The following is a 57,671-nucleotide window of genomic DNA, read 5'->3' on the forward strand; positions in this document are numbered from 1 at the left end:
AACTCCCGTAATCTATCCTGTTTCTTCACTACCAGGATTCTTTAAAAAACTGGCTTATTATAATCCTTTAACCGGTATTTTTGAATGTTTTAAATATGCTTGGATAGGTGCTGGAGACTTTTCTCCCGCCATGCTTGGAATCAGTACGGTGATTATTCTCATTCTTTTAATGACAGGAATCGTCGTATTCAATAAGGTTGAAAAAAGCTTTATGGATACTGTGTAGCATCTATTGAGAAACTTTCGTATTAATTTTAAATCATTTAAATATGCTGGCTTTAAAAGCAGAAAATATATCAAAACAATACCGTCTGGGACAAGTCGGGACAGGTACTCTTTCCCATGACCTTAACAGGTTCTGGCATAAAGTAAGAGGAAAAGAAGATCCTTATCTGAAAATTGGAGAAGCCAATGACAGAACGACAAAAGGAGATTCAGAATACGTATGGTCTCTTCGGGATATCGATTTTGAAATCGCACAGGGAGATGCTGTTGGAATTATCGGAAGAAACGGTGCAGGAAAATCTACACTGTTAAAGGTTTTAAGTAAAGTTACAAAACCTACTACAGGTAAAATTTATACCCATGGAAGAATTGCATCATTGCTGGAAGTAGGAACAGGTTTCCATCCTGAAATGACGGGACGGGAAAATGTCTTTCTGAATGGAGCTATTCTGGGAATGACAAGAAAAGAAATTACCAGGAAATTTGATGAAATTGTAGACTTTTCCGGTGTTGAAAGATATATTGATACTCCTGTAAAAAGATATTCTTCCGGAATGTACGTCCGTCTTGCTTTTGCTGTAGCAGCGCATTTAGAGTCTGAGATCCTTATCGTAGATGAAGTTTTGGCCGTAGGCGATGCCGAGTTTCAGAAAAAATGTTTGGGTAAGATGAATGATGTGACCAGAGGTGAAGGCCGAACTGTTCTTTTTGTAAGCCACAATATGACTGCCATAAAAGAGTTATGTTCAAAAGGAATTCTTTTAAACCAGGGAAAAATTGATTACCAAGGAGATATTCTTAATACCATTATAGAATATCAAAAAAGCAGCACAAAAGAAAGTTCCTATATCTATAATGGGAATCTTGATGAGGCTCTGGGAAATGAAAATATCAGAATAAAAGAATTTTCAGTATCTCCTATTAAAGGAGATTTACTGGATATTGATTCCGGGGTACATGTAAAACTTGTTTTCCATAATTACTGCCCGGATATTACACTTGACACAACATTTGAGTTAAAAAATTATGAAGAACTGGTGATTTTCCATGTTGGAAAATTTGTTTCTGAGAACAATGATTCAAAAATTGGAGAATATACTGTAGAATTTGATATCCCTGCCGGACTTTTGAATGCCGGAAACTATTATTTCAGACTCTATTTTGGAAAAGATCAAAAAATTCTGCTCTATGGAATTGATGAATTTATCGGTTTTGAGATAGAAAACGTGAAAGTGGGAACAATGATGCACATCTATCCGGGAATCATCAGACCATTTTTTGAATACAAATTACAAACACCATAGTTGTCTTTAATATTTATTTAATTTTTTTTCAAAAATAGCTTTATGACAGACCCTCAAATAATAAATCTGAATAAAATAGGTTCGCCTGAACTTGGATATATTACTATTTCCGAAGCTCAAAAAGATGTACCCTTTGACATTAAAAGAGTATACTGGACCTATTACACTCCACAAGATGTAAGCCGAGGAGGACACGCCCATAAAAATCTTCAACAATTAATTGTTGCCGTAGCGGGAACAATTACGTTTAATACAGAGAATAAAAACGGGGATAAAAAGGTCTTCGTCTTGAATAGTCCCAATCAAGGCTTATTCATTCCTAAACTAATCTGGAGAGATATAAAATTCAGTCACAATGCTGTATTGTTATGTCTAGCATCTGAGCTTTATGACGAGGAAGATTATTTTAGAAATTATGAGGATTTCAAAAAATTAAGAAATGATCTTTTATAAAGGGCAAATCATAAATCCTGAAAATTTCAGACAACCGTCTTTTTTCATTAGTCCATTCAGAACATCTGATTTAGGAAAGAATGATTCAATTATAAAGGACGAATACCCTTCTGATGAAGAATTATTAAAAAAATTTCATTCATTTTTTGGAGAAACGCATGAATACTTTTTGAGCGGCAAGGAAGCAATAAACCAAGCATTAAGTCTCTATAATCTTGAAAGTGATGATGAAGTTCTCATCATCACTACAACTTCCAATTCTTACATAAGCAGCTGTGTTACTAAAGAAATTGAAAAATTTTGTCAGTGGTCCAGAGAAAAGACAAATAAAACGAAATTAATTTTTGTTATTCACGAGTTTGGAAAGGTTTACCCTGATATGGAAAGAATAAAAAGTTATAATATTCCTATTATTGAAGACTGTGCCATGAGTATGCTGTCCAACAACTCGCAACATCAAATAGGTCAATATGGAGACTTTACTATTTATAGTGTTCCGAAATTTTTTCCAGTACAATTTGGTGGAATATTAAGGATTAATAATAACTATAAATTAGAAACTCAAAAACCATATCAGAATTATTTGCAGAAGATATGCCTATATTATCTAAAAGATATTGAAAATATTATTATACAAAGAAGAGCAAATAATCAATATTTAATTTCAAAATTAGAAAAAATAGGTTTCAAATCATTCTTTGATTATAATGAGCATGAAACTCCTTCTGTTTGTATGTTTGAAAATAACGGCTGTGATCTATCTGAATTAAAAATATTCCTTCAGCAGAATGGAATAGAGTGTAGTATATTTTACGGTAAAGATGTATTCTTCATACCAGTTCATCAAAACCTGGGAACTTTTGAAATGGATTATATTGTTAACCTTATAGAATATTTTGTGTATGAAAATAAGTAATATTTCATTAGGTGAAAATGTTGTTATTGATCCTACTACATCAATAAACAACGTGAAAATTGCAGATAATGTTAAAATTGCAAAGCTATGCAGTATTTATGGATCCGAAAAGAACCAGCTGGAAATCGGGCAATCATCTTATGTAGGTATGTTCAGCATCCTTAACGGATTTAGCAGAAAACTTACAATAGGTAAACATGTTTCTATAGCGCAAAATGTAAACATTATGACAGATTCCGGTCCTAATGCAAGTGAAGAAATGCAAAAAATATTTCCTCTTATCTCAGGAGAAGTACAAATTGGTGATCACAGCTGGATTGGTGCCAATGCGATTATTATGCCGGGCGTACACTTAGGAAAATTCTGTGTAGTAGCAGCAAACAGTTTTGTCAACAAAAGTTTTCCGGATTATTCGATGATTGGAGGAAACCCTGCAAAACTTATAAAAACATTACTATCACCTGATGAAATTTGAAATAATCAAATATAATAATTCGTATAAAGAAATTTGGAATTCTTTTATCTCAACATCAAAAAACGGGCTTTTCTTTTTTGAGAGAGATTTTATGGAATATCACTCTGATCGATTCAAAGACCATTCTCTTATAATTCTTAAAAATAATAAAATTACAGCATTATTTCCTGCTAATGAATCTGAAAAGCAGATTATTTCTCATGGCGGATTAACTTTTGGGGCTTTAATTATATCTCATACTGTAAAAACAAGTGAAGTTCTGGAGATTTTTAGTGAAATAAAGCAATACTATTCTGAGCTTTCTTTCGATGAAATAATATACAAAGCGATTCCCCATATTTTTCATAAGTATCCTGCAGAAGAAGATTTATATGCACTTTTCCGTAATGATGCCAATCTGTACAGAAGAGATATTTCATCAGTTATCGATCTTTCACAGCCTATCCGATTTTCAGAGACCAAAAGGCAATTGGTAAGAAAGTGTAAAGAAAATAATGTAACTGTTACAGAAAATACAAACTTTGAAGAATACTGGGGCTTACTTACTTCTGTTCTTCAGAAGTTTGATGCAAAACCAGTACATACAATAGAAGAAATTACATTATTAAAAGAAAAATTTCCAGAAAATATAAGACTGTATGAAGCTCAAAAAGATGGCAACATCTTAGCTGGTATTGTTATTTTTGATTTCGGAAATGTCATTCATACTCAATATATGGCAGCATCTCCAGAAGGAAGAAAAGCAGGAGCATTAGATTTCATCAATCATTTTCTCTTGGATACATTCAAAGACAGAAAATATTACAGTTTTGGAATTTCCACAGAGAAACAAGGTACATACTTAAATGAAGGGTTAATTCAGCAGAAAGAAAATATGGGAGCAAGAGGAATTATCTTAGATTTTTATTCAATTAAACTTTAAACTATGATTAAATTTCTTGATTTACAAAAGGTAAACTTACAATATCAAAACGAGATAGAAGCCAAACTTTTAGAAGTTTTCCGCTCCGGATGGTATCTCATGGGTAGCCAGCTTTCAAGCTTTGAAAAAAATCTTTCGGATTATATCGGGACCAAGAACTCTATTGGTGTCGCCAATGGTTTGGATGCTTTAAGACTCATTTTAAGAGCCTATATAGAATTAGGAGTAATGAATATCGGGGATGAAATCATCGTTCCTTCCAATACTTATATTGCTTCTATTCTAGCTATTTCAGACAATGGTTTAGTTCCTGTTTTAGTAGAACCAGAAATTAACACTTATAATATTAACATCTCTAAAATTGAAGAAAAGATAACTTCCAAAACCAAAGGTATTCTTATTGTACATCTTCAGGGAAGAGTTGTTTTTTCTGATTCACTTAAAGAAATTGCAAGAAAGCACAATCTGAAAATTATAGAGGACAATGCCCAGGCAATTGGAGCAGAATGGAATGGAATAAAATCCGGAAATCTTGGGGATGCTGCGGGTTTTAGCTTTTATCCGGGCAAAAACCTAGGAGCTTTAGGGGATGCAGGCGCTGTCACCACAAATGATGATGATTTAATGAAAGTAATTAGAGCATTAGCCAATTATGGCTCTAATCAAAAATATGTCAATATATATAAAGGTTTAAATTCAAGGCTTGATGAAATTCAGGCTGCGGTTTTGGATATTAAACTAAAATATATCGATAACGAAAATAAAATCAGACGAAAGATTTCAAAGCGTTTTATAGACGAAATAAAAAACCCGGCAATTATTCTTCCTGAATATCCTGCTGATGAAAATGAACATGTTTGGCATGTATTTGTTATCCGCTCTGAAAAAAGAGATGAGTTACAGACATATCTTACAGAAAATGGGGTGCAGACTTTAATCCACTATCCTATTCCTCCTCATAAACAAGAAGCTTACAAAGATTGGAATAATCTTTCATTTCCAATCAGTGAAAAGATTCATGCTGAAGTATTGAGTCTTCCAATTTCTCCTGTTATGGAGGATGAAGAAATAAATAAAATTATTGAGATTATAAATAAGTTTTAGTCCATGTCAAGACTATTAGAGAATAAGAAATTTTTCCTTAAAACATTAAAAATCGCTAAACTTCTTTTTGACGAAAAGAAGTTTAATGACTGTTTGATGTATATAGAGAAAATATCATATTCAGCATGGTATAATTTTCCGGGATATTACACCTCTAATTGTTTTGAATCAATTATCAGAAACATTGCTCTTGAAAGTTTAGATTTTGAGAACGTAAGTATTCAAGATACCACAGAAGATAAAACATTACACATTTTTTCTGAAATAAGCAGCATTGGAGGACATTCAAAGCTTATCTTCAGCTGGATAGAAAATGATAAAAAAAGTAAACATTATCTAATGAGCACCTGGCAAAATTTTCAGGAGATTTCTGAAATAGCCGGATCCTATCAATATAAAATAGATAATAATGTTTTTACTTATGATCAGAAGCTGAGCATTATTGAAAAATCTCAAAAAATAGTAGATACTTTAAAGGAAAATAATTTTAGTAGAATTATCCTGCATATTCACCCACATGATGTAATTCCGTCAATGATTTTTTCTTCCAATAAATTAAAAAGTCCTGTATTTTTTCTTAATCATGCTGAGCATACTTATTGGCTGGGTGTACCTGTTACAGATTTTCTGCTTCAGATAAGAGAATCAAATATTTTAAAAGATTCTAAAAACAGAAATATTCCTGTACAAGATCAGTTCTTCTTGCCAATACCTGTAGATGAGTCATATTCATTAAAAAAGACAGAAAAAAATACATTCAATATTATTTCGATTGGCAGAGAATCAAAGTATGAACCCAATCAGGAATATAATTTCTATCAGGAAGCGTTAAAAATTGTAAAAAAATTTGAACATGTCGTCTTTACTATCATAGGTATTGAACTAAATAATCCCAACAGGAAGATTTATTCTCATGAACGATTAATTTTCATTCATCCTACAAGAGATATTAACCAATACATTGAAAATGCAGACTTATATCTGGAAGGGTTTCCTATACCATCTTTCACATCACTTCTGGAACCGGCAATGGCTGGAGTTCCTTTTATAATGCACTACAATCCCGCAAGTGTCTATAAAGTTTTTGAAGATAATAAAGAAAAAGGGATATTTTATCCGAAAGATCTGAAAAGCTGGGAGCGTGAAGTAGAAAAGATGATCACAGATGAAAATTATAGAAACCTCATCAATAATTTACAAGTAAAATATTTACGTGAAAAATATTCCTCACAAGGCTGGAGTATGAAGCTAGAAGAGATTAAAAGTTTTTCTAAAGATAAAAATCATATAGTTAGGCCTATTCCTAGCAAAGAAAAATATAGAGATGGAAGAGATGAGGAATTAGTGTCTGTTATTGAAACAAAAACAACCAATCATTATTCTTATACTAAAAGTTTAGGATTTTTTTCAAAATTAAAAGTTATAGTATTATCTTTTGATAATCCTTCATGGGTAGAAATTTTACCTTGGAAACAAACGATCAAATATTTATTTAATAGATAATTTAAGCACATAAATATGAAATTAAGACCAATCGCCATACATTTACCACAGTTTCATCCGTTCCCGGAAAATGATGAATGGTGGGAAAAAGGTTTTACAGAGTAAAAGCAAAACCTTTATCTGAAAATCACTGTCAGACGATTGTTTACTTAGCAAAACATAGTTAGGGCATATTTATTCTCATAGGAATGATGCCCATATATAAAAATTAGATGAGTAAAGTTTTATATCACCATTAATAGGTTTACAAAATCAAAGCATACTGGTTGAAAGCAAATTAAAAGATGTAACTAAATTTACCATCAGAAAAAATAAATATCTACACATGAAAAAAATAAGACCTATTGCCATTCATCTCCCTCAATACCATCCTTTCCCAGAAAATGACGAATGGTGGGGGAAAGGTTTTACAGAATGGACGAACGTAACAAAGGCAAAACCATTATTTGACGATCATTATCAGCCACATCTTCCTTCTGACTTAGGATTTTATGATTTGAGGCTGGAAGAAGCAAGAATGGCACAGGAACTTCTGGCCAAAGAATATGGAATTTATGGGTTCTGTTATTATCACTACTGGTTTAATGGGAAGAGATTAATGCATGAACCTATTGACAGGAAATTAAAAAATCCAAAAGAAGATCTACCTTTTATGCTGTGCTGGGCCAATGAAAACTGGACCAGACGCTGGGACGGCAGCGATCATGAAATACTCATTGAACAAAAATACTCCGTTAAGGATGACGAAGATCACATTGATTTTTTGCTTCCTATTATTACGGATCCAAGATATATTAAAGTAAATAATAAACCCATTATTGTCATTTATAAACCCAATATTCTTCCTAATGTACAGGAAACCATTAAATGCTGGCGGAAAAAAGCCAAAGCAGCCGGGGTGGAACTGTACCTATGCCATATGGGGTTTTCCTATGAGAAAGAATGGGATCAGTTAGTAAATGGCTTTGATGCTATAGTTGATTTTGAACCTTTCGGAATACGTAGAAAAAGTGTTTTGGAAGAAGTTCATGACAGAAAAAGAAGGATACATAAAAAAGGAATTATAAATAAAATTAAAAGACGCCTGAGTAAAAATGTAATTAAGAATACATACAATTGCGTTCCTTACCAATGGATGGGAGAAAATTTAACTCCTCAGAAGGATTTTCATTGCAAAATCTTTCCATCTATTGTACCCGGATGGGACAACACTTCCAGAAGAGGTAACAACCCAACCCTGATACTCAAAGATTCGACACCGGAACATTTTGAAAACTGGCTTTCAAATCTTAAGTTAGATTTCACCCCATATTCTGAAGAAGAAAACTTCATTTTTATTAATGCATGGAATGAATGGGCAGAAGGTAACCATCTGGAGCCTGACCAAAAATTTGGAAGAAAATATCTTGAAGTCGTTAAAAAATTATTCTTGAATCAATGATGAAGAAAATAAAACCCCTTGCATTCTACCTTCCTCAATACCATCCTGTTCCCGAAAATGACGAATGGTGGGGTAAAGGTTTTACAGAATGGACCAATGTAGCAAAAGCAAAGCCTCTTTTTGAAGGACATGACCAACCTATATATCCTGCTGATCTGGGATATTATGACCTTCGTGTTCCGCAAGTCAGAGAACAGCAGGCTCAGATAGCAAAAGATTACGGAGTTCATGGATTTATCTATTATCATTATTGGTTTGGCAACAGAAAACAACTACTGGAAAGAATAGCAAATGATGTTCTTACATCTAAAAAACCAGATTTCCCCTTCTGTTTCTGCTGGGCAAACGAAACCTGGTCCGGTATATGGCATGGTCTTGCAGAAAAGATTCTTGCAGAGCAAGTCTATCCGAATGAGCAGGATTTAATAGACCATTTCAACTACCTGCTCCCATTCTTTAAAGACGAAAGATATATCAAGGTAGACAATAAGCCGCTTTTCATAGTCTACCATCCGGAACATTTAAATGAAGGAGATCCTTACTATATTTCGAAATTCAGGGAACTGGCAAAAAAGAACGGATTTGATGACTTATATGTCATGGCTTCCAATAAACTTCGTGATGATATTGATTTAAAATCAATGGGGTATGACGGGAAAATATCAAATGCATTTCAGAAAGCATGGGTACCTTATATTAAGAAAGGAGAATATATTTCCCATTACCAGTATTATAAAAATAGAATAACAGAACTACTCGGATTTAAGAAAAAAATTAAACCGAAAGTCCTGACTCAGGACGCTAAAGCTGTTGTTAATGATCTACAGTTTGTAGAAAGTAATGTTGCTACTTACCCATGTGTTCTACCTAATTGGGACAACACTCCCAGAAGTGGCTATAGAGGAGTTGTCCTTACTGATACATCACCGGAATTATTTGAGAAGCAGATTGAAAAAGCAATTGATTATCTTGAGGATAAAAATGATTATCCCGAAAAGTTATTGATTATCAAATCATGGAATGAATGGGCAGAAGGTAATATTCTGGAGCCAGATAGAAAGTATGGCTTTGGATATTTGAATACATTAAAAAAAATATTGGATAAATACAATAAGAACGGCTAAGTACTTATTCTTAAATCGTTTGCATTGTTGAACTTATTTAAATTCCTAAGTATTCAACCCGAAATACACTAGAAAAAACTTTGTAGTAAAAACCTTATTAAAAAATGACAAGTAAAGTTTCAATTATAGTTCCCTGCTTTAATCATGCTTTATATTTAGAAGAATGTATTCAGTCTATTATGGCTCAATCCTATACAAATTGGGAATGTATTATTATAGATGATGGTTCCACAGATAATTCATCAGAGGTAGCTCAAAAACTGATAAATCATAATATACGCTATATTTATCAGAATAACAAAGGAGTGTCCTGTGCACGAAACAATGGAATAAAGCAAGCTACAGGAGACTATATTTTGCCTCTTGATGCAGATGATACACTAAACCCTTTAGCATTAGAGAAAATGCTGGAGGTTTTTACTAAAAATAAAGAAACAATGATTGTTTTTTCAGATACGATGATGTTTGGTCATATCAATAATAAAACAACAGTAGATGAAAAATTCAATATTAAAGAATTATTACTGCAAAATAAATTATTTTGTACTTCAATGTTTCCAAAAAAATATTTCGATCAGGGTATAATATATGATGAAGAACTTACACATGGGCTTGAAGACTGGGAATTCTGGATACACCTTATTTCTTCTCACCGCAACCTCCCTGTTACCAAAATAGATTATCCGGTTTTCAATTATAGATCTCATGCTGGTAGTTCAAGAAACAATGATATTTTTAAGAATGATGACAAAAAAGAAATTATCTATAATATGATTTATGAAAAGCACAAAGCTCTTTTTCATGAATTTTACCCAAGCTACATTTCACTCTTAAAAAGAAAAACCTTTTACGAAAAAAAACTGGAAAATATATACAATAGTAAACTATATAGAATGTATAACTTTTTAATAAATTTATTTAGATAAGCCCCATATCTAAGATTTTTATACGCAAAGACATGGGCTAAACAGCTTACCTATAAAACTTTTGTCATTTTTCAGCTTAAAAACTCATTTATACCCGTTAAATAAATCTAATATGCAAGATCATTAAAAATAAGTACTTAAAAATTATTATCATTTTTTACGTGCATCATTATCTAATGAATTTTCTAAAAAATAAAATCCCCCAAAATACATATTCATTAAACTAAAGATTGAAAATGGTTAAAATAATTATTGTAAACTATAATTCGGAAAAATGGATTGACCGTTGTTTATCATCCATTGATCAGGCAGGATTAATTAAAGATACCATTATTATTGATAATGCCTCTACCGATGATAGCCTTCATCTGATTGAACGAAGCTTTCCTCAGGTGGAACTTATTAAATTGTCTTCCAATTTAGGTTTTGGACAGGCAAATAATATCGGGATTAAAAAAGCATATGACCAAGGTTCAGATTATGTTTTTTTAATGAACCAAGACGTCTATATAGAACCCAATACTATTGACTGTTTGATTTCAACTGCAAAATTAAATCCGGATTTCGGCATATTAAGTCCTGTGCACCTCAACGGAAATGGTTCAGAACTGGACTTTGCTTTTTCAAATTACATCATTCCTTCGAAGTGTAAAAAATTATACTCAGATATATTTTTACAAAAACTAGCTCCGCCGTACGAATTGCCTTTTGTAAATGCCGCAGCCTGGTTATTAACACGAAAATGTATCGAAAAAGTGGGAGGATTTAATCCATCATTATATCATTATGGAGAAGATGACAATTATTGCCAAAGAGTATTGTATCATGGTCTGAAAATAGGTATTGTTCCGCAATCCGTTATATATCACGACAGAGAATACAGAGTGGAAAATAAATACTTTGACAATTCCGCCCTGCTTTATGAAAGAAAATTAACTGTGATGTTTTCAGACCCATTTAACGATACACAATCGGTAAGGGAAATATATATTCATTCTTATAAATTGATAATAAAATCTTTACTAACATTCAGATTAAGATCGCTTAAAAATCATTACGGCAATCTCAAGACCTGTAATTCGTTAGACTGGAAAATGATTCTCAATAACAAAAAACAATCTATCACTCAAGGAAAAAATTTTTTATAAACAGTTCCCTTAGTTTTTATATTAGTAACAGGTCATAATAACAGCAACTTTTTTAAAGGTTATTATCCGGTGTAAATTCCCAACCTTATCTTACTCTATATACACTAAAAATATTAAAATCACATTTGGATTACCTAAAACCTGGTTTGGTTTATTCAGATTTTGTGCGTTATGATAAGTACCTTACTCCGCAACCTGTTCTAAGATATGGCATATAAAAACGTTGGGTCAGTCTTATGACTAATGAATACGTGTATCACAATAATGCGCTTTTACCACAGGCACCCCCGAAAAAATATGTTTGGGTATTGGGTGGCCCATATCAAAATGAAGGAAAGACGATACAAACAGGCTCTCAATAAGCCGGATCACATAAAAATCCCAGATGTGCAGAACTGGGAAACAAGCTTGGGCTTTTAAAAAATTTTAAGCCATTTTTAAGTTTTTAAATTAATAAAACAAAATCTAATTAGAAAACAATACATGATTATAGGTAATGGAATTTTGGCAAATGCCTTAAAGTTTTATGATAAAGACGATGTTATCTTCTTCGCATCAGGAGTTTCCAACTCCCTGGAAAAAGAAGCTTCCGAATTCGAGAGGGAGATCTCACTACTGAAATCCGTTGTAAGTCAAAATCCTGACAAAAAATTTTTCTATTTTTCAACCTGTAGTATTTATGATCCCACAAAAACAGGAAGCCCTTACGTAATCCATAAATTAACGATTGAAAAACTGATCGCAGAACTTTGCCAACATTTCGTTATCTTCAGGGTAGGAAATGCAGTAGGACATGGTGGCAATCCTAACACCCTGATTAATTTCCTGAAAAACTCTATACTTTCGGAGAATAAACTTATGCTGCACAACAATGCAAGGCGGATACTCATCGGTACAGATGACATTGCTTCATTTATCTGTCGATATTCAGAAGATTTCAATAATGAGATTATCAATCTGGCTTATCCTTACCAGTATTCCTTACCTGAAATTTTATCACAGCTGGAAACCCATCTGGATAAGAAAGCAGATTATGAAGTGATAGAAGAAGGTTCTTTTTATAAAATAGAATTCAACAGTTTTACTGAAGAATTTTTCTCAGGAATATCACCAGATGAATATCTAAAAAAACTATATTCATACTATTTATAATAAAAACAGACATAATTTCTTCTTATAGGAATCCTGTATAGAAAGGTAATTTTTTAGTTCCAAAATAAAAATTATTACCATTGAAAAAGCAAATATTAAAACACAAAATTAAAGCATAATATAATGAAAATTTCAGTCATCATTCCCGTCTATAACGCTGAAAAATATGTTTCTCAAGCCGTTGAGTCTGCTCTTCAATTCGAAGAAGTATATGAAGTAGTACTGGTAGAAGACAAATCTCCGGACAAAGCCCTGCAGGTTTGCCGGGAGCTCGCTGAAAAATATGACCGAGTAAAGCTCTATCAGCATCCTGATAAAGGAAATCACGGAGCAGGTGCCAGCAGAAATTTAGGAATGGAAAAGGCAGAAGGAGATTTTATTGCTTTCCTTGATGCGGATGACTACTATCTTCCTAACCGTTTTGATGCAGAAAAAAAGCTTTTCATCAATCATGAAGTAGATGGAGTGTATGGTGCTATAGGGGTTCATTATTATTCTGAAAAGGCAAAAGAACAGTATTATAAGGTTTTTGGAGACCGCCTCACTACAGTGTATAAAGAACATCCTCCTAAAGACGTGTTCCCGGGACAGCTCAATATGAGGGGAACTTTCGGACTTTTCAGTATTGATGCCCTGACGATCCGTAAAAGTTCTTTACAGCATATGGAGTACTTTTTCAAAACCCATTTAAAGCTTCACCAGGACACTGAATTCTTATTCAGACTCTCCTACTATCTGAATCTGTATCCGGGAATTCTTGACAAAGCCGTAGCCGTGAGAGGTGTTCATGAGAATAACAGAATTACCAAAGTAGATTCAGGAGAAGTAAAACCGGCTTCTACACGGGTTGTATTATGGAAGGAAGTGAACCATTGGGCAGAAAATGAAAATAGTATTCCTGAAGATATCAAACTTCACATCAAACGTGTATACAGAAGTTTTCAGATAGCCAATGCTCCACTTCTGAAAAAATGGGGAATGATCACAAAGTATCTGTTTACGGATTATAAAAGCATACGCTCAGGACTGTACAATATCAATTTCAGAAATGATCTGTTCTGATTATACTCTTAAACTAAACATGTAGTTTAAAAAACATCCATCCGGATATTAGTGTTTTGCAAAATGAATCTTTCTTAAAAGATTGCGCATCGGCTTTTCTATCAACTGATAAAAGATTGCGGAACTCAATAGCATTACGAGAATGTAAATCAAAAATACCAGATCAATACTGAATCTGTAATCCCTCCATTTTAAAAACTCCCTTACAAGATAAAGCACAGGAATATGGGTGATGTATATACCATAGCTTATTTCTCCCAGATATTCCAGTGGTTTCAATGAAAAGAACCTTGTAACCCTGCCATTATTAGCAGAGATAAGAAAAATTGCAGGAACAAAAAATAATGCCATCAAACCATTATGATAGAAAAGCGGGACAAACATCAGGGAAAGAAGGATCAGTAAAAAGACTGCGATAACGTGGTAATCATAATTTTTCTGCCTGTAATTTTTCACAAAATATATTCCTGCAAGATTTCCGATCAGGAATTCATTAAGATGCCAGAAAGGGAAATAATACAGAAACTCATGGCTTTTGGTATGAGGCCCTTCATAAGCTCCATACACAGGGTAAAGATTAGAAAACACCTGAGTAATTAGCCAAAGACCAATGGCAAATACCCATATCATTTTGTTTTTCCTGACATAAAAATAATTATACAAGACCGGAAAAAGCAGATAGAAAAAGAACTCTACGGAAATCGACCATCCCGGAAAATTCAGAATCATTGCTTCTCCGGGTATCCAGCTCTGAATGCCCAATCCATATAGAATCAGCTTACACCAATCGAACATCTCATATCTTGTCATAAAATAGAGCAAAAGACCAAGCATATAAAGTGGATAGATCCTGGCAAACCTGTTTTTATAAAATTCCAGGCAATCAATTTTATCTTTCTTATGATAAGCAATAATCATAATAAACCCTGAAAGGATAAAGAAATAGCTTACACCGACATTGGCCCTCAAAAAAAGATTGGAAATGTAATCTATCTTATATAAAAACAGATCTTTATTGAAATGAGAAATAACAATTGCCATTGCAGCAACAAATCGGGTAAATGTAATCTGACTTATTTTCACAGAACACAGAATGCTTTACTTTATCAAAACACAGCAACTACAACTCTGAAGGCTGTTTTATTTCTTATAAAGTATTAATTTTAAGGCACAAAAATAAGATTTATTATTATAATTATATAAAACAAATTATATTTGTAGACTGCAAATGTGAAAATAAATTTAAGTATGCTTGATGAAATTTTAGCAAAAATTCAACGAAAAAGCCAGATTTCTCGTCTCAAAAAACACCCTAATGTTTCTTTTAAGGGAATAAGGCTTGGGATCAGCAATCATTTTATTCTGCACGAAAATTTAAAAAATGTTACGCTTGGGAATTCTTTGAGTTTCAGAAATTATGTACATATTCTTGTGCAGCAGAATGCTATTTTAGAAATTGGAGATCATTTTTTCATGAATAATTTTTGCTCAATCAATTGTCTTGACAGGATTTCAATAGGAAACAATACGTTGTTCGGAGAAGGGGTAAAGCTGTATGACCACAACCATGCTTACCAGACTCAGCCGGAATTTAGGCTGCTTTCATCTGAGTTTACTACGGCTCCCATCAAAATAGGAAATAACTGCTGGCTTGGAAGTAATGTGACCGTCTTAAAAGGTGTTACTATTGGGGACAACTGTATCATCGGAGCTGGATGTGTGATTCATAAAGATATTCCGTCCAATACCACAGTTATCAACCATCAGGATTTAATATTCAAAGAACGGTCATGAAGTTTTCTATCCTTATTGCCCATTACAACAACGCTGTTTTTTTTAAAGACTGTTTTGAAAGTATTCTTCAGCAGACTTATACAAACTGGGAAGCTGTAATTTTAGACGATGCCTCTTCTGACAACGAGAAGAAAATAATACAGGAAATGATTTCAAAGGACAAAAGATTCAGGTTTTTTGAAAATGAAAAAAACTCCGGTGTAGGAGTTACAAAAAGCAAGCTGATTGAACTGGCCGAAGGGGAAATCTGTGGCTTTCTGGATCCTGATGACGCCATCTCTCCTACCGCTGTTCAAAAATGTATGGAGATTTTTCAGACTAGAAAAAACACAGTCCTTACCTACTCAAGGTTTATGACGTGTGATCAGAATCTGAAGCCTATAGCTCCGTTCAGATCAGCTATGCAGGTGCCGAATGGAGATCCCTGTTTTTTTAATTTCCCGATTCAGATTGCTCATTTTGTAAGCTTCAGAAAAGCAGTGTATGAGCAAACAGAAAAAATGAACCCTAATTTAAAAATAGGGGAAGATCAGGATTTATACCTTAAAATGTATGAAAAAGGGAATGTTCATTTTATTAATGAAACGAACTATCTTTACCGAACCCATCAGGGCGGCATTTCTCAGAATGACAATAAAAAGAAATCCCATGAATATTTTGCTCAGGTGATTTTCAACACCATGAAGCGCAGAGGGCTTAGTACCATCAATGGGAAAAAAGTTCCTGAAAAGTATACAGATTCAGATGAAATATTCGCGCTGCTGCAGTATCAGCATCAATTGCCTTTCCGAATCAAGAAAAAGATAAAAATTACATTACAATCAATCTTCGGATAATGTTAGAAAAAAAAATAAAAATTTTGTTCAGGCACCGCTCCATGGAAATGGGAGGCGTAGAAAAAGTATTACTGGGACTGCTCAACAACCTTGATCCTGACAAATTTGAAATGACGGTATGCCTTACCCTCAACCAGGGAAAACTGCGTGATGAACTTCCGAAGCATATCAGAAAAGTATACCTTACTGATGGAAAAGAAGATTTTTCCAGCAATTCTCTTTTACAGAAACTTCAGCTCGTTAAAAGAAGAATAAAGCTGAGAAAACTGAAAAATATCCCTGCCATCGCAGACCGTCTTATCAATGATACTTTTGATATTGAAATCGGGATGGATTACAGGGACTATGATGCCATTCTGAATTCAACCAATAAGAATTCAAAAAAAATAGGATGGTTTCACTCTGAAATTAATGTACCGAAATTTCAGCCTTTAGTGCCGAACATTCTAAAGAGCTTTCCGCAATTTGACCATATGGTATACTGTTCCCACAAGATAAAAGATATGATGCATCAGCATTACCCTAATCTTAATTATCCGGCTGAAAGCGTTATCATTAATCCTATCCCTATTGATGAAATTAAACGTAAGGCAGAAGAAAACCTTGAAAATTTCCCTGAAGGACCTGTTTTTGCGTCTATTGGAAGACTTCATTCAAGAAAAGGATATCATAAGCTTATTGACGCTCATAAAAAGCTTATAGATGAAGGGTTTCATCACAGCATCATTGTTATTGGTGACGGTGATGAAATGAACAACCTCAAGGCACAGGCAGCCAAAAATAATGTTGAAAAAACATTTATTCTGGCCGGAAATCAAATGAACCCTTATCCTTACATCAAAAAAGCGGATTATTTTGTTCTTCCTTCAGAATCTGAAGCATGGCCATTGGTCATTGCTGAAGCTTTAATTCTTCAGAAACCTATTATTGCAACAGAAGTAGGAGATGTAGGATTGATGATCAGGGACCGTGAAACAGGATACCTCATCAATTATGAAATTGATGAAATGTATTCAGCGATGAAAACATTCCTTACCGATCCTGGCCTTGTTCTCCACATCAGAGAGAACCTTAAAACAATTGAAAGTCAGTTTGATAATAAGAAAATATTTGACAGCATAGAACATATTATAGAAACTTTACACAAAAAGTAAGTTACTGTGCAGAATATCCTCCGTCTATCACCAGGTTGGTGCCTGTGACCCATCTTGAGGCATCGGACAGTAAAAAAATACAGGCATTCGCTACATCTTTAGGTTCACCTATTCCCAGCGGATGCTTTTTTATGATTTCTGATGAAGCTTCCTCGCCGATATTTTCAAACATCTTCTCTAAAATCGGAGTGTTTACCATCGCCGGGCTTATGCTGTTGACACGAATATTACTTCTTGAAAGTTCCATAGCCAAAGAACGTGCTCCGGAGATTACAGCTCCTTTACTGGCAGAATAAGCCGCTTTTCCGGCCTCTCCTATCATTCCCGCAACAGAAGAGATAAATACGAAACTGGAGTTTTCATCTTTATATTTTTTTAAAGATAAAATTTTAGCGATTTCAAGTCCCGCAATGACATTAACAGCAAATATGTCCTGATACAGCTGAGGATTGTGCTTTTTTAATGGTAATGTTTTTTCGATACCGGCACAATGAATAAATCCCGATATTTTACCTAAAATTGAAACTTTATCCGCAATAACTGCTTCAAGGTTTTCAGATTGGGTAATATCTTCAGTGATGGTTTCAACTTTTGTTTCAGGATTGAGCATAGAAACGGTTTTCATAAGTTCTTCCTGATTTCTTCCTACAAGAATAAGATCTGCACCGCTATTGCTGCATTCTACAGAACAGCTTCTCCCAATGCCGGAAGAAGCGCCTGTAATGAGAATAATTTTATTTTTTAATGAGAAAGCATCCATTAATCTTCAAAATTTTCTTTTCCTATAACATTCATCAGATCTGAAACGGTTTCAATATCTTTAAAATGCTTGGTATCAATTTTCTTGCTGAAATTTTCGTCTACAAACGCAATAACAGAAAGTAAGCTTATAGAATCGTAGCTTTCTAAAGATTTCAGGTTCGTTTCAGTAGTCAATGTTTCATCTTCTTCCAGTTCCTCCTGTAGTTTTTCTAAAAAAACGGATGTTTTCATATTTTATAATTTTAAATGTTTGTTATTTTAAATTTCCATAATAGTGGCACCCCATGAATATCCAACTCCAAATCCTGCCATTAAAACCTTATCTCCTTCTTTCAGCATTCCTTTATCCATCATATTTTTAAGAGCAATAGGAATTGTTGCAGAAACGGTATTACCGGTTTTTTCCATGTCAATATAAAACTTTTCTGCCGGTATTTTTGTTTTCTTTCTTAAATAATTCAGCATAAAAGAATTGGCCTGATGAAAAACAAAATGGTCAATATCATCCATTGTCATTCCGTTCACTTCCAATGTTTCTTTTACCAGTCCCGGAATATTTTCAATTGTAAAATTAAAAATTTCAGGACCATTCATATAAATATTCTCAGGGCCGAATTCGTGTTCAGGATTCAGTTCAAAGTCTTTTTTAAATGCTCCTTTTTTCACCATAAGATTTTCCGCACCGCTTCCGTCTGTTCCCAGACAGAACTGATAATCATTACCTTCAGCTTTTTCAATAATAGCAGAGGCAGAGGCATCTCCGAATATACTTCGGTTGCCTTTATCATCGGGATGAATATGTTTGGTGTATGTTTCTGAAGTTACCAGAAGAATACTCTTTGCAATTCCACCGGCAATCAGCCCTTTTGCAAAGGCTAATCCATAAACAAATCCTGAACAGCCAAGGTTAAAATCTATAGCTCCGATATTTTTTCTAAGCCCCAATCTGTCCTGCAAAATACAGGCCGTTGTAGGAAGAAAATACTCCGGACTTTGGGTACAGAACAAAATAAAATCTACTTTGTTTCTGTCATAGTTTTCGAAAATTTTTTCTGAAGATTGTACAGCCATATCCAGTACGGTTTCGCTGTCAGAAGAAATATGGCGTTGGGAAATACCTACTTTCTCCTGAATACGTTCGGAGCTCCATTCAGGGAACTGCTTTTCAAGATCCTCGTTAGTTAACACCTGCTGAGGCAGGTAATATTCTATTTTTGAAATTTTCATCATATTAATAATTTCTCTTTCTTTGCAAAAGTAACGAAAACAAATTTACACTTGTGATGATTTTTATATTCAGAATCCTATTAAAAATAGACTCCCTCTATCATACTTTTTTGAACAGGGGCAGCCTTGAAGTGGCAAAATACAGAGGTATGAAGGTAGGAAAAAACTTTAATATGCCTGATAAAGTGTATTTCGGAACTGAACCTTACCTTATCGAAATTGGTGATAATGTAAACATTGCCGGAGATGTAAGGTTTGTAAACCATGGCGGAACGACTACTCTGCTCAGAAAACTTCCGGGCTATGAAGATGCAAGAATACTGGGAAGAATAAAAATCGGAAACAACTGCACCATCGGGCTTAATTGTGTGATTATGCAGGATGTTCAGATTGGAAACAACTGTATTTTAGGAGCGAACTCTGTGTTGTCACAGTCTATGCCGGATAATACCGTCTTTATAGGAAACCCTGCTCAATTCTTGTGTACCATTGAAGATTATGGTGATATTGTTCTTAAAAATAATCCGGAATATCCCCGTGAACTGGAAAAAGACAGAAAGAAACTGGATGCCTATATCAAAGAAAATCTTCCTCACAAGTATAAAAAAGCAAGAAAAATTAAATAAATTTAATCTTGTAAAAAAATTATAAAAAAGAAAAAAACAAATTGAAAAAGAAAAAACTCCTCATTCGTATAGGTTCATTACGTCATGGTGGTGCTGAGAAAGTGTTAATCAACTTTCTGAAGAATCTGCCTGCTGATAAGTATGAAGTTGATCTTCTGGTAAATCTCTATTCAGGATTATACATTAAAGAGGTTCCGTCATGGGTGACCCTGTACTATTTGACAAAAGGAGAAATGATTACCACCAACAGGCTGCAGGATATTCCTGTGAAAGCCTACAGGGTTCTTTATCAGAAAATGTTTCTTTGGTTCCCTTCCCTTCTTTATAAATTTGTTTTAAAGAATAAAAAATACGATGTAGAGATTGCAGCCATCCATGCGATGCATCGGGAAATACTCTCCAGCCCGCAAAAAGATTCAAAAAAAATTATCTGGGTACAGAATGATATTTTCAATGTAAAAGAATACACACCGGAAGTAATCAGACAGTTTTTCAGGTTTGACAGAATTCTGGTAATTTCCAACAAACTTCAGGAAGGAATGCATAATTTGGCTAAAAATGAAGCTGAAAAAGCATCCGTTATTAAGATCTTCAATCCGATTGACAAAAATGATACATTAAGAAAAGCGGATATTGACGTGAATGATTATCCCTTCAGCAATGACCTTCCAACTTTTGTAACGGTAGGAACCGTATACCCTCAGAAAGGATACGACAGATTGCTTAATGTACATAAAAAGCTTGTTGATGAAGGGTTAAAGCATCATCTTTTGATCATTGGCGATGGGTATGATTTTAACAATATTCAGGATCAGCTCAATAAGCTCGGTCTTCAGGACACTGCAAAAATGCTTGGTTTCAGCAGTAATCCCTACCCTTATATGAAAAAGGCGGATTTCTATATTATGTCTTCAAGACATGAAGGATTTCCTACCATTATTGCCGAAGCACTGATTCTCAATAAGCCTATTTCTGCAACAGATATTTCAGGAATCAGGGATCTTCTGCAGGATGGCAAACTCGGGAATATCACTACAAATTCCGAAGAGGGGATTTATGAAGGAATGAAAAAGTTTCTTACGGATAAAAATATCACTGAAGAATACAAAAAACAGATCTCAGAAACTGAACTTCCGTTTGTTTTGGAAAAATCTGTAGAACATCTTCAGAAAATAATTGACGAAGTATAAAAATATTTATAATGGCTGATTATTCAATCATTCAAAAAGACTTTTACCGGGAAAGCGGAAAGTGGCTTTCTACATTTCAGATCTGGAAAAAATGTATTCATCCCAATCTTCATTTTGTGTACATTCTGAGAATGTCTCAGAAGTATCAGAAGACATCTATTTTAAATACTTTCTGGAGGGTTGTACTGAGACATTACCAGATCAAATACGGATTTCAGATTTATCCTGAAACTCAGATTGGCGAAGGTTTTTATTTGGGACATTTTGGAAGCCTTGTCATCAATCCCAAAACAGTTATCGGGAAAAATTGCAATATTGCACATGGAGTGACTATAGGGCAGCAAAACCGTGGAAAAAATGAAGGATATCCGGTTATTGGCGACGAAGTATGGATAGGCACCAATGCAGTTATTGTAGGAGGAATCACCATTGGAAATAATGTGTTGATTGTTCCTAATTCTTATGTCAACTTTGATGTTCCCTCCGATTCTGTTGTCATAGGAAATCCGGCAAAAATTATCCACACACCGGATGCAACAAAGGATTACATCAACCGTAAAGTGTAGTAAACCCAATAGTTATAGTAAAAATTCTACTTGTATTTATCGGTAATTTCATGTACATTTGAAAAAGTGTATTATATGATTAAGAAGATAACATCATAATCATCTGATTGTATCCATAATAGCACATTTTACTATCAGGATAATGCCAATCATGCAATACAAATTGTCTAAAAAAATCGCTTGACAGTAAAAACACAACTCCAACTTAATTATTAATAAAAAAGTAATTTTTTGATGAAAAAAAACAGAAAACCCAACATCCTTATCCCTACTCATGCAATCAACTCTATAAAGCGTAAAAACAACATACCGCTATAAACTGAAACTACTTATTTTCAAAAGTTCCTTTTTTGAGTTGATATAATATCTGCAAAATTTAAGAATTATTATCTGACACTAATTCATTTTTGTACAATACACAACCCTGATATTCAACACACTCACATCTGGAAACGTTTGAGGAAGATGATATAAAATTGGTCTCAACAGCACAGAAATACACAACCATGTTAAAAAAAATAGTTCCCATTCTACTTATTATATTATACCTTACAGGTTTTTTGGTATCATTTCCTTATATATTCGATAATCTTTTCGAAGCCGAAAAACTGGACAGTATCCGGAATATTTTTGAATATGGAATTATGTTTTCTTCGTTTCTTGTATTCAATGCACTTCTTTTTAAGAATAAATATACGTCCATAATTTCTGTTATTCTCTGTATGTTATTAAGTATTAACTTTCTGATATCAGTTTCCTGTTTTCTTATCTATCATTCCGGATTTAATGTAGGAATGGCCATCAGTATTCTTGAGTCTAATCCTGATGAGGCAATGAGTATGTCTTATATGTTTATTCTTCCAGGCATTTTGTTCTTCATTTTCCTTGGAATGGTACTGTACTCTGTGATTTACCTTAAAAAAAATGTAGTCAGGTTTGATGCTAAATTTATCATTATTGCTTTACTGTGGCTTATTCTGCCCTTTGGATATCATCTTAAACACAAATATGTAAGCAATAAAGGAGGTGGTAAGATGATTAAGAATGTATACTATCATTTATCGGATTTCAATACTGCTTTGAATATACAGAGAGACATTAACGAAATAAAAAAGAACGTTCCGGTCTTCAATATCAAAAAAATACAGCCTGGAATAGAAAACGTCATTCTCATTATTGGAGAATCTGAAAGAAAACAAAACATGTCATTATACGGTTATAACAAAAAAACAACTCCTTATACGGATGAACAAGCCGGTAATATGATGATTTTTGATCATGCCATTTCTCCAGCAGGCATTACCAACCTGAGTGTTCCACTGATGCTATCCAGTATCCACCCGGATGAATTCAGATATCGTTATGACAAACTATCCTATAATATCATCAACATGGCGAATCAAAGCGGATACAATTCTTTCTGGCTGAGTACACAGGCAAGTGCAAGAGGAATTACAGCCATCGCTTCCATGTCTAAAAACAAAAAATGGGTGAATGGCTATGATGAAGCAATTGTTCCTGAGCTTAAAAAAGTGATTCAGAAGAAGGAAGATAAATTTATAGTTCTTCACATAATGGGAAGCCATCCAAATCCGTGTAACAGACTTCCTCCTAACTGGAATTCGGGTGATCTGAATTGCTATGACAGCTCTATAAAATATACAGATTATGTTTTCAAAAATATTTTCAGTACCCTGAAAAACACCAACTCTGTAATAATCTATGCTTCAGATCATGGTCTTAAAATACAGGGTGACAAATTATTGCATATAGACTCTAAAGAATCTACCCAGGTACCATTTTTTGTTTGGTTTGGAGATAAAGTACCTGCAAACTATAGAATTACAGGGCACGAAACAAAACAGACCCAAACCACTTATATTTATCCTCTGATCATGAAATATATGGGTCTTGAAGCTCCTCAGCATTATAAAAATGAAGGGAATAAATACTTAAACCTGAATATGAGAAGTATGGAATATAATCAGCTTCCGGAATAATAAAAACTCTTTGTAATCAAGCGATTTCGATAGTTTTGCTTTTTTCATCAAAAAAATTACGAATATTTTAATTCACAAATAACAAATTCTGATTTATACTTCGTAATTTTATCTAGTGTTTTTTAAACGTTTGATTTCCCCATAGATCACAAACTGCAAAGCATATTGGAATATCAGATATGATTTTAAGCATATTTTAATATTAAACTTTGTTAAAAGTGTTCAATTATTTAGCAAAAAGTATATTTTTGTATAATTATTGATTTGGTCTATTGATTTTGGAAATAATTTAAACGAAATAAATAATTATATAATCTTAAAATTATGTCACAATCGTACCAGGTTATTTTCGAAAACAACAAAAAGTGGGTAGAGTCCAAAATAGCTGAAGATCCCAACTTCTTCCATGAACTTGCTAAGACTCAGCATCCGGATTATCTGTACATCGGATGTTCGGATAGCAGAGCTACCGCAGAAGAGTTGATGGGTGCAAAGCCTGGAGAAGTATTTGTTTACAGAAACATCGCCAATGTTGTTAATACTTTGGATATGAGTTCCACAGCAGTTATTCAATACGCTGTAGAACATCTGAAAGTAAAACACATTATTGTCTGCGGACATTATAATTGTGGAGGTGTAAAAGCAGCAATGACTCCTCAGGATATGGGGTTATTAAATCCATGGCTGAGAACCATCCGTGATGTTTACAGATTACATCAGGCGGAACTGGATTCTATTCAGGACGAAAACAAGCGTTATGACAGACTTGTAGAACTTAATGTTCAGGAGCAGTGCATCAACGTAATTAAAATGGCCTGCGTGCAGGAAAGATACATTTTAGAAGAGTATCCTATTGTACACGGTTGGGTATTCGACCTTAGAACAGGTAAAATCATTGATCTGGAGATTGATTTTGAGAAAATCTTAAAAGATATCCAAAAGATCTATAATCTTACAAGTTCGGATTGGGTGATGAGCAGAAAGACTAAATAGTTTTTCTAAAAAGAAGATAAAATGAAATTCTGGAGTATTATTGTATTAACGTTTTTTCTGAATTTTACAGCGCTGCCGGGCATTGCTGCAGTTGCAGGCTGGGATATTGCAAGAACGAATGTAATAATCAACGAAGAAGAACCTCATTCTCACCCCTCCTCATTCATTGTTTACGAAAAGACCATTCCGAAACCTTTAGATGTATTTGATTATCTTAAGTTTTCAGAACCAGATGTTCAGGGCATGTCTTTTGTTCTGATTGATGATTCTTTTCATCTTTCCCCATTACTTACCATATTTTCTCCTCCTCCGGAAGCGTAACTCCTATAGTTAGATTTTTTTGATACCATTTCCATATCATTTTGTGATATAGGATACACACGTACTTTAAAATTTTTTTTCACCTTTTTATAACTGACTTATTAAAAAACAGATAAGCCGGTTATCCCTTACAGCTTCACATTATGAAAAAGACATCATTAATAGGAGGAATCAAGGAAAATTTTCCTTCAGGACTCGTGGTATTTTTAGTAGCACTTCCGTTGTGTTTAGGAATTGCTTTAGCATCAGGTGCGCCACCATTATCCGGTATTATTGCCGGTATCGTAGGCGGCCTGGTAGTAGGAACAATCAGTAATTCAAATATTTCAGTTTCCGGGCCTGCTGCAGGTCTGACAGCTATCGTTTTAACAGCAATAACAGATCTTGGCGCATTTGAACTTTTTCTTTGTGCAGGGATTATTGCAGGACTTATTCAATTGATTTTAGGGTTTGTAAGAGCTGGAAGTATTTCCAACTATTTCCCGAATAACGTCATTGAAGGAATGCTTGCTGCCATAGGAATCATTATTATTTTAAAACAGATTCCGCATGCATTAGGATTCGACAAAGATTATGAAGGTCATGAATCTATTTTTGACAATGGCCTGAATTTCGGCTATTTTACAGAATTATTTGGAGCGATCCATGCAGGTGCCATTGTTATTACTTTAATTTCTGTAGCAATCCTTATTGCATGGGACAAAATCCACGTACTGAAAAGGATGAAAATGCTTCCGGGAGCATTGGTTGCTGTAATTGCAAGTATTCTTTTAAATCAGCTCTTTAAGATGTCCGGAAGTTCTCTGGCTATCGAAACCCAGCATTTGGTTTCTTTACCGGTTCCACAGTCTTTTGATGATTTTAAAAATCTGATCACCACTCCGGACTTTAATGGTTTCACGAATCCAAAGGTATGGATCGTAGGAGCAACAATTGCTATTGTGGCATCTATTGAGACTTTACTTTGTATTGAAGCTTCCGACCGGCTGGACAGACAAAGAAGAATTACAGATACCAATCTTGAGCTTAAGGCCCAAGGAATCGGAAACCTTATCAGTTCTTTTATTGGCGGACTTCCAATGACTTCCGTTGTGGTAAGAAGTTCTGCGAATGCCAATGCGGGAGCAACCTCTAAAATGTCAACTATTATTCATGGTGTATTCTTATTGATTTGCGTACTTTCTATTCCTGTTGTTTTAAATCTAATTCCATTAGCTACACTGGCTGCGGTATTAATTTTAGTAGGATATAAACTGGCAAAGCCGGCTACGTTCAAACATTTCTGGCACTTAGGAAAATATCAGTTTATTCCGTTTGTGGCAACCGTTGTAGCTGTAGTGGCAACAGACCTGTTAAAAGGAGTAGGAATTGGTCTTGCCATCTCCGTTTTCTATATTCTTCAGGGAAATATGAAAAGAGCTTATTATTTAAGCAGAGAAAGGTTGGATGATGCTGATGGAATCAATATCAAGCTTGCTGAAGAAGTATCATTTTTAAATAAGGCAGCCATCAAAAAAACACTTAAAAACATAAAACCAAACTCTACAGTGATCATTGATGCAAGGAGCACTTCCTACATTGCAACCGATGTATTGGAAATGATTCAGGATTTCGCCAATATCCGTGCAAAGGAACAAGACATTACTGTAGAGCTTATAGGCTTTAAAACTTCATACAGAGATTACGAAAGAAGTGAGGATTCCCATATTCTGGTGACTCACAAAAGAGCCATGTAATCCCAATAATTAATTAATTTTTTTAACTTTAAATTCGAAAATAATAAAAATATGAAAGCACATACATACGAAACCCAATCTACTATTACTCCTGAGAAAGCATTGGAATTCTTAAAAGAAGGAAACCAGAGATTTGTAAACAATCTTAAAGCAAACAGAGACCTTCTTGAACAAGTGAATGCAACCCGTGAGGGACAGTGGCCTTTTGCAGTAGTTTTAAGCTGTATAGACAGCCGTACCTCTGCAGAGCTTATCTTTGACCAGGGATTGGGAGATGTATTCAGTATCAGAATTGCCGGTAACTTTGTGAATCAGGACATTCTGGGATCTATGGAATTTGGCTGTAATGTTGCAGGTTCTAAACTTATTGTAGTTTTAGGACACACCAAGTGCGGAGCTTTGAAAGGAGGTCTTGATGCTGCAAAAATTGAAGGCATGGGAATGGACAACCTGAACCACCTTATCAACCACTTCAATCCTATTATCAATGACATTATTGAAGAGAATGAAGAGCGTTCATCTAACAACAGCTCGCTTCTTGAAAGGCTTAATCATCAAAATGTAAAAAGTGCGATTGAAGATATCCGTAAGCAAAGCTCAACACTTAAAAATCTCGAAGCTGAGGGTAAAATTAAAATCGTGGGAGCAAACTATGACGTGGAAACAGGTGTAGTAACCTGGTTATAAGAAGTAAAACTCTTACATTTCAATTATAATTTACAGAAAAATGCCATCGGAATCCGATGGCATTTATTTTTTATTATCTTACATACATTATCAAAGTAAATAGTTAACCATAAAACATATTGTACTGGCAAAATCAACAATATATCCCAATTCAAGGAGACAGGGTTTTATTTTTTGAAAAATAATTATAATTTGGCATCTTTAAATAACTTGAAAACCCAATTACATGATTTTTCCAAAAACAAAAAAAATAGCCAGAGATCTTGGCTGGTATAAAACAGGCGATGGCATATTCGGGCTTTACAAAGGCTATTTTTTCAACGTTTCAGATGCAAGTATAATACACACTCCTCAATACAAGTCTGTTTCAGTAACAACCGGCAATTTAACGGAGGAACAAAGACTAAAAATTAAAACAGAACTGACCAACAATAGAAAACGGTTAAAGTTCACCCTCTTCGAAGTCCGAGAAAATAGTATTTATTTTAAATTTACTGAAAATATAATGCCGACTAAAATCAGGACTGTTTATGCTCTGTTTGACTTTTTGGCTGATTTATTAAAAAAGCTAAACATCCCGGAGCAAAACAAATGTCATAGTTGTGAAAAGCTTCAAAGAATCAATTATTACGACCTTAACCATACTGGTATACTTCTTTGTGATGATTGTTTTAAACAGATGGATAATAAATTCTATGAAATTGAAAAGGAAAGAGTATCAAAAGAGAAAAACTATCTGACAGGATTTTTAGGTGCCGTCATTTTTTCAATTCCTGCCATTATACTTTGGGTCTTACTTGCAGTATATTTAGGAGGGATTTCCTCAGGAATGGCATTTGTTACTGCCCTTCTTGGGTTTTTAGGCTATGATTATTTCAACGGATTTCGTGGCAAACTGACAAGATCTATCATTTTCTTCACGAGCATTATCAGCATATTTGTGGCTAATATTATTACCGTAATCGCTTTATTGGTAAAAGGGGGGTTCTCCATTACTGAAGCAATATCAGAATTTCAAACAAACCCTGCAGCTAATGAAATATTTATGCGGAATATTATTGTATCTTTTATATTATCATGTATTCCATGGATATGGATATTGTTTATTAGGAAGGATAATCAATTAGTTATCAAACCAGCAGAAAAATTTTAGAAGCAGATAAATAAATGACTGCCTTAAAAATAAGGCAGCCATTCAATTTTATAAAATATTTTGTAATTTCAGTTCTTTTTTACTTCAGAAATTATTTCCCGTTAAATGCAGACATTGTATTATTCAATCCTGCAAAAACGAAAGAAAGACTGGCCTTAGCAGAGGTTTCAATTCTTTCGGTAAGCTTTTCAGCTTCTTCTTCATTCCAGGTTCCTAATACATAATCTACCTGTCGTCCGGCAGCAAAATCTGCGGAGATTCCGAAGCGAAGCCTTGCATAATTTTGAGTCTGCAATACTTCATTAATATTTTTAAGTCCGTTATGACCAGCATCTGAACCTTTCCCTTTCAATCTTAAAGTCCCGAAAGGAAGAGCAAGATCATCAGTAACAATCAGAACATTTTCCAAGGGAATATTTTCTTTCTGCATCCAGTATTTCACTGCATTACCGGAAAGGTTCATGTAGGTATCCGGTTTCAGAACAAAGACTTTTCTTCCTTTATGCTTTCCTTCTGCCATCCAGCCAAAATTGGAGGTATTGAATGATACTTCAAGGGTTTCCGCTATTTTCTCAGCTACTTTAAATCCTATATTATGTCGTGTATTTTCATATTCAGAGCCTTTGTTACCAAGCCCGACAATTAAATATTTCATCAGAAATTTTTTGCAAAATTAAGGTATAAAAAATAAAAAACTCAATCTTAGGAAAGATTGAGTGTGAATATTGTTAAAAAAATTCTTCTATTGTGGTTTATAGATGTAATTAACGCCATATCCTTTTGTCATGTAAGTCTGAGGATCATAAACGTAATTGGTACTCTTCACTATCGGTGTCGGAATTGGCGGTGTAAGATCTGTTACCGACCATCTCTTAGGGTTGTTTGGAGACAAGATAAGACTTTCTTTATCATTGATTACCGTAGATAATAATCTTGAAATTTTATATACATGCGGTAACAATGTGAATGGGCTTACCTGCTCATCATATGCATAGTATTCGTAGCTATATTTTCCGGTAACAGCACCAAAGTTATTCCCAGAAGTACCAATTATTTTACCGTAGTATCTTAAAACTTTAGATACATTATCCCCAACATAAGAATAAGCTGTTCTTGAGTAATCAGTGAAGACAAACTGTGTTCCGGGAGCATCAGCCCCATTTCTCATAATGATTGAATCCAATTTACCGGTAGAATTGCTGTAGTATGTTTCATAAGATGTTTTCTCTTTTCTCAACAAAGTCTGCGGTCCCGGAGGATCTCCTGGTATTAAAGGCGGAGTTCTTCTGAAGATTGAACGGTTTTCAGAAATTTTCTGAAGCTTATTATTATTCGTATAATTGAACAATTGAGTGTAGGATACACTGTCTTTATCCAGCTTTCCGTTTCCGTCAAGATCCAGGAAACCGTTGAAATTAATCTGGCTGATTTTATCACCACTGTACATAATATCAGTGATAGAAGCACTGTCTGTGATTACTTTAGTCACAAGAAGTCCGCTGTAGCGATATTCTGCGATCGTATCTTTATCTGTAATTTCTCTGTATAATGCTCTGGGACCGCTTAATCCTCCTGTGTTGTTGAGATCCAACAAAGGATTTCCATCCTCATCCAGCATGTCCTTGCAGGAATGTACTGAGGAGAAACCTGCGATTAGTAAAATAAAATAGAAAATTTGCTTCATTTCCTTGTAATTGATTATTTTTTTGACAAATATAATTTTTTTTTGCCTAAAAATTGTATTATTATTTATATTCTGCTAAGATTAATAACTATATTTCTTCTATAAATTTTTATAGGTAAAAGTTAAATTCTGGTTTTTCTCAAACACCACATACCCTTGATTATCATAAGAATAACTTTGAGCAGTATTAACAGGAGTAGCCGGTGATGGTAATTCTATGAACATAGAAGTGGGATTATTCGGAGATGTTTTATAGAACTGAGCCGGATTGATCAGACTTCGGGTGATGAAATATACTGATGGCAATGTAGAATACGGGCTTTTCTGAGTATCGTAGTTCTGGAAACTATACTTACTTATTACTGCCGTACTCATATTCGGGTTTCCGTTGATATCCAGCAGACCTTTGGAACAAACGACCTGAATTATATTTTCTCCCGTATACACAAAAGAATAATTAATAAATCTGTTATAAGCGCTTATTCCTCCTTCTTTTCTTTTCTCAAGAATTTTGGTAAGCCTGTTGGTAACCGGATCATAGGTAAATGCATAATCGCTTACAACAGAAACTGACGGCGTTGCTCCCGTAGCTGTAGAAGTAGCATTATAAATCTTTTTACCTGTAGCATCCGGAACAATATTAAATTCATAAGTGAGGCTGGATGCTGCTGAACTTACATATTTAATTTTAGTGATATTTTTATCCGTGTATGTTACCGTTGCCGTATAATAAGCACTTCCGGCAAAAGACTCATCTTTAGACACTGCAGTCTGCAGATCTCCGGTTACAGCTGTTGTAACATATTCTTCCTGGGAAACATTATTGGCAGTAACCTTTGCTAAAATCTTTTTAGGAGGAGGTCCGTCATCCGGATTCGGGATAGATTCCGTAGGATCTGAGGTAGTATTACATGCTGTCAGCAGCCCAAGAAAAGCAATACCGGCAAACATTTTAAAAAAATAGTTTTTTACCATATAGAATTTTTTTAGCTTGTCCAAATATAATTCAATTTTCGATAATACACTTTACTTTATCTGAATAAATTCACAAGAAATAGAGTTAATAAACAAAAAAAATCTAAAAACATAACGTTTTTAGATTTATGATTATTGTATTATTATGAAAATTAATAAGGTTGCAATATGGATGTTGTCAAAACAGACTGTGACATATCGCTGTTGAGGAAATTAGTATCAACCGCTTTTCCTATTCCCAGGGTTGTTCCTGCAATGGCTCTTTTTATACAGGCTACTTTAACAGAATACTGGTTTTTAGGAGTAAGATTGGTAAGGGTTGCATTAAGATTAAAAATCTTATAAGCACCACTATCCCCCAATAATACATCTGTTCTTACTGCTCTAAGGGCATTATCAACAAAAACACCACAGGCAAAACTTGCAGAATTCGTTCCCGTTTTCTGAACAGTTGTCTGAAATGAGAATGTAGCCTTATTTGTGCCATTGGTCACGGAAAATGTATCCACAGTTCCAGGAATTACTGTCCAGCCTCCAGTAAGGGCTTCCCCATCATTATAGGGATTGGTAGCCCCGCTGCTACCGGTAAAACTAACTCCGGTTTTGTCTGAAACGGTATTAATGGAAAACACAGACATACTTCCCTGCCCATCTGCAATTTTAATTGATTTCCAGTCATTTACACCTAAATCTGTATTATTGTGAAATATATCACCTGCTGTTCCGGCAGATCCTTTTAGGACATCAGTACCTCCTGTTCTTAATTCTTTTCTGATATTGAGATCTCCGTTCACATCCAGCATATTAGTCGGATTAGGAGTATTTATACCCACTTGAGCATTTGCTGCAGCAGCTGATAAAAGCGAAGTTACAAATAATATTTTTTTCATAATCCGTTTTAATTTATAATCGTATTAAACACTTCAGGAACTTCATATACGTCTACTTTAAGAGAAGATTGTGAAATAAAACTATTGATATTACTATACACATTAGTTCCTATAGAAAGGATATTTCCGGCTCCTGAAGCACCATAAGATCCTAATCTCGTACAGGCAACGCTAACGGTATGATTTCCCTGGGAAAGATTTTCTACAATCCCGATCTGGGTATGAGTAAGAAAAGGATATGAAGTAGTAATTGCCTTTAGATTTCTCTGTCTCAGGTTCACCAGCTTATTATCCACAAAGATACCACATGCATAATCTATGGAGTTATCTGTACTTCCTGCTGCCATAAAATCAGCCTGTACAACAGTTTCAAACTGGAAGTAAGCCTTGCTTTGAGTACTGAAAACAGTAATGGTTTGTGAAAGGCCGTCTATTTTCTTAAAATTGGTAAGTGTACTATAGTCCTTTCCCTTCGTAAAGGTTCCGCCTCTTGAAGTCATGCTTACTGAAGAGTTTTCTGAAGAAGAAAAGGTGACTCCTACTTTATCTGAAAAAGAGTTGTTATAGATCAGGTAAAATTTATTGGGTTCATATTCAGGAATACGCAATGATTTCCAGATTGGAGGAAAGCCTTCACCCTGAGAAACAAGAATCTGATCATTGTTTCCTTGAAATATTGAGTTATCAGCAGCATTAAGGACCGCAATTTTATTTCTGAAATTCACATCTCCGTTTACATCAAGTTTTGCGTTTGGGGTATCTGTTTTTATTCCCACCTGAGCCGTTGCAAAAATGCTTATGCTAAGAAGCAGCGTTGATATTAGTTTTTTCATCATTAGTTGTTTTTATAGCTCACGTATTCTATAACATCCATTTTCATGGTAGATTCCAGCGTAAATGCACTGGAAGCGCCATTTGAAGACTCTACATTTCGTCCGATAGCAAATTGTGAAGTAGAACTTGAAGTATCAATCTTTCTGCACGCGATTTCAATATTGTGAACCCCTACAGGGACGTTCTGTTCTGTATAATTAAGAGTAAAGATATAGTCCTGAAGGCCAGCTTTCCCACTATTATTATTAGAAGCAATTCTATCCGGGCGTACCGCTACCAATGCTCCGTTTCTGAAAACACCACAAGCAAATCGTACGCTTTGTACGGCAGTAGATGAGGATGCTTTCATTTCAATTCCTGTCTGGAACTGATAGGTAAGTCTGTTTTTTCCGTTTTTGATGGTAAAAGTATTGTCAAGTCCGTCTATCTTTTTCCAATTTCCTTTAGTAACATCAGTAATATTATCTCCAACTTGGTTTGTGTAGACACCGTCACCGGCAACACCAGCGGTAAGTGATATAATACCTGTTTGATCTGATGACAGATAAGAATTAATCAACTTATACTGTCCCTCTTCCATAAAGGAAACATTCAAAGATTTCCACACAGGCGGCAATCCTTCGCCCTGAGAAACCAAAACATGGCCGTTTAACCCGGCATTTCCAGCCTGAGTTGATGTACCGCCTACTCTAAGTTCTTTTCTTAAGGTGGTTTTTCCGTTCACATCAAGAACAGATTTGGGCTTTGCAGTACCTATCCCCACCTGAGCGTTGGCGTAGAATGAAAGAAATCCAGCTACGCAGCAATGTATAATTGTTTTCATAATTAATGACTGCAAAGTTACATAACGAAGTCGAAAAAATTTCAGTCACCAATCTATAAGCCTATAGAAATAAACACATTAGAAGATAGAATTATTCACACACAAAAGTAGAATTATTTCTACATAACTCTACTTTTCATGTATTAAAAAAAGGAACTCACACCTCAATCCCTTGCTATATGGGGTTTTACAAGATTTTTTTTATCATTACAAAGTGATTACAAGCCCTCGAAAACAGGCTTAATTCTCTTTAACGGGAATACTATAAAAGAAAAATATGATAATAATCACAAAAAAACGCATAAAAAATCAAGTTTTTGATGCGTTTTAGTAATTTTTATAATGCTGCTTGCAATAAATGAAACAAAAATTTAATCATGATTATTGATTGCTTTCAACAATAGATTAACTTCATCTACATTTTTAACTCTTTCTTTCCTCATCATCAACTGATTACCTTCTTTTCCTGATTTTTCTTTAAGCTGGGCTTCGGCTGGATTCCGGGTCAGATAACTAATAATATGCCGGAATCTATCTGTCTGATAAAACTTATCCTGAGGATTTCCCGGGAAGTACCCTAAAAATACGCCGTTTTTCATGACTATCTTTTCAAAACCGATGTCAGCAGCAAGCCACTTCAATGAAACACTCTTCAAGAGATTGACAGCTTCTTTAGGCAGTGCCCCAAAACGGTCAATCAGTTCCAGTTCAAACTGATGAAGGCCTGCTTCATTAGTAATTTCAGCAATTTTCTGATAGAGCAGCAACCTTTCTTCTGTATTGGAAATATAGGAGTCCGGCAGCATTAATTCCAAATCAGTATCAATATTGACATCCTTAACAGATTTAAAAAGCTTCTGCCTGTCTTCTTCATTTTCAAAAAGGTTTTCAAAATCTGCATCATCTTTTAGTTCTTCCAGTGCTTCCTGCATTAGTTTCTGATAGGTTTCAAACCCCATCTCATTGATGAACCCACTCTGCTCAGCACCCAGAAGATCTCCTGCACCTCGGATTTCCAGGTCTTTCATCGCAATCTGGAAACCGCTTCCCAGATCTGAAAACTGTTCAATAGCTTCCAGCCGTTTTCTGGCATCCGAAGTCATCATATCATAAGGTGGAGTAATCAGATAACAGAATGCTTTCCTGTTACTACGTCCTACCCTTCCTCTCATCTGATGCAGATCCGCCATACCAAACCTTTGTGCATCATTGATAAAAATAGTATTGGCATTCGGAACATCTACTCCACTTTCTACAATGGTAGTGGACACAAGAACATCATATTTCCCTTCCATAAAATCCAGAACATTCTTTTCAAGCTGCTTCCCTTCCATTTGCCCATGCCCTGTAATCACTCTCGCATCAGGAACCAGCCTCTGGATAAGTCCTGCGATATCTTTCAGATTTTCAATTCTGTTATTGATAAAGTATACCTGACCATCTCTCTGAAGCTCATAAGAAACAGCATCGCGAAGGGTTTCTTCATTGAATCCTATTAATTGCGTATCTACAGGCTGTCTGTTTGGCGGCGGTGTTTTGATAACGGATAAATCCCTTGCAGCCATTAATGAGAACTGTAAAGTCCTCGGAATAGGAGTCGCTGTAAGGGTAAGTGTATCCACATTATTTTTCAAAGTTTTCAGTTTATCTTTTACTGAAACCCCGAATTTATGTTCTTCATCAATAATCAGCAATCCAAGATCTTTAAATTTTACTGAACTGCTTACCAACTGATGTGTTCCTATAATGATATCTACTTTTCCGTTCTTTAAAGCCTCTAAAGTCTCTGATTTCTGCTTAGCCGTTCTGAATCGGTTTACATACGCAACATTCACCGGAAAATCTTTAAGTCTTTCTTTAAAACTTCTGTAATGCTGAAAGGCAAGAATAGTGGTTGGAACCAATACTGCAACCTGCTTACCATCTGTAGCGGCTTTAAATGCAGCTCTGATCGCAACTTCCGTTTTACCGAAACCTACGTCACCACAGACAAGCCTGTCCATCACCGTATCAGCTTCCATATCTTTCTTCACATCTACGGTAGCCTTTTCCTGATCCGGCGTATCTTCATAAATAAAGCTGGCTTCCAGCTCGTTCTGCAGGTAGGAATCCGGAGTAAAAGCAAAGCCTTTAGCCGTTTTCCTCTGGGCATACAGTTGAATCAGGTCAAAAGCAATCTGCTTAACCTTCGCTTTTGTCTTCTGTTTTAAAGATTTCCATGTTGGAGATCCAAGTTTACTCAGAACAATTTCTCTTCCATCCGGTCCATTGTATTTCGATATTTTATGCAGAGAGTGAATGCTTACATATAATAAATCTCCATTTTTATAGGTAAGTTTGAAACATTCCTGGATTTTTCCGTCATTATTCACTTTCACCAATCCCATAAACTTCCCGATTCCATGATCAATATGGGCAATATAGTCTCCTATTTTCAGAGACATCAGGTCTTTCAGGGTGAGTTGTTCAGATTTTGCAAAGGTATTTTTAGCTTTATATCTCTGGTAACGGTCAAATATCTGATGATCCGTGTAAACCAGTAACTTGTGTCCGTTATCTACAAATCCTTCATGAAGTTCAGACTTAAAACTTTTAAATGGAAGCTCATGTTGAAGCTCTTCAAAGATGGATTCCAGCCTTTCTTTCTGTTTTTCTGTTGAAAAGGAAATCCAGGTATCAAATCCGCTGTTCTGTTTTTCTTCGATATCTTCAATCAACAATTCGAAGTTTTTATGAAAAGAAGGCTGTGGAAGCTGCTCCATTTTTACTTCAGCAACTTCTTTCAGTCCTTCAATGATCATTCCTCCAAAATCAATTGTTTTGAATTTTTTATAGTCAAACAGAAACTCCTGATCAGAAATAAAAAGCTCCTGCGGAGTCCTGTGGGCAATGTCTTTACTTAATGTATCATATTTTTCCAAAGATCTTTCATAGAACGTCCGGATCTTCTGCATTCCTACCATTCCGTTTTTAGAAACCACAAAACTTTCCGTAGGCAATAGCTGCAACAGAGAAACCCTGGTTCCCGTTACTGAAAAGTTCATATTGGAAACCAACTGGAAATCCTTTACTTTATCTACCGAAAGCTGCGTTTCGATATCAAAGGTTTTGATACTTTCCACTTCATTACCGAAGAACGTAATTCTGTACGGTTTTTCATGTGAATAGGAAAACACATCCACAATTCCTCCTCTCATAGAAAACTCTCCCGGTTCAGAAACAAAATCAGCCTGCTGGAAATGATAATGATTAAGCAGTTCATCCACAAAATCAAAATCCAGCTGGTCTCCTACTTTAATATGATGGGAAATTGCTTTAAAATCTTCCTTTTTCAAAACCTTTTCAGATAAAGCTCCGGCGTAAGCCACAATAACTTTCGGAGATCTCCCGGAATTGATTTTATTAAGAACCTCAGTCCTTAAAACCAGATTGGCATTCTGAGTCTTTTCTACCTGATAAGGTTCAAGATGGGTTGCCGGAAAATACAGCACCTTATCCTTGCCCAAAAGATCTTCCATCTCAGTATTGACATACAAGGCATCTTCCTTATCATCTACCAGATAAAGAATATTCTTCTTCTGAGCCAAAAAAAGCTCTGCCACAAAAATAGAAACTGAAGATCCCGCACTTCCTTTTACGGCAATATGCTGACTGTTTTCTAACTGAGTAAAAATTTCTTTCCCAAACTCTTTCTGCATAAGGTCTGGAAGGAACTTTTCATTGATGGATTTTAACTGCATAAATAGTAATGGTATAAACGAAAAAAGCGATTTCGGGAGTTTTCCGAAACCGTTGATGGTATACAAAGGTACGGATATTTTTTCTCTTCCTCAGAAAAACAGAAAGACCGAAGGTTTAAAATGAAGGACTTAGCTTCATAAATCTTAATTTTTTACAATTTTATCTAATAACCTGTTAAAAAAAATCAACTTCCTCCCCATGGCATAGTGTTTGGGATTTCCAGCCTAACCAAACATTAAGAATAGTATTATGAAAAAAGCAATTAAAATCTTAGGAGTTATGATGCTGTTATTATTCACAGCATTATCTTTTTCGTCGTGCAGCAAAGATGACGACCCTGTCAACAATGAATTTTTCGCCGGAACCTACAAAGGAAAAGTCTCTTATAATGATGGAGGCTCTACCAATATCAGCACAGACAATGGAAGTGTATTTGTAACGAAGATCGCCAGCGGCACCAAATATAATTTCGCTTTCTCCAACAGCATTCCGGATCTTAACGGAATAGAGTTTAATCAGGAAGGAGATCATACTCTGGTGATGATTGGTTCTACAGCAACCTCTTATATCAGAATTGACAATAATGTTCTAAAAATCCTGTATGTCAAAGATGGCAAAACGTGGACAGCCAACTGTACGCGCTAGCCATGTCTATTTATATATTATGCAAGCCTGTTTCCGGAAATGGAGACGGGCTTTTTCATTGTAAATGAAGTGTTTTAATTTTTTTTTAAGATGTAATAAACTTTAGTTAAGTTTGAAAATACTGTTTTTGTAGCCTGCTTTTTGTATATCTTTATTTAACAAAAAACAAACAATAATTCTTATGAAAAAATTCTTATCTGCAATGTCTTTGATCCTGGGATTAGGACTTGCCACTGCTCAGCAGACTGCTCCCGCTACAGGTGCTACTGCACATCCGCCTGTAAAAGCAACTACAGCAAAAGCTGCGAAACCAGCTGAAGTGAAAGCTGCAAAACCTGCAATGGATGCAAAAGCAGTGAAGCCTGCACAACCGGCTGCCAAAATGAAAAAAGACGGCACTCCGGATAAGAGATATAAAGAAAACAAACACCTGAAAAAAGACGGTACTCCTGATAAAAGGTACAAAGAAAATAAATAAGCATAACATTAACATATAGTTGTTATTTTCATAATCAAATTTCGAAAAACCGGTGGAACACGTTCCATCGGTTTTTTTATGTGAAGCTTCGTAAAAAATGATTCAAGATTCTTTACTTATTTATAAATTTGACCCATGTTAAACTTCTTCAAGAAAAATGCAGCGCTGATTTGGGCAAAGAGACATGTTCAGAAAGCGGAGGATTTCAAAAAAAATGCTGAAAAAAACCAGGAAGACTTATTAATTTCTCTGGTGAATACAGCTCAAAAAACACTTTTTGGACGGGAACATGATTTTGAAAACATTCATTCTGTAAAGGATTTTCAGGACAGAGTTCCTGTAGCCGATTATGAAGATCTGAAACCTTACATTGAAAGGGTAAAAAAGGGACAGTCCAATATTTTATGGACGGAAACTCCGGAATATTTTGCCAAAACTTCGGGAACGACTTCCGGATCTAAGTACATTCCGATTTCCAAAGAAGGAATGCCATTTCAGATTGCCGGCGCCCAAAGTGCATTATTTCATTATATCAGCAAAAAGAATAACGCTGATTTTGTGAATGGAAAAATGATTTTCCTTCAGGGCAGCCCGGAACTGGAAGAAGTATTTGGAATAAAAACAGGAAGACTGTCCGGTATTGTAGCGCATCATATTCCTAACTACCTTCAGAAAAACCGTCTGCCAAGCTGGAAAACCAATATTATGGAAGACTGGGAAGCGAAAGTAGACAAAATCATAGAGGAAACGGAACATGAAAACATGACACTCATCTCAGGAATTCCACCATGGCTGATCATGTATTTTGAAAAGTTAACAGAAAAACACGGTAAAAAGATCAAACAGCTTTTCCCAAATCTTCAGCTTATTGTAACAGGAGGTGTCAACTATGAACCTTATCGCGATAAAATGGAAGAGTTATTGGGAGGTAAGGTAGACATCGTTCAAACTTTTCCCGCTTCTGAAGGTTTTTTTGCTTTTCAGGATGATTATACAAAGGAAGGATTACTCCTTTTAACCAATCACGGAATTTTCTATGAATTTATTCCTTTGGAAGAATATGGCAAGCCTGAAGCAAGAAGATTGACGTTAAAAGAAATTGAGCTTCATAAAGATTATGCATTGATTCTTACGACCAATTCCGGATTGTGGGCTTATTCTATAGGAGATGTTGTAAGATTTATCAGTAAAGATCCATACAGGGTTTTGGTGAGCGGGAGAACCAAACATTTTACCTCTGCATTTGGTGAGCATGTGATTGCTATTGAAGTGGAAGAAGCAATGAAAGCTGCGCTTGAAAAACATCCTGCACAGATTACGGAATTCCATCTCGCTCCGCAGGTGAATCCGGCTGAAGGACTTCCCTATCACGAATGGCTGATAGAATTTGAAAAAGAACCTGAAAACTTCGAAACTTTCAGCGATGAACTGGATCTGCAGCTTCGGGCAAAGAATACTTACTATGATGATTTGATTTCGGGAAATATTTTACAAAAACTGCAAATCACCAGACTTAAAAAAAATGCCTTTCATGAATATGCAAAATCCCAGGGAAAATTAGGGGGGCAAAATAAGACCCCAAGATTGGCTAATGACAGAAAGATTGCAGATCTATTGGAAATTTATAAATTTTAATCATATTTTTTCAATTCCAAAAACGTATATTCAAAAAAAATTATAAATTTGAAAAACTAAAAGAAAATAATGAAAGCATCTGTACTGTTGAAATCATCTTTACTAACATCTTTATTTGTTATTACATCTTGTGCTACTACAAAATACAGCGAAGATATTTCAAAAAATAATTACTCTAATCTTGAAGCCGGAAAAATATACAAAGTTACAATGAGAGACGGCTCTCCGAAGCAGACGATCTTATTCAGAAACGTTGTTGGCGAAAATCTTGTAGGTACAGCCGGTAAAAAAGACAGTACAGAAGTGATTATTCCTAAAGCAAATGTAGCTGCCGTAAAAGACAGAAGAAAAGCAAGAATTGCGGCAGGTGCTACCATTATCGGAGCAGCAGGTGTTGCTGCCATCGTATTAAGTTCTTCCAGAGCTGACTAAAATAGATTTTATCTTTTGAGACTTATTTAATATATCTTTCAAAAATTGTCATATGAATAGCCCTAAATAAATTTTTAGGGCTATTTTTGTTCATGATTTCCTTTACCCCGTTACAAACATTACAAAATGTTGAGTTCAGAAATCTTCTTAGCGGGAGATTTTTTATTGTTTTAGCCTTCCGAATGCTCGCTACTTTATTAGGATGGTGGGTGTATCAATTAACAAAAGATCCTTTTTCAATAGGCCTTATCGGACTTTCAGAGGTGATTCCTGCTGTAAGCTGTGCGCTGTATGCCGGACATGTTATTGATATGAATGAAAAAAAGAGACTGCTTCTTATTTGTAATTATGCCTATATTTTTCTGATCGGACTTCTGCTGATTCCTGCATTCCTGGATGTGGAAATGCACTTTACAGGTCATCAGATTACCTATTATATTTATGGGGTTATCTTTTTCACCGGGATAGCAAGAGCCTTTATCGGTCCCATTGTTCCTTCCATGATACCTAAAATCGTAAAGAAAGAGAATCTTCCCAATGCCGTAACCCTTAACCAGGCCACTTTCCTGATTTCTTCTGTTTGCGGACATGCTATTGGGGGTGTTCTTATTGGGTTTATCGGTGTAAAATGGACACTGGTTGCTATTTTAGCACTCATATTGGTTGCTTCATTATTTTTCTGGCAGCTTCACAAACAGTATTCAGAATACAAAAAGGAAACAGTAAATGTAGCAGAAAGCATGCGCGAAGGAATTTCTTATATTTTTAAAACCAAGGAGATTCTGGGTGCTTTATGTCTTGATATGTTTGCCGTACTTTTTGGCGGAGCAGTAGCTATGATCCCCGTATTTGCAACAGACATTCTGAATTCAGGAGCTGAAGGTTTCGGCTTACTGAATGCAGCTTCGGATATTGGTTCCATGTGTATTATTACTATTTTATCTATTGTTCCTCTCCGAAAAAATCAGGGAAAAATACTTCTTGCTGTTGTTACAGGATTCGGGCTATGTATCATTGGATTCGGTTTATCAAAATTATATTGGCTGTCTTTTATGTTCCTGGTGATGAGCGGAATGCTGGATGGAATTTCTGTGGTTATCCGAGGTACCATTGTACAGTTAAAAACACCGGATCACATCAGAGGTCGTGTTCTGAGTGTGAATTCAATTTTCATCATGTCCAGCAATGAAATGGGACAGTTTGAAAGTGGACTTATGGCCAAATTACTTGGTGTTGTGCGCTCTGTGGTATTTGGCGGCTGTATGACTGTTTTAATTGCCCTGCTGGTGGGAAGTACCAATCCTAAATTGAGAAAGATGCAATATTAATTTATTGTTTATCAGACCATTTAAAATCTGACGTCAAAAAAACAAGAATCCGAAATACTTAAAATCAGAATAGAACGTTTTCTATTCTGATTTTTATTTTATACCTGTTTTTTAAAAATTTATAAAAGAATTCAATCTCAAATATTTATCAAAACCACCAATATCTTTACGATCTCCATATAATCTAACCCAAACAATAAAATACAATATTTAAAACCAACACATTACTTTCGTTAAATATATCTCAAAATCTTTAATTTAACGTTAATAATTTTTTATATTTGCTTCATAAAATATCCCCCTATGACTAAACTTTTACTAATTTTGAGCTTTCTCATGACAGGTTCTCTGATAAATGCTCAATTTTTTTCAGATCAAACCCTACAACAATCTGTTTTGCAGCTCAATAATGCTACAACAGAAAACGACTACAATATGCTTTTTTCTAAGTTTTCAGAAGCTAAAACTTCAGAAAAATGGCAGGCTAATTACTACGCTGCAGCAACATTGTATCTTAAGACCAATTTCCTTTTAAAGAACAGCCCGAACAGTCCTCTTGGAGAGCCTAATGAATCTGCAAGAAAACTGGCCATGCAGGCCCTTGCTTCTGAAAAGAATAATGGGGAGGTAAATATTCTCCTTGCTCTTATTCATTTTCAGAAAATAAGAATAAAAACAGCTGCAGACCCTCAAAAGGAATTAAAAACAGCTACAGGCTTTATGGCCAAAGCGGAAACTACTTTAAAGAACAATCCCAGACTTTCTTTTTTAAAGGCTGAAATAGCTGAAAAACAAGGAAACAAGACGGAGGCTATAAAGTTCTATAAAAAAGCGGCCAAAGAATTTGAAACATCAGACCCCTCATCCGCTTCACCTAATTGGGGAAGACAGCTGATCGGAACAAATTAACAGTAAGAATATGCATGATCTCCTGATCAAATCGGGACGATCAGTTTTTTTGATATGAAAGACTTAAAAATCCATCGAATGTTTAGAGAAACATTACTTTATATCAGATAAAAAACAGCATTTTTTGTAACTAAACACTTTTACTATTTGTTTTTAAAATTAATTCTCATGAAAAAAACATTACTTGTTTTCTTAATCATATTTTCACATATTTTATTTGCTCAATCAGATTGCGGCACTGCAATGGCGGTGTGCGGCAACACTGATATATCCTATACTCCCAACGGCCATGGAGACATTGCGGAAGACCTCGGCGGATGTTTAACTTCTGACGAAAAGTTCTCCGTATGGTATTCTTTTACCGTTGCTACAGGTGGAACTCTTACCTTTGAAATCATCCCTAACGACCAGGGAGATGATTATGACTTTGGAGTATACGGACCAAACAAATCTTGCGGAAACCTGGGAGCTCCAATACGTTGTTCATATTCCGGACAAAGTGGAAACACTGGTCTTAATATGACCGCTACAGATCTTAGTGAGGACGCTACAGGGGACAAATGGGTAAAATATCTTGACGTATTGCCTGGACAGACTTACTATATTATTGTAAACAACCACAGAGAGACAGCTAACGGATTCAAATTATCATGGGGTGGTACAGCTACTTTATCATCTCCGTTCACTGATCCGAATATTCAGCCTTATCCATTCGTTCCACCGGGAATTCCAGGAGCTAATCCTACCGACCCAAGAGAAGTAGTGGTATGTTCAAATCCGGCGACTTTTGATTTCGCATCGTTATCAGCAGGAATTCTTAATGGTAACCCTAATTTCAGCATCAGCTACCACACCAGTCAAAATGATGCCTTAACCGGTAACAACCCTCTTGTTGGCCCTCAAACTGTTACTCCTGTTGGCGTTTATTTCTATAGCATCAATTATACTGATCCTACTAACCCGAACAGCCCTGTTAATAAATGCAGACAGACCGGTAAATTTAAATTTAAAGATGGCACCATCAAGGCTACCAATGTAACGCTAACAAGCTGTAATAATAACAATGCAGGTACCGCAACTTATGATCTAACAACTGCCGCTGTTTTTGCTGATCCAACCGCGACTAAAAAATATTATCATACTTTATACGATCTGAATAACTCAATTAATGAGATTACCAACATCTATCAGTTTGTTTCTGCAGAAGGTAAAATATATGCAAAGGTAACCTCTGTTTTCGGATGTAGTGATATTGCAGAAATTACCCTTAAGTTCTACCCGCAAATCATTGCAAAAGATGCAGAATTAAGATCATGCTTTATTGAGGCAAATCCTTCCACAGCTTTATTCAACCTTGATAATGCTGCTGTAATCACTCCACAGGCAGGTATTACTAAAAAATACTTCCCTTCACTGACCGATGCAATTGATGGAACCAATGAAATTTTAAACGCTAATTATATTGCACCAAGCGGTTTGGTATACGTAAGAGTATCTGACACCAGAGGATGTTATGTAGTAGTGAAAATTGGTTTAACAGTAATTGCCCCGGTAACATCTAATGTATTGAAAGACAAAATTATCTGTATAGAAGACACTACAACTTTAGATGCGGGACCCGGATTCAAAAGCTATGAATGGAGCACAGGAGCTACAACACAGTCTATCAAAGATGTAGGTGTAGGTATTTACTGGGTAAAATTAAAAACAGGAGAATGTGTTGCCACTCAAAAGGTAACAGTTTATCCTTCTGAACAGCCGGTAGTAACAAACATCGATATTAACAACACTACATTAACAATCAATGTTATTGGAGGAACTCCGGATTATCAGTATTCTATGGATAAAATTTTATGGCAGCCGTCTAATGTATTCTCCAATGTAGCAAGAGGAACTTACAAAGTGTATGTAAAAGATGCTTATGACTGCGAACCTATTGAAGTGAACGTAGTAGTTCCTAACCTTATCAATATGATTACTCCCAACGGAGATGGCGTGAATGATGTAGTAGATTATTCTGCTATGGCAGATAAACAGAACCTTATTTTAAGTATCTTTGACAGATACGGAACAAAAATCCACCAGGGAGATAAATCCAACGGTTACAAATGGGATGGTAGAATTGCCGGCAAGAATATTCCTACAGGTACTTACTGGTATTCTGTAACATGGAACGAAAATGACAAGAAGAACACTCCTTTCAAGTTTTCAGGATGGATTGTTGTAAAAAACAGAGAATAAAACACCTTATAATATAAAAAGCCGCTTTGGCGGCTTTTTCTTTTACAAAGAATGATAAAAATTTATTGATTTCAAGTTTGTTTAACAAAAAAAGATTTAACAATGAAAAAAATATTACTTCTTTTTATTTTATTGATAACACAAATGGTCTTTTCACAGTCAGACTGTGTCACAGCAATTCCCATCTGTGGTAATTCTGACATTTCATACACCCCTTCAGGCCCGGGGAATATTATAGAGATTCTTAACCAAAACGGAGGATGCCTCAGCACCAATGAAAGATATACAGTTTGGTATACTTTCACTGTATCCACACCAGGAACGCTGGCATTTAAAATAAAACCAAACGATCAGGGTGATGACTATGATTTTGCAGTTTACGGACCAACGGCAAACGGCTGTGCTTCCTTACAGAATGCGGATCACGTTTTCATACAGCCTATAAGATGTAACTATAGTGGTACTGCAGGAGATACAGGTCTGGATCTTACTCTTGCTCCGCCCGCAGTATTTCCTACCAATCCTCCCGGTGTTACATCCAGTATGAACAATGGAAAATGGAGTCCTTACATGGATGTATTAATGGGACAGACCTATTATCTGGTTATTGACAATTTCAGTAGATCCGTTAATGGTTTTTCTTTAGAATGGTCAGGAACTGCAAGCTTAAGTTCTGCATTTAACGATCCCGTTCTTTCCCCCAACCCATTTATCGCGCCGGGTATTCCGGGAGCTACACCTAATGACCCTAATCAGGTAATGGTTTGTGCGCTGCCTACCCAGTTTGATTTTACAACATTATCTGCAGCTATTATTAATGGTAACAGCCCGAACTTCAAGGTTACTTATCACAAAACCACCAACGATGCTCTTACAGGACAGAACCCTCTTACAGTAACTACTGTAGACGGAACCACAACATATTATTACAGAATTGTATACCAGGATTCCAGCAATCCGAACAACCCTATCAATGGATGCTTTATAACAGGTAAATTCAAGTTTATCAATGTGGGGATCTCCGCCAATTCGGCAACTCTATACTCCTGTAACAACAACGGAGCTGGTACTGCAAAGTATAATTTAACAACAGCCAATGTATTTGGAGGAACCGGAGCAACGATTAAATATTATGCAACGACGGCGGATATGAATGCGGATATTAATGAAATTACAGATCCCGCCAACTATGTTTCTGCCGAATCTACAATCTATGTAAAAGTAATTTCTTCTTTCGGATGTATTGCAACTACTACCATCAGACTATTATTCTATCCAACTGTTGTGCTAAAAGATGCTGTACTCCAAAACTGCTATATCGACAACGATGTTATGCGTTCAACATTTGATCTTTCCAAAGCAGATATTGGTGTAGCTGTTCCCACACCCACCGGAACTATTATTAAGTATTACACAACGGTAGCGGATGCTAAAGCACAGACCAATCCTATAACAGCAGCATTCAATTATCTTTCGGAAAGCAAAACAGTATATGCAAGAGTAGATAATGACAAACAGTGTTATTCTATTGCCAAAATAGAGCTTATAGTATTACCTCCTGTAAAATCAGCAGTATTAAAAGACAAAACAATTTGTGCTGAAGCCAAAACAACTTTGGATGCAGGACCTGGATTTGTAAGTTATGAATGGAGCACTGGCGAAACAACACAATCTATCAGCAACGTAGGAGTTGGGGTTTATTGGGTAAAACTTCAGACCGGAAAATGTTTCACACTTCAGGAAGTACGTGTACACGCAAGCCTTCAGCCAGTAGTTTCAGGAATTGAAATTACCAATAACAATATCACCGTAACAGCTACAGGAGGCGTTCCTCCTTACAAATTTTCTGTAGACGGTGTTAACTGGCAGGATTCCAACGTTTTCACAGGCCTTCCCCGAGGAGAAAATACAATATATGTAAAAGACACTTACAACTGTACGCCTATCCAGGTAACCGTGACAGTTCCTAATCTTATCAACGCCATTACTCCGAACGGAGATAACGTAAATGATGTTATTGACTATTCTGCATTAGCCTACAAGAAAAACCTTATCTTCATTGTATATGACAGGTATGGAAACAAACTTCATGAAGCGAAGAAATTCAATAACTTCTCTTGGGACGGAACCGCTTTTGGCAAGAAAATTCCAACCGGAACTTACTGGTACACGATCTCCTGGAACGAAAACAATAAAAACAGTACCGAAACCAAATATTCAGGATGGGTATTGGTAAAGAATAAAGAATAAGTTTTTACTTCATCTTGTTGAAAAATCACCTCAGACTGAGGTGATTTTTTTTATCAACAATAGCAACCTCCTGTTTACAGCATTTTACGAAAGACTGCTAATAATTTGTTGAATACTATTTTTTTATTTTTTTTTAAATAAACTATCTTTGCACCATGGCGCAGAAAGAAACATTATCATCCCTGACACACGGAAACTTTGCAAAAGAATTGTCTATTGCGGATGGAAAAATGCCTCCCAATGCAGTGGATTTTGAAAGACTGGTTATCGGAACTTTTTTGATTGACAAAAAAGGTCTTGACCACTCCATTGACCTTCTTACCCCGGAGGTATTTTATGATCCCAGACATCAGGTCATCTTTTCTACTATCCTGAAATTGTATGAAGGCAACCACCCGGTAGACTTAATGACGATTATTCAGGAGTTAAAAAAAGAAGACAAACTGAGCCAGGCAGGTGGCGATCATTACATTATTGATCTTACCATGGGAGTAAGTTCATCTGCCCATATCGAATATCACGTACGTGTTATTCTTGAAAAATACATTTTAAGAAGCCTTATTAATGTTTCTGCTAATGTTATTGATTCTTCCTACAAAGAATCAACAGATGTTTTCGAACTTCTGGATAAGGCGGAACAGTCTTTCTTCGAGATTACCAACGGAACAATCAAAAAAGGATTCGATACCGCTAACTCATTGGTAAAACAAGCCATTGATACAATTAAATCTTTAAAAGACAAACAGGGACTTTCCGGAGTTCCTTCAGGATTCAGAGATGTAGATAAGGAAACGGGTGGATGGCAGAATTCTGACCTCATTATTATTGCAGCCCGTCCGGCGATGGGTAAAACAGCCTTCCTTCTTTCCATGGCAAGAAATATTGCAGTAGGCCACAAAATCCCTATGGCTTTATTCTCTCTCGAGATGGCATCAGTACAGCTAATCACCAGAATGATTGCTTCTGAAACAAGAATTTCCTCAGAGAAACTAAGAAAAGGAACTCTGGACGATGAAGAATGGCAGAGACTATTTTCCAATGTATCTGAACTGGAAAATGCTCCTTTATATATTGACGAAACCCCTTCCCTTTCCATATTCGACTTCCGTGCCAAATGCCGAAGACTGGTAATGCAGCACGGCGTAAGACTTATCATGGTTGACTACCTTCAGCTGATGACAGCCGGCGGCGGTGGAAAAGGCGTTGGAAATCGTGAACAGGAAATTTCCATGATTTCACGTTCGTTAAAAGCGATTGCAAAAGAACTTAACGTACCGGTAATTGCTCTTTCCCAGCTTTCAAGAAGTGTGGAAGCCCGTCCCGGAAAAAGACCTCAGCTTTCAGATCTGAGAGAATCCGGAGCAATTGAGCAGGATGCGGATATTGTATCTTTCATTTTCAGACCGGAGTATTATAAAATTACCGTTTGGGATAATGATGAGGAAGGCCAGGAAACTTCTACAGAAAACCAGGCCGAACTGATTATTGCAAAACACAGAAATGGTGCTACGGCAGATGTCCGATTATCATTCTTAAAACATTTTGCAAAATTCGGTGATATTGAAGCTGCATTTGATGGTGGTGCCGGAGGCGGATATCCTTCCAACTTCGGAGAACCAAGTGGCTTTGACAAGATCAAGACAACAATTCAGCCAGGAGCAGCATTTGACCTTCCGGACAGCTCAAAACTTTCCGGTTCATCAATGAATGACTTTGATGATGACGATGACTTTCCTTTTTAGGTAAAGAATCAATTCAGTTTAATTGTACGGTCAATACATCAATTTTTAAAAAGCAGATTTGAGAATCGAAATTTATACGGACGGAGCTTGCAGCGGAAACCCCGGAAAAGGCGGATATGGAATTCTTATGCGCGTTCCTGAAAAAAATTATCAGAAAACATTTTCCAAAGGTTTTAGAAAAACAACCAACAACAGAATGGAACTTCTGGCTGTTATCACCGCATTGGAAAAACTGAAATCTACAGAAAATGACATCCATGTGTATACCGACAGTAAATACGTATCCGATGCCATTAACCAAAACTGGATTGCGGGATGGATCAAAAGAGGATGGAAAAATGTAAAGAACCCTGATCTCTGGAAAAAATTCATTGAACTCTACAACAAACACAACCCAACAATGCATTGGGTAAAAGGTCATGCCGGGCACTTTGAAAACGAGCTTTGTGACAAATTAGCCGTTGCAGCAGCCAGCTCTCCGGATCTTGAAATTGATACGTATTTTGAGGGTTTGGATAACAATTCCTTATTTTAATTTAATTAATGCAAATACGTATTAGCTACTATAATATTCACCATTATATCACAATAAGCAGCATTTTTTTAAAATATTATTAAAATTTAAGCAAAATTAACATTAAATACATATTATTTAATTGGGATTTAATATCTTTACATATTAATCTAAGTCCCATTATAAATGAATAAAAATCTATTATTGTATTTATCTGTTTTTTTACTCTGTATAGCCGGGAAGTCCTTTTCCCAGACTTATCAGCTTATCGGAAATCCAGTGAACACTACTGGATGGACAATGGTTTCACCTACTCAGGTAAATACAGATTTTATTCAGCTGACCCCGGACACCAACAACCAATCCGGTTCCATAAGGCTGAATGATCCTATCAATCTAAAATATTGCGACAAATGGAGAGTAGAATTTGATTTCAGAATGGATTCCAACCAAACCTCCAACGGAGATGGAATTGCCTTCTGGTATCTTGCCAATCCACCTGTTGCCAGCGTATTAGGTTCCGGCCTTGGTGTTTCTCAGAATGCAGTAGGGCTTGTTGTAGGGCTTGATACTTACAATAATACCACAACAGCTACCATGAGTAAAGTTCATGTTGCTTACGGCCAGGTTCAAAACACCACTGACACCAACAACGTTGAATTCTTCAATATACCCGGAAGTTCTTTCCATTCACCGGATCTGAATACTACACAACCTTTTCAGGGAACAACTTTTAAACATGTGGAAGTAACAGCACAGGTAGACCCTGCAGCTCCCACCAGCTGGATTATAAAAATAACAATAGACGGTAATGTAATTTGTAATCAGTCTTTTGCACCTTCAGGCACAGCTGCCGCAATGACTGTAGGCTATTTTGGCTTTTCAGCGTCTACAGGGGGAGCAAGATCAAGACATTCCATTAAAAATGTAAAAATTTATACGGATAAAGTTCCTATTTTGCAGAATTCAGCAACACAGTCATTCTGCCCTAATCCTGCTACAGGATACGGATCTGTAAACCTTACTACTTTCAATTCGCAATTTGTAAACAACCCTTCCAATTATACCTTTACTTATTATCCATTCGGAAGCTCTACACCTATTGCTAATCCCGCCAATTATCAGTTTAACGCTAACTCAACAGTAACAGTTGTTATTAAAGATAATGCAGGATTGCTCTGCGATAACCCGGATGGTAAAATTTTACTGGATCTTGCTCCTTTCAAAGCAGAAGATAAAACGATTACTGTATGCAATAATAATAAAGCCGGAACAGCAGCCTTCAACCTGAATACAGCAGCTGTCACAAATGTTCCTGGGGTTAGTAAAAAATATTATAAAACGTTAGCAGACCTCAATGCAGATACGAATGAGATTCAGAATCCTAACAATTACATATCTGCCCCCGGAATTGTTTATGTAAAAGTAACCACTCCTCAGGGATGTACAGGTTCAGCAAAAATTACATTGGCATTCTATCCCGACACTCCTGTGAAGGAAGCCACTCTAAGATCATGTTTTATTGAAAATAATATCACAAGTGCTATTTTTAATTTGACAACCGCAGATGTTACTACTTTAGGAACCGGCACAGCCAAAAAATACTACACATCCATCGCTAATGCATTAGACGGCATCAATGAAATCATGAATCCACTTCAGTATTTATCCACAAGTACTGTAGTGTATGCAAAAGTAACGGATGCTAACGGATGCTTCAATATTGCTAAAATCAATCTTATGGTATTACCACCTGTAACATCCTCTGTTTTAAAAGACAAAACCATTTGTATTGGAGAAAAAACAGATTTGGATGCAGGACCTGGATTTGACGGTTATGAATGGAGCACAGGAGCAACTACCTCATCTATTAAAGATGTAGGGGTTGGCACTTATTGGGTAAAACTGAAAACCGGCAACTGCATCACTACACAGACTGTCAATGTAAAAGCCTCTGCAAATCCTGTGATCTCCAGCATTGATATTGACAACAACACTATTACTGTAAATGCAGCAGGAGGAACGCCTCCATATCAATACTCTGTGGACGGAGTTAATTGGCAGCAAGGCAATATATTCACAGGGTTAGCAAGAGGAGAAGTAAGAGTATATGTAAAAGATTTCTATAACTGTACCCCTGTTGAAGTTCAGATCACCGTTCCTAATCTGATTAATGCCATCACTCCAAACGGGGATAATGTAAATGATGTCATTGATTATTCAGCGCTGGCTTACAAGAAAAATCTGATATTCATCGTCTACGACAGATATGGCAATAAATTGTATGAAGCCGGAAAGATGAGAAACTTCACATGGGACGGAACTGCTTCCGGTAAAAAAATTCTTACAGGAACGTACTGGTACACCATTTCATGGAACGAAAACAATAAAGACAATACTGAAACAAAATACTCAGGCTGGGTATTGGTTAAAAACAGAGAATAAATTTTAGTATCAGAAACTACCTCTTTCGGGGTAGTTTCGGTATTAAAAACAGCATCTGCCCAATCAGAGATTGAGACCAGATATTTCTTTCTCACTATAATTTAAACATCAAAAAAAACGATTTTATACCAAAAAACAATAACATCATAATCCATCCACTATGAAAAAAGATATACTCATTTTTTTACTGACTATCTTATTATGCTTGCCGGGAAGGTTTCTTTCACAAACGTATCAGCTTACCGGAAACCCTGTAAATACAACAGGCTGGGATCTTGTCTCTGATGCTATCGTAAGCGGAGATTTTGTAAGACTTACCACAGATCAAACCAGCAGATACGGGGCTGTAAAATTATCCACTCCTATTACGTTGAGCTATTGCGATAAATGGAAAGTAGAATTCGATTTCAGAATTGACGGAAACGGAACCACACAGTTTGGAAAAGGAGATGGTTTTACCTTCTGGTATCTTGCCAATCCGCCAACAGGATTTGTATCAGGAGGAGGGCTGGGCATTCCAGCCAATGCTTCCGGGCTAATGGTTGGTTTTGATATCTTCAACAATACGACTGAAGGCCAGATGAGCAAAGTTCATATTCTTTATGGCACTAATAATACCACAGGTAACAATATTGAATTCAACAATACTCCAGGAAGCACATTCCACTCTCCGGACCTTATCGCTACCAACCCATTTGTAGGAGATACTTACAGACACGTTGAAGTAAATGGAGAAACAGACCTTACCAACCCAACAAACTGGATCATCAAGGTAAGAATAAACGGTGCGCTTATCGTAGATCAGTCTTTTGCACCTTCCGGAGGTGCCGTGGGAATGTCACAGGGATATTTTGGCTTCTCTGCAGCAACAGGAGGTGCCAGCGCGAGACATTCTATTAAAGCAGTAAAAGTTTTCGTAGATAAAGTTCCTATTTTAAGCAATACGGTCTCGCCGTTCGTTTGTACAAATCCCGCTACCGGAAATGGTACAGTAGACCTTACTTCTTATAATTCTCAATTTGTAAACAATCCGGGAAATTATATCTTCACATATTATGTATTGGGAAGTTCTACTCCTATCGCAAATCCTGCCAGTTTCCAGTATTCTGGAAATACTACCATCAAAGTGGTAGTGAAGGATCCTACTTCTACTCTTTGTGATAATGGCGACGGTATTATTCAGCTTAACCCTACTCCATTTGCAGCAACAGATGCCAGTCTTACAGGATGTAATAACAACAATGCAGGAACAGCAACTTTTGATCTCAATACTGCAGCTGTAACAACTGTTGCCGGAGTTACCAAGGAATTCTACCCCACCCTGTACGATTTGAATAATGGCACGAACCCAATAACCAATCCTTCCGCCTATGCCTCTGCAGCAGCAACAATATATGTAAAAGTAACCACACCTCAGGGCTGTGTAAGTACGTCTAAAATTACACTGAATATTTACCCCGTGGTGGTTGTCAATGATGTTGAACTCAAATCCTGTTTTATTGAAACCAATCCATCTATGGCTTCCTTTAATCTTACAGGCGCTGTAGTTTCCCAGGGTGGACTTACAAAAGAATACTATCCATCGTTGACGGATGCCATCAGTGGAACTAATGCAATCTCTACGCCGGCAGCATATATTGCTCCCAATGGAGTGGTTTATATTAAGGTATTCAATGCCAACGGATGTTATTCTATTGCTAAAGTTACATTAACTGTTATCCCTCCTGTTTATTCAAGAACTTTGCTTGACAAGACGATTTGTATAGAAAACACAACTACTTTAGATGCAGGAGCTGGTTTCAAAAGCTACGAATGGAGCACAGGAGCTACTACTCAGTCTATCAAAAATGTAGGAGTAGGCACTTACTGGGTAAAACTTAAAACCGGAGATTGTATCGCCACACAGAAAGTAACAGTATACCCTTCCGATAATCCGGTTATTACAACGGTTGACATTTCAGGAAGTACGATAACAATATATGCTAATGGCGGAACTCCTCCTTATCAGTATTCTATGGATAATATCAACTGGCAGGACTCCAATGTATTTACCAATATTGCGAGAGGAGAAGCTAAAGTATACGTAAGAGACGGCTATAATTGCGTTCCTGTGGAAATCAATATTACAGTCCCTAACCTGATCAATATAATCACTCCTAATGATGATGGTATTAATGATTTTGTTGATTATTCTGCATTAGCTAACAAACAAAATCTGGAAATAGCCATCTTTGACAGATATGGTTATAAAATGTTCAAAGCAGATAAAACCAATGGCTACAAATGGGCAGGAACTACCAATGGACATAAAAAAGTCCCTACAGGAAACTATTGGTATTCGGTTTCATGGAATGAAAATAATAAAAACAGTACTCCGATAAAATTCTCAGGCTGGATTGTTGTAAAAAACAGAGAATAATTACACTTTCCATCACATCAAAAGAATCACCCCGCAGGCCGGGGTGATTTTTTGTATAAACAAGGAGGAGATATTTCATTTTAAAGACACTTTATTCATATTCAATTCTTAAATTTGTCCTATGAATTATTTGGAAGCTTTAAGCAGAAGATATTCTGTAAAAAAATTCAATCATCAGATTATTCCTCAGGAAACCCTTCACAACATTCTTGAGTCAGGAAAGCTGTCAGCCAGTTCGCTGGGACTTCAGCCTTATAAAATTGTGATTGTTGAAAGTGAGGAAATGAAGCAGAAGCTGATTCCGGCTTTCTATAATCCATCTCAGATTTCCACCTGCTCTCATCTTATTGTCATTATTTCAAAGAAAGTGATTGAAGAGAGCTATATCCGGGGTTATTTTAATCATATTTCTGAAGTAAGAGAAACTCCTATGGAAACACTGGATCCCTTCAGAAACAGTATTAATCAGCATATTACACAAAAAACACAGGATGAAATTTTCAACTGGGCAGAAAAACAGTCTTATATAGTATTGGCCAATCTTATGTATGCCGCAGCTATTGAAAATATAGATTCCTGTCCTATGGAAGGTTTCCGCCAGGATCTTATAGAAGAAATTCTGAATATCGAGCCTGAAACAGAAAAAGTAACTGTTACCCTCGCTTTAGGTTTCCGTTCTGAAGAAGATCATTTCCAGCACATGAAAAAAGTAAGAAAACCAAACGAAAAATTGTTTAAATTTATTTAATATTTAAACGATTGTACCTAAAGCCAGCATATGATAAAAGCGGATGTATTAGTAATCGGTTCCGGCATTTCCGGACTTTCCTATGCCATTAAAGTTTCTGAACAGCACCCTGATGCCAAAATCATTATTGTAACCAAATCTGATGAAGACGAAAGCAATACCAAGTATGCACAAGGCGGTCTTGCTGTCGTTACAGATTTTCAGAATGACAATTTCCAAAAACATATTGACGACACCATGCGTGCCGGCGACGGAGAAAATAAACGTGATGTCGTAGAAATGGTGGTAAGAGAAGCTCCTGCGAGATTCAATGAAATTGTAGAATGGGGTGCACAGTTTGATATGAAGAACGGCAAATTTGCTTTAGGCAGAGAAGGAGGCCATACTGAAAACAGAATCGTCCATCATAAAGATATTACAGGTTTTGAGATTGAAAGGGCTTTATTGGAAACAGTCAAAAACAGCCCGAACATTGAAATCCTCGACCACCATTATGTGATTGACATCATTACCCAGCACCATGTTCCGGGAAAAGAACTTAATGAAGGCGACATCCACTGTTATGGTGCCTATATTCTGGATGAAAAATCCAAAACCATCAAAAAAATCACTTCTAAAATAACGCTGGTTGCCACAGGAGGTGCCGGACATGTTTATAAAAATACAACCAATCCCACGATTGCAACCGGTGACGGAATTGCTTTTGTTGCCCGTGCTAAAGGAAAGGTCTCCAATATGCAGTATTACCAGTTTCACCCAACAGCTTTGTACAGTAAAATGGATGGAATGTTGTTCTTAATTTCAGAAGCAGTTCGTGGTGACGGAGCGAAATTAAGAACCAAAAGAGGCGAAAAATTCATGCATAAATACGATGAACGTGAAGAATTAGCATCCAGAGATATCGTTGCAAGAGCCATCGACGCCGAAATGAAAATTACCGGAGACGAATTTGTCGGCTTAGACTGCAAGGAAATGAACCATGAAAAATTCTTAGAACACTTCCCGAATATTTATAAAAAATGTAAAGACGAAGGAATTGATCCTTTCACTCAACTGATTCCTGTTGTACCAGCCTGCCACTATCTCATGGGAGGGATTGAAGTAGACAGAGACGGACAGTCTTCCATCAGAAATCTTTTCGCAGTAGGAGAATGTACCAACTCAGGACTTCACGGCGCTAACAGACTAGCTTCCAACTCGTTGCTTGAAGGCTTGGTTTTCGGACATAATGCTGCTATGAAAACTGTAGACCTCCTGAATGAAAACAGTTTCAACTTTGATGATCTGAAAGCCGTTCCGGAATGGGATGAAGAAGGAATGAAAATCATGGACGAAATGGTCATCGTCAGCTATCTGAGAAAACAGCTGCAGGAAATGATGAGCGATCTGGTAGGTATTGTAAGAAGTAACAGACGTCTGAATATGGCACTTCAGAAACACCAGGAGATTGCCGCTGCCGTAGATGAAATATACCACTACTCTATTTTGTCCCCACAATTATCAGAATTAAGAAACTTAACAACCGTTGCCCACCTTATTATTATCCAATCTATGGAAATGACAGAAAATAAGGGAGCGTTTTATAATAAAGATTTAGCCTAACAGAAATCACACAATGAAAAGACCAGCATACGTAACTGATAAAGCATTAAAGATATTCATTAAAAACGCCCTTGAAGAAGATATTCAGGATGGTGATCACTCTACGCTGTCTACTATTCCGCAGGACCTTGTACAAAGCGCCAGGCTTTTGGTAAAACAGGAATGTATTCTTGCAGGTGTGGAGCTGGCAGAAATTATTTTCAACACTTTTGATAAAAATCTGAAAGTAGAAGTTTTTATTAAAGACGGAACTCCCTGTAAATTCGGAGACGTAGCCCTTATTGTTACAGGAAGCGCAAGATCTATCCTTTCTACAGAGAGGTTTGTTCTTAACTGTATGCAAAGAATGAGCGGGATTGCAACTCTTACCCATGACTGGGATTCAAGATTGGTGGGGACAAAAACTAAACTTTTAGATACAAGAAAAACCACGCCCAACTTCAGAATGTGTGAAAAATGGGCGGTTGCCATAGGCGGAGGAAACAATCACAGGTATGGTCTTTATGATATGATCATGCTGAAAGACAATCATATTG

53 protein-coding genes (2 of these 53 cut by a window edge) are annotated in these 57,671 nt (G+C 35.9%); 42 read left to right on the plus strand and 11 right to left on the minus strand.

The genetic code is table 11. The annotated features are described in order from the left end of the window. The 15 genes from BW946_RS09505 to BW946_RS09575 form a co-directional block, all read left to right on the plus strand. Positions 1 to 226: the final stretch of an ABC transporter permease gene (locus tag BW946_RS09505; RefSeq protein ID WP_076595951.1), read on the plus strand. 623 nt of this gene lie to the left of the window's left edge; the window shows 226 of its 849 coding nt (coding positions 624–849); its start codon lies off the left edge, out of view; it ends in the stop codon at positions 224 to 226. Positions 227 to 269: 43 nt separating this feature from the next. Continuing rightward, the gene (locus BW946_RS09510; protein WP_076595952.1) at positions 270 to 1,529 is read left to right on the plus strand and encodes an ABC transporter ATP-binding protein; all 1,260 of its coding nucleotides are present in this window, start codon (positions 270 to 272) and stop codon (positions 1,527 to 1,529) included. 42 nt (positions 1,530 to 1,571) lie between these two features. Then, entirely contained in the window at positions 1,572 to 1,982 is a 411-nt protein-coding gene (locus BW946_RS09515; RefSeq protein ID WP_076595953.1) for a sugar 3,4-ketoisomerase, read from the plus strand. Further along, on the plus strand, positions 1,969 to 2,898 hold the full coding sequence (locus tag BW946_RS09520) for a DegT/DnrJ/EryC1/StrS family aminotransferase (RefSeq protein WP_076595954.1): 930 nt from the start codon (positions 1,969 to 1,971) through the stop codon (positions 2,896 to 2,898). Before BW946_RS09515 ends, BW946_RS09520 begins: the two co-directional genes overlap by 14 nt. Beyond that, complete coding sequence (locus tag BW946_RS09525; protein WP_076595955.1) at positions 2,885 to 3,373, plus strand: acyltransferase; 489 nt, start codon at positions 2,885 to 2,887, stop codon at positions 3,371 to 3,373. Before BW946_RS09520 ends, BW946_RS09525 begins: the two co-directional genes overlap by 14 nt. Continuing rightward, positions 3,363 to 4,295 carry a GNAT family N-acetyltransferase gene (locus BW946_RS09530; RefSeq protein WP_076595956.1) on the plus strand — a complete coding sequence of 311 codons (933 nt, stop codon included), beginning with the start codon at positions 3,363 to 3,365 and terminating at the stop codon, positions 4,293 to 4,295. The genes BW946_RS09525 and BW946_RS09530 overlap by 11 nt, the downstream gene beginning before the upstream one ends. A 3-nt stretch (positions 4,296 to 4,298) precedes the next feature. Next, complete coding sequence (locus tag BW946_RS09535) at positions 4,299 to 5,399, plus strand: DegT/DnrJ/EryC1/StrS family aminotransferase (protein ID WP_076595957.1); 1,101 nt, start codon at positions 4,299 to 4,301, stop codon at positions 5,397 to 5,399. A gap of 3 nt (positions 5,400 to 5,402) precedes the next feature. Then, positions 5,403 to 6,902, plus strand: a complete 1,500-nt coding sequence (locus BW946_RS09540) for a glycosyltransferase family protein (RefSeq protein ID WP_076595958.1) — start codon at positions 5,403 to 5,405, stop codon at positions 6,900 to 6,902. A 15-nt stretch (positions 6,903 to 6,917) separates the two neighbouring features. Further along, positions 6,918 to 7,007, plus strand: a complete 90-nt coding sequence (locus BW946_RS21660) for a glycoside hydrolase family 99-like domain-containing protein (protein WP_076595959.1) — start codon at positions 6,918 to 6,920, stop codon at positions 7,005 to 7,007. Between the two features lie 220 nt (positions 7,008 to 7,227). Beyond that, positions 7,228 to 8,343, plus strand: coding sequence for a glycosyltransferase WbsX family protein (locus BW946_RS09550; RefSeq protein WP_076595960.1), 1,116 nt, complete (start codon positions 7,228 to 7,230; stop codon positions 8,341 to 8,343). Continuing rightward, positions 8,340 to 9,467 carry a glycosyltransferase WbsX family protein gene (locus tag BW946_RS09555; RefSeq protein ID WP_228402516.1) on the plus strand — a complete coding sequence of 376 codons (1,128 nt, stop codon included), beginning with the start codon at positions 8,340 to 8,342 and terminating at the stop codon, positions 9,465 to 9,467. The genes BW946_RS09550 and BW946_RS09555 overlap by 4 nt, the downstream gene beginning before the upstream one ends. A 104-nt stretch (positions 9,468 to 9,571) precedes the next feature. Continuing rightward, positions 9,572 to 10,393: a glycosyltransferase family 2 protein gene (locus tag BW946_RS09560; protein WP_076595961.1), complete on the plus strand. Its 822-nt coding sequence runs from the start codon at positions 9,572 to 9,574 to the stop codon at positions 10,391 to 10,393. A gap of 236 nt (positions 10,394 to 10,629) precedes the next feature. Further along, positions 10,630 to 11,541, plus strand: coding sequence for a glycosyltransferase family 2 protein (locus tag BW946_RS09565; RefSeq protein ID WP_076595962.1), 912 nt, complete (start codon positions 10,630 to 10,632; stop codon positions 11,539 to 11,541). A 483-nt stretch (positions 11,542 to 12,024) separates the two neighbouring features. Further along, positions 12,025 to 12,693, plus strand: a complete 669-nt coding sequence (locus BW946_RS09570; protein ID WP_076595963.1) for an NAD-dependent epimerase/dehydratase family protein — start codon at positions 12,025 to 12,027, stop codon at positions 12,691 to 12,693. 123 nt (positions 12,694 to 12,816) lie between these two features. Next, positions 12,817 to 13,755, plus strand: a complete 939-nt coding sequence (locus BW946_RS09575) for a glycosyltransferase family 2 protein (RefSeq protein WP_076595964.1) — start codon at positions 12,817 to 12,819, stop codon at positions 13,753 to 13,755. Between the two features lie 48 nt (positions 13,756 to 13,803). Here BW946_RS09575 and BW946_RS09580 read toward each other — a convergent pair whose 3' ends face one another. After that, positions 13,804 to 14,838: an acyltransferase family protein gene (locus tag BW946_RS09580; RefSeq protein ID WP_139325991.1), complete on the minus strand. Its 1,035-nt coding sequence runs from the start codon at positions 14,836 to 14,838 to the stop codon at positions 13,804 to 13,806. A gap of 165 nt (positions 14,839 to 15,003) precedes the next feature. On the opposite strand from BW946_RS09580, the gene BW946_RS09585 reads away from it, so the two are divergent. From BW946_RS09585 to BW946_RS09595, 3 genes are read left to right on the plus strand one after another with little or no spacing between them, the layout of a single operon-like run. Continuing rightward, complete coding sequence (locus tag BW946_RS09585; protein WP_076595966.1) at positions 15,004 to 15,549, plus strand: acyltransferase; 546 nt, start codon at positions 15,004 to 15,006, stop codon at positions 15,547 to 15,549. Next, complete coding sequence (locus BW946_RS09590) at positions 15,546 to 16,385, plus strand: glycosyltransferase family 2 protein (RefSeq protein WP_076595967.1); 840 nt, start codon at positions 15,546 to 15,548, stop codon at positions 16,383 to 16,385. Before BW946_RS09585 ends, BW946_RS09590 begins: the two co-directional genes overlap by 4 nt. Continuing rightward, entirely contained in the window at positions 16,385 to 17,539 is a 1,155-nt protein-coding gene (locus BW946_RS09595) for a glycosyltransferase (protein ID WP_076595968.1), read from the plus strand. Before BW946_RS09590 ends, BW946_RS09595 begins: the two co-directional genes overlap by 1 nt. A gap of 1 nt (position 17,540) precedes the next feature. On the opposite strand, the gene BW946_RS09600 is transcribed toward BW946_RS09595, so the two are convergent. The 3 genes from BW946_RS09600 to BW946_RS09610 are packed head-to-tail and all read right to left on the minus strand — an operon-like array spanning position 17,541 to position 19,531. Then, positions 17,541 to 18,299, minus strand: a complete 759-nt coding sequence (locus tag BW946_RS09600) for an SDR family NAD(P)-dependent oxidoreductase (RefSeq protein WP_076595969.1) — start codon at positions 18,297 to 18,299, stop codon at positions 17,541 to 17,543. Then, positions 18,299 to 18,532: a phosphopantetheine-binding protein gene (locus BW946_RS09605; RefSeq protein WP_047380387.1), complete on the minus strand. Its 234-nt coding sequence runs from the start codon at positions 18,530 to 18,532 to the stop codon at positions 18,299 to 18,301. Before BW946_RS09605 ends, BW946_RS09600 begins: the two co-directional genes overlap by 1 nt. Positions 18,533 to 18,559: 27 nt before the next feature. Continuing rightward, on the minus strand, positions 18,560 to 19,531 hold the full coding sequence (locus BW946_RS09610) for a 3-oxoacyl-ACP synthase III family protein (protein WP_076595970.1): 972 nt from the start codon (positions 19,529 to 19,531) through the stop codon (positions 18,560 to 18,562). A 146-nt stretch (positions 19,532 to 19,677) separates the two neighbouring features. Between BW946_RS09610 and BW946_RS09615 the strand changes: the two genes are divergently transcribed. The 9 genes from BW946_RS09615 (at position 19,678) to BW946_RS09655 (ending at position 28,800) form a co-directional block, all read left to right on the plus strand. Continuing rightward, positions 19,678 to 20,154, plus strand: coding sequence for an acyltransferase (locus BW946_RS09615; protein ID WP_228402518.1), 477 nt, complete (start codon positions 19,678 to 19,680; stop codon positions 20,152 to 20,154). A 41-nt stretch (positions 20,155 to 20,195) separates the two neighbouring features. Continuing rightward, positions 20,196 to 21,344, plus strand: coding sequence for a glycosyltransferase (locus tag BW946_RS09620; protein ID WP_076595971.1), 1,149 nt, complete (start codon positions 20,196 to 20,198; stop codon positions 21,342 to 21,344). An 11-nt stretch (positions 21,345 to 21,355) separates the two neighbouring features. Beyond that, a complete protein-coding gene (locus BW946_RS09625; RefSeq protein WP_076595972.1) occupies positions 21,356 to 21,910 on the plus strand; it encodes a serine acetyltransferase in 555 nt (184 codons plus the stop codon). A 506-nt stretch (positions 21,911 to 22,416) separates the two neighbouring features. Beyond that, complete coding sequence (locus BW946_RS09630) at positions 22,417 to 23,910, plus strand: phosphoethanolamine transferase (protein WP_076595973.1); 1,494 nt, start codon at positions 22,417 to 22,419, stop codon at positions 23,908 to 23,910. Positions 23,911 to 24,234: 324 nt separating this feature from the next. Next, positions 24,235 to 24,903: a carbonic anhydrase gene (locus tag BW946_RS09635; RefSeq protein ID WP_076595974.1), complete on the plus strand. Its 669-nt coding sequence runs from the start codon at positions 24,235 to 24,237 to the stop codon at positions 24,901 to 24,903. Between the two features lie 21 nt (positions 24,904 to 24,924). Continuing rightward, a complete protein-coding gene (locus tag BW946_RS09640; RefSeq protein WP_076595975.1) occupies positions 24,925 to 25,224 on the plus strand; it encodes a hypothetical protein in 300 nt (99 codons plus the stop codon). 143 nt (positions 25,225 to 25,367) lie between these two features. Continuing rightward, the gene (locus BW946_RS09645) at positions 25,368 to 26,960 is read left to right on the plus strand and encodes a SulP family inorganic anion transporter (RefSeq protein ID WP_076595976.1); all 1,593 of its coding nucleotides are present in this window, start codon (positions 25,368 to 25,370) and stop codon (positions 26,958 to 26,960) included. A gap of 51 nt (positions 26,961 to 27,011) precedes the next feature. Next, a complete protein-coding gene (locus tag BW946_RS09650) occupies positions 27,012 to 27,647 on the plus strand; it encodes a carbonic anhydrase (RefSeq protein WP_076595977.1) in 636 nt (211 codons plus the stop codon). Between the two features lie 226 nt (positions 27,648 to 27,873). Then, positions 27,874 to 28,800 (plus strand): hypothetical protein, encoded by a 927-nt coding sequence (locus tag BW946_RS09655; RefSeq protein WP_076595978.1) that lies wholly within the window; start codon positions 27,874 to 27,876, stop codon positions 28,798 to 28,800. A 91-nt stretch (positions 28,801 to 28,891) separates the two neighbouring features. On the opposite strand, the gene pth is transcribed toward BW946_RS09655, so the two are convergent. From pth to mfd, 7 genes are all read right to left on the minus strand, one after another. Further along, a complete protein-coding gene (pth, locus tag BW946_RS09660) occupies positions 28,892 to 29,455 on the minus strand; it encodes an aminoacyl-tRNA hydrolase (protein ID WP_076595979.1) in 564 nt (187 codons plus the stop codon). An 87-nt stretch (positions 29,456 to 29,542) separates the two neighbouring features. After that, the gene (locus BW946_RS09665) at positions 29,543 to 30,484 is read right to left on the minus strand and encodes a hypothetical protein (protein ID WP_076595980.1); all 942 of its coding nucleotides are present in this window, start codon (positions 30,482 to 30,484) and stop codon (positions 29,543 to 29,545) included. Positions 30,485 to 30,583: 99 nt separating this feature from the next. Further along, positions 30,584 to 31,459 (minus strand): hypothetical protein, encoded by an 876-nt coding sequence (locus tag BW946_RS09670; protein ID WP_076595981.1) that lies wholly within the window; start codon positions 31,457 to 31,459, stop codon positions 30,584 to 30,586. Positions 31,460 to 31,611: 152 nt separating this feature from the next. Next, positions 31,612 to 32,349 carry a hypothetical protein gene (locus tag BW946_RS09675; protein ID WP_076595982.1) on the minus strand — a complete coding sequence of 246 codons (738 nt, stop codon included), beginning with the start codon at positions 32,347 to 32,349 and terminating at the stop codon, positions 31,612 to 31,614. An 8-nt stretch (positions 32,350 to 32,357) separates the two neighbouring features. Then, a complete protein-coding gene (locus tag BW946_RS09680; RefSeq protein WP_076595983.1) occupies positions 32,358 to 33,185 on the minus strand; it encodes a hypothetical protein in 828 nt (275 codons plus the stop codon). Then, the gene (locus BW946_RS09685; RefSeq protein ID WP_076595984.1) at positions 33,185 to 34,006 is read right to left on the minus strand and encodes a hypothetical protein; all 822 of its coding nucleotides are present in this window, start codon (positions 34,004 to 34,006) and stop codon (positions 33,185 to 33,187) included. Before BW946_RS09685 ends, BW946_RS09680 begins: the two co-directional genes overlap by 1 nt. 371 nt (positions 34,007 to 34,377) lie before the next feature. After that, complete coding sequence (gene mfd / locus BW946_RS09690; protein WP_076595985.1) at positions 34,378 to 37,746, minus strand: transcription-repair coupling factor; 3,369 nt, start codon at positions 37,744 to 37,746, stop codon at positions 34,378 to 34,380. Positions 37,747 to 37,996: 250 nt separating this feature from the next. Here mfd and BW946_RS09695 point away from each other — a divergent pair, with 250 nt between their 5' ends. The 15 genes from BW946_RS09695 to nadC form a co-directional block, all read left to right on the plus strand. Next, entirely contained in the window at positions 37,997 to 38,392 is a 396-nt protein-coding gene (locus tag BW946_RS09695; RefSeq protein WP_047427317.1) for a hypothetical protein, read from the plus strand. A gap of 181 nt (positions 38,393 to 38,573) precedes the next feature. Then, positions 38,574 to 38,870 (plus strand): hypothetical protein, encoded by a 297-nt coding sequence (locus BW946_RS09700; RefSeq protein ID WP_076595986.1) that lies wholly within the window; start codon positions 38,574 to 38,576, stop codon positions 38,868 to 38,870. A 135-nt stretch (positions 38,871 to 39,005) separates the two neighbouring features. After that, complete coding sequence (locus BW946_RS09705; protein ID WP_076595987.1) at positions 39,006 to 40,505, plus strand: GH3 auxin-responsive promoter family protein; 1,500 nt, start codon at positions 39,006 to 39,008, stop codon at positions 40,503 to 40,505. A gap of 69 nt (positions 40,506 to 40,574) precedes the next feature. Next, positions 40,575 to 40,937, plus strand: a complete 363-nt coding sequence (locus BW946_RS09710) for a hypothetical protein (protein WP_076595988.1) — start codon at positions 40,575 to 40,577, stop codon at positions 40,935 to 40,937. 92 nt (positions 40,938 to 41,029) lie between these two features. Next, positions 41,030 to 42,265, plus strand: coding sequence for an MFS transporter (locus tag BW946_RS09715; RefSeq protein ID WP_076595989.1), 1,236 nt, complete (start codon positions 41,030 to 41,032; stop codon positions 42,263 to 42,265). A gap of 303 nt (positions 42,266 to 42,568) precedes the next feature. Next, positions 42,569 to 43,174 (plus strand): tetratricopeptide repeat protein, encoded by a 606-nt coding sequence (locus BW946_RS09720; RefSeq protein WP_136521184.1) that lies wholly within the window; start codon positions 42,569 to 42,571, stop codon positions 43,172 to 43,174. 168 nt (positions 43,175 to 43,342) lie between these two features. After that, the gene (locus BW946_RS09725) at positions 43,343 to 45,415 is read left to right on the plus strand and encodes a T9SS type B sorting domain-containing protein (RefSeq protein WP_076595991.1); all 2,073 of its coding nucleotides are present in this window, start codon (positions 43,343 to 43,345) and stop codon (positions 45,413 to 45,415) included. Positions 45,416 to 45,517: 102 nt separating this feature from the next. Further along, complete coding sequence (locus BW946_RS09730; RefSeq protein ID WP_076595992.1) at positions 45,518 to 47,665, plus strand: T9SS type B sorting domain-containing protein; 2,148 nt, start codon at positions 45,518 to 45,520, stop codon at positions 47,663 to 47,665. Between the two features lie 155 nt (positions 47,666 to 47,820). Beyond that, complete coding sequence (gene dnaB / locus BW946_RS09735; RefSeq protein WP_076595993.1) at positions 47,821 to 49,407, plus strand: replicative DNA helicase; 1,587 nt, start codon at positions 47,821 to 47,823, stop codon at positions 49,405 to 49,407. A gap of 58 nt (positions 49,408 to 49,465) precedes the next feature. Continuing rightward, positions 49,466 to 49,942 carry a ribonuclease HI gene (rnhA, locus tag BW946_RS09740; protein ID WP_076595994.1) on the plus strand — a complete coding sequence of 159 codons (477 nt, stop codon included), beginning with the start codon at positions 49,466 to 49,468 and terminating at the stop codon, positions 49,940 to 49,942. Between the two features lie 165 nt (positions 49,943 to 50,107). Beyond that, entirely contained in the window at positions 50,108 to 52,366 is a 2,259-nt protein-coding gene (locus tag BW946_RS09745; RefSeq protein WP_076595995.1) for a T9SS type B sorting domain-containing protein, read from the plus strand. A gap of 160 nt (positions 52,367 to 52,526) precedes the next feature. After that, on the plus strand, positions 52,527 to 54,785 hold the full coding sequence (locus BW946_RS09750; RefSeq protein WP_076595996.1) for a T9SS type B sorting domain-containing protein: 2,259 nt from the start codon (positions 52,527 to 52,529) through the stop codon (positions 54,783 to 54,785). 121 nt (positions 54,786 to 54,906) lie between these two features. Next, entirely contained in the window at positions 54,907 to 55,533 is a 627-nt protein-coding gene (locus BW946_RS09755; protein WP_076595997.1) for an NAD(P)H-dependent oxidoreductase, read from the plus strand. A gap of 30 nt (positions 55,534 to 55,563) precedes the next feature. Beyond that, entirely contained in the window at positions 55,564 to 57,135 is a 1,572-nt protein-coding gene (gene nadB / locus BW946_RS09760) for an L-aspartate oxidase (RefSeq protein WP_076595998.1), read from the plus strand. A gap of 13 nt (positions 57,136 to 57,148) precedes the next feature. Next, positions 57,149 to 57,671 carry the 5' portion of a carboxylating nicotinate-nucleotide diphosphorylase gene (gene nadC, locus BW946_RS09765; protein ID WP_076595999.1) on the plus strand. The gene runs 338 nt beyond the window's last position, so the window shows 523 of its 861 coding nt (coding positions 1–523); the start codon lies at positions 57,149 to 57,151; the stop codon falls past the right edge of the window.

Origin of the sequence: Chryseobacterium sp. RU33C (genome assembly GCF_900156015.1) — a bacterium.
Lineage (GTDB): Bacteria > Bacteroidota > Bacteroidia > Flavobacteriales > Weeksellaceae > Chryseobacterium > Chryseobacterium candidae.

What these genes read in the sequence shown, in the direction of transcription:
- BW946_RS09610 (WP_076595970.1), bottom strand. Translation starts at nt 19,531, where the DNA reads ATGATGAAAATTTCAAAAATAGAATATTACCTGCCTCAGCAGGTGTTA.
- dnaB (WP_076595993.1), top strand. Translation starts at nt 47,821, where the DNA reads ATGGCGCAGAAAGAAACATTATCATCCCTGACACACGGAAACTTTGCA.
- BW946_RS09650 (WP_076595977.1), top strand. Translation starts at nt 27,012, where the DNA reads ATGAAAGCACATACATACGAAACCCAATCTACTATTACTCCTGAGAAA.
- BW946_RS09550 (WP_076595960.1), top strand. Translation starts at nt 7,228, where the DNA reads ATGAAAAAAATAAGACCTATTGCCATTCATCTCCCTCAATACCATCCT.
- BW946_RS09665 (WP_076595980.1), bottom strand. Translation starts at nt 30,484, where the DNA reads ATGAAGCAAATTTTCTATTTTATTTTACTAATCGCAGGTTTCTCCTCA.
- BW946_RS09630 (WP_076595973.1), top strand. Translation starts at nt 22,417, where the DNA reads ATGTTAAAAAAAATAGTTCCCATTCTACTTATTATATTATACCTTACA.
- BW946_RS09635 (WP_076595974.1), top strand. Translation starts at nt 24,235, where the DNA reads ATGTCACAATCGTACCAGGTTATTTTCGAAAACAACAAAAAGTGGGTA.
- BW946_RS09520 (WP_076595954.1), top strand. Translation starts at nt 1,969, where the DNA reads ATGATCTTTTATAAAGGGCAAATCATAAATCCTGAAAATTTCAGACAA.
- BW946_RS21660 (WP_076595959.1), top strand. Translation starts at nt 6,918, where the DNA reads ATGAAATTAAGACCAATCGCCATACATTTACCACAGTTTCATCCGTTC.
- nadB (WP_076595998.1), top strand. Translation starts at nt 55,564, where the DNA reads ATGATAAAAGCGGATGTATTAGTAATCGGTTCCGGCATTTCCGGACTT.
- BW946_RS09685 (WP_076595984.1), bottom strand. Translation starts at nt 34,006, where the DNA reads ATGAAAACAATTATACATTGCTGCGTAGCTGGATTTCTTTCATTCTAC.
- BW946_RS09600 (WP_076595969.1), bottom strand. Translation starts at nt 18,299, where the DNA reads ATGGATGCTTTCTCATTAAAAAATAAAATTATTCTCATTACAGGCGCT.
- BW946_RS09655 (WP_076595978.1), top strand. Translation starts at nt 27,874, where the DNA reads ATGATTTTTCCAAAAACAAAAAAAATAGCCAGAGATCTTGGCTGGTAT.
- BW946_RS09670 (WP_076595981.1), bottom strand. Translation starts at nt 31,459, where the DNA reads ATGGTAAAAAACTATTTTTTTAAAATGTTTGCCGGTATTGCTTTTCTT.
- BW946_RS09590 (WP_076595967.1), top strand. Translation starts at nt 15,546, where the DNA reads ATGAAGTTTTCTATCCTTATTGCCCATTACAACAACGCTGTTTTTTTT.
- BW946_RS09725 (WP_076595991.1), top strand. Translation starts at nt 43,343, where the DNA reads ATGAAAAAAACATTACTTGTTTTCTTAATCATATTTTCACATATTTTA.
- BW946_RS09680 (WP_076595983.1), bottom strand. Translation starts at nt 33,185, where the DNA reads ATGATGAAAAAACTAATATCAACGCTGCTTCTTAGCATAAGCATTTTT.
- mfd (WP_076595985.1), bottom strand. Translation starts at nt 37,746, where the DNA reads ATGCAGTTAAAATCCATCAATGAAAAGTTCCTTCCAGACCTTATGCAG.
- BW946_RS09555 (WP_228402516.1), top strand. Translation starts at nt 8,340, where the DNA reads ATGATGAAGAAAATAAAACCCCTTGCATTCTACCTTCCTCAATACCAT.
- BW946_RS09515 (WP_076595953.1), top strand. Translation starts at nt 1,572, where the DNA reads ATGACAGACCCTCAAATAATAAATCTGAATAAAATAGGTTCGCCTGAA.
- BW946_RS09530 (WP_076595956.1), top strand. Translation starts at nt 3,363, where the DNA reads ATGAAATTTGAAATAATCAAATATAATAATTCGTATAAAGAAATTTGG.
- BW946_RS09695 (WP_047427317.1), top strand. Translation starts at nt 37,997, where the DNA reads ATGAAAAAAGCAATTAAAATCTTAGGAGTTATGATGCTGTTATTATTC.
- BW946_RS09625 (WP_076595972.1), top strand. Translation starts at nt 21,356, where the DNA reads ATGGCTGATTATTCAATCATTCAAAAAGACTTTTACCGGGAAAGCGGA.
- BW946_RS09615 (WP_228402518.1), top strand. Translation starts at nt 19,678, where the DNA reads ATGAAGGTAGGAAAAAACTTTAATATGCCTGATAAAGTGTATTTCGGA.
- BW946_RS09640 (WP_076595975.1), top strand. Translation starts at nt 24,925, where the DNA reads ATGAAATTCTGGAGTATTATTGTATTAACGTTTTTTCTGAATTTTACA.
- BW946_RS09675 (WP_076595982.1), bottom strand. Translation starts at nt 32,349, where the DNA reads ATGAAAAAAATATTATTTGTAACTTCGCTTTTATCAGCTGCTGCAGCA.
- BW946_RS09745 (WP_076595995.1), top strand. Translation starts at nt 50,108, where the DNA reads ATGAATAAAAATCTATTATTGTATTTATCTGTTTTTTTACTCTGTATA.
- BW946_RS09700 (WP_076595986.1), top strand. Translation starts at nt 38,574, where the DNA reads ATGAAAAAATTCTTATCTGCAATGTCTTTGATCCTGGGATTAGGACTT.
- BW946_RS09705 (WP_076595987.1), top strand. Translation starts at nt 39,006, where the DNA reads ATGTTAAACTTCTTCAAGAAAAATGCAGCGCTGATTTGGGCAAAGAGA.
- BW946_RS09715 (WP_076595989.1), top strand. Translation starts at nt 41,030, where the DNA reads ATGATTTCCTTTACCCCGTTACAAACATTACAAAATGTTGAGTTCAGA.
- pth (WP_076595979.1), bottom strand. Translation starts at nt 29,455, where the DNA reads ATGAAATATTTAATTGTCGGGCTTGGTAACAAAGGCTCTGAATATGAA.
- BW946_RS09540 (WP_076595958.1), top strand. Translation starts at nt 5,403, where the DNA reads ATGTCAAGACTATTAGAGAATAAGAAATTTTTCCTTAAAACATTAAAA.
- BW946_RS09645 (WP_076595976.1), top strand. Translation starts at nt 25,368, where the DNA reads ATGAAAAAGACATCATTAATAGGAGGAATCAAGGAAAATTTTCCTTCA.
- BW946_RS09585 (WP_076595966.1), top strand. Translation starts at nt 15,004, where the DNA reads ATGCTTGATGAAATTTTAGCAAAAATTCAACGAAAAAGCCAGATTTCT.
- BW946_RS09605 (WP_047380387.1), bottom strand. Translation starts at nt 18,532, where the DNA reads ATGAAAACATCCGTTTTTTTAGAAAAACTACAGGAGGAACTGGAAGAA.
- BW946_RS09565 (WP_076595962.1), top strand. Translation starts at nt 10,630, where the DNA reads ATGGTTAAAATAATTATTGTAAACTATAATTCGGAAAAATGGATTGAC.
- BW946_RS09595 (WP_076595968.1), top strand. Translation starts at nt 16,385, where the DNA reads ATGTTAGAAAAAAAAATAAAAATTTTGTTCAGGCACCGCTCCATGGAA.
- BW946_RS09560 (WP_076595961.1), top strand. Translation starts at nt 9,572, where the DNA reads ATGACAAGTAAAGTTTCAATTATAGTTCCCTGCTTTAATCATGCTTTA.
- BW946_RS09755 (WP_076595997.1), top strand. Translation starts at nt 54,907, where the DNA reads ATGAATTATTTGGAAGCTTTAAGCAGAAGATATTCTGTAAAAAAATTC.
- BW946_RS09710 (WP_076595988.1), top strand. Translation starts at nt 40,575, where the DNA reads ATGAAAGCATCTGTACTGTTGAAATCATCTTTACTAACATCTTTATTT.
- BW946_RS09750 (WP_076595996.1), top strand. Translation starts at nt 52,527, where the DNA reads ATGAAAAAAGATATACTCATTTTTTTACTGACTATCTTATTATGCTTG.
- BW946_RS09510 (WP_076595952.1), top strand. Translation starts at nt 270, where the DNA reads ATGCTGGCTTTAAAAGCAGAAAATATATCAAAACAATACCGTCTGGGA.
- BW946_RS09535 (WP_076595957.1), top strand. Translation starts at nt 4,299, where the DNA reads ATGATTAAATTTCTTGATTTACAAAAGGTAAACTTACAATATCAAAAC.
- BW946_RS09575 (WP_076595964.1), top strand. Translation starts at nt 12,817, where the DNA reads ATGAAAATTTCAGTCATCATTCCCGTCTATAACGCTGAAAAATATGTT.
- BW946_RS09730 (WP_076595992.1), top strand. Translation starts at nt 45,518, where the DNA reads ATGAAAAAAATATTACTTCTTTTTATTTTATTGATAACACAAATGGTC.
- BW946_RS09720 (WP_136521184.1), top strand. Translation starts at nt 42,569, where the DNA reads ATGACTAAACTTTTACTAATTTTGAGCTTTCTCATGACAGGTTCTCTG.
- BW946_RS09570 (WP_076595963.1), top strand. Translation starts at nt 12,025, where the DNA reads ATGATTATAGGTAATGGAATTTTGGCAAATGCCTTAAAGTTTTATGAT.
- BW946_RS09525 (WP_076595955.1), top strand. Translation starts at nt 2,885, where the DNA reads ATGAAAATAAGTAATATTTCATTAGGTGAAAATGTTGTTATTGATCCT.